The 57,671-nt window shown below is 60.8% G+C and carries 47 protein-coding genes (2 of these 47 running past the window's edge); 13 read left to right on the top strand and 34 right to left on the bottom strand.

Features of this window, described 5'->3' with window-relative positions:
* The 4 genes from V7714_RS04255 to V7714_RS04240 all read right to left on the bottom strand — a co-directional run.
* A protein-coding gene (locus tag V7714_RS04255; protein WP_335708588.1) for a uroporphyrinogen-III C-methyltransferase crosses the window boundary here: on the bottom strand, positions 1 to 558 show its 5' end (the start). 1,242 nt of this gene lie to the left of the window's left edge; 558 of the gene's 1,800 nt are visible here — the first part of the coding sequence; its start codon is at positions 556 to 558; its stop codon lies beyond the left edge, outside the window.
* 5 nt (positions 559 to 563) lie between these two features.
* Positions 564 to 1,493 (bottom strand): hydroxymethylbilane synthase, encoded by a 930-nt coding sequence (gene hemC, locus V7714_RS04250; protein ID WP_335708587.1) that lies wholly within the window; start codon positions 1,491 to 1,493, stop codon positions 564 to 566.
* A gap of 118 nt (positions 1,494 to 1,611) precedes the next feature.
* Positions 1,612 to 2,946, bottom strand: coding sequence for a deoxyguanosinetriphosphate triphosphohydrolase (locus V7714_RS04245; protein ID WP_335708586.1), 1,335 nt, complete (start codon positions 2,944 to 2,946; stop codon positions 1,612 to 1,614).
* A gap of 141 nt (positions 2,947 to 3,087) precedes the next feature.
* Positions 3,088 to 4,716 (bottom strand): isovaleryl-CoA dehydrogenase, encoded by a 1,629-nt coding sequence (locus V7714_RS04240; protein ID WP_335708585.1) that lies wholly within the window; start codon positions 4,714 to 4,716, stop codon positions 3,088 to 3,090.
* Positions 4,717 to 5,141: 425 nt separating this feature from the next.
* Here V7714_RS04240 and V7714_RS04235 point away from each other — a divergent pair, with 425 nt between their 5' ends.
* On the top strand, positions 5,142 to 5,483 hold the full coding sequence (locus V7714_RS04235) for an immunity protein Imm33 domain-containing protein (protein ID WP_335708584.1): 342 nt from the start codon (positions 5,142 to 5,144) through the stop codon (positions 5,481 to 5,483).
* A gap of 190 nt (positions 5,484 to 5,673) precedes the next feature.
* Here V7714_RS04235 and V7714_RS04230 read toward each other — a convergent pair whose 3' ends face one another.
* The 5 genes from V7714_RS04230 to V7714_RS04210 all read right to left on the bottom strand — a co-directional run bounded on the left by V7714_RS04230 (position 5,674) and on the right by V7714_RS04210 (position 12,520).
* The gene (locus V7714_RS04230; protein ID WP_335708583.1) at positions 5,674 to 5,997 is read right to left on the bottom strand and encodes a hypothetical protein; all 324 of its coding nucleotides are present in this window, start codon (positions 5,995 to 5,997) and stop codon (positions 5,674 to 5,676) included.
* Positions 5,998 to 6,233: 236 nt separating this feature from the next.
* Positions 6,234 to 6,404 (bottom strand): YodC family protein, encoded by a 171-nt coding sequence (locus V7714_RS04225; protein WP_335708582.1) that lies wholly within the window; start codon positions 6,402 to 6,404, stop codon positions 6,234 to 6,236.
* Between the two features lie 208 nt (positions 6,405 to 6,612).
* Positions 6,613 to 11,250, bottom strand: a complete 4,638-nt coding sequence (locus V7714_RS04220) for a beta strand repeat-containing protein (protein WP_335708581.1) — start codon at positions 11,248 to 11,250, stop codon at positions 6,613 to 6,615.
* A gap of 238 nt (positions 11,251 to 11,488) precedes the next feature.
* Positions 11,489 to 11,803: a DUF6916 family protein gene (locus tag V7714_RS04215; protein ID WP_335708580.1), complete on the bottom strand. Its 315-nt coding sequence runs from the start codon at positions 11,801 to 11,803 to the stop codon at positions 11,489 to 11,491.
* 60 nt (positions 11,804 to 11,863) lie between these two features.
* Positions 11,864 to 12,520 carry a phage tail protein gene (locus tag V7714_RS04210; RefSeq protein ID WP_335708579.1) on the bottom strand — a complete coding sequence of 219 codons (657 nt, stop codon included), beginning with the start codon at positions 12,518 to 12,520 and terminating at the stop codon, positions 11,864 to 11,866.
* 502 nt (positions 12,521 to 13,022) lie between these two features.
* Between V7714_RS04210 and V7714_RS04205 the strand changes: the two genes are divergently transcribed.
* Positions 13,023 to 13,796, top strand: a complete 774-nt coding sequence (locus V7714_RS04205) for a substrate-binding periplasmic protein (RefSeq protein WP_335708578.1) — start codon at positions 13,023 to 13,025, stop codon at positions 13,794 to 13,796.
* A gap of 86 nt (positions 13,797 to 13,882) precedes the next feature.
* Here V7714_RS04205 and ftsX read toward each other — a convergent pair whose 3' ends face one another.
* The 3 genes from ftsX to ftsY all read right to left on the bottom strand — a co-directional run bounded on the left by ftsX (position 13,883) and on the right by ftsY (position 16,767).
* Positions 13,883 to 14,788, bottom strand: coding sequence for a permease-like cell division protein FtsX (ftsX, locus tag V7714_RS04200; RefSeq protein WP_335708577.1), 906 nt, complete (start codon positions 14,786 to 14,788; stop codon positions 13,883 to 13,885).
* Positions 14,789 to 14,801: 13 nt separating this feature from the next.
* A complete protein-coding gene (gene ftsE, locus V7714_RS04195) occupies positions 14,802 to 15,455 on the bottom strand; it encodes a cell division ATP-binding protein FtsE (RefSeq protein WP_335708576.1) in 654 nt (217 codons plus the stop codon).
* Between the two features lie 82 nt (positions 15,456 to 15,537).
* Complete coding sequence (ftsY, locus tag V7714_RS04190) at positions 15,538 to 16,767, bottom strand: signal recognition particle-docking protein FtsY (RefSeq protein WP_335708575.1); 1,230 nt, start codon at positions 16,765 to 16,767, stop codon at positions 15,538 to 15,540.
* 253 nt (positions 16,768 to 17,020) lie between these two features.
* On the opposite strand from ftsY, the gene rsmD reads away from it, so the two are divergent.
* On the top strand, positions 17,021 to 17,611 hold the full coding sequence (rsmD, locus tag V7714_RS04185; RefSeq protein ID WP_335708574.1) for a 16S rRNA (guanine(966)-N(2))-methyltransferase RsmD: 591 nt from the start codon (positions 17,021 to 17,023) through the stop codon (positions 17,609 to 17,611).
* 92 nt (positions 17,612 to 17,703) lie between these two features.
* Positions 17,704 to 17,985, top strand: coding sequence for a pyrimidine/purine nucleoside phosphorylase (gene ppnP, locus V7714_RS04180; protein WP_335708573.1), 282 nt, complete (start codon positions 17,704 to 17,706; stop codon positions 17,983 to 17,985).
* Between the two features lie 221 nt (positions 17,986 to 18,206).
* Here ppnP and V7714_RS04175 read toward each other — a convergent pair whose 3' ends face one another.
* From V7714_RS04175 to queG, 5 genes are all read right to left on the bottom strand, one after another.
* A complete protein-coding gene (locus V7714_RS04175; RefSeq protein WP_335708572.1) occupies positions 18,207 to 19,715 on the bottom strand; it encodes a YdgA family protein in 1,509 nt (502 codons plus the stop codon).
* Positions 19,716 to 19,784: 69 nt separating this feature from the next.
* The gene (gene purB / locus V7714_RS04170; protein ID WP_335708571.1) at positions 19,785 to 21,152 is read right to left on the bottom strand and encodes an adenylosuccinate lyase; all 1,368 of its coding nucleotides are present in this window, start codon (positions 21,150 to 21,152) and stop codon (positions 19,785 to 19,787) included.
* Between the two features lie 134 nt (positions 21,153 to 21,286).
* The gene (locus tag V7714_RS04165) at positions 21,287 to 21,835 is read right to left on the bottom strand and encodes a hypothetical protein (protein ID WP_335708570.1); all 549 of its coding nucleotides are present in this window, start codon (positions 21,833 to 21,835) and stop codon (positions 21,287 to 21,289) included.
* A 99-nt stretch (positions 21,836 to 21,934) separates the two neighbouring features.
* Positions 21,935 to 22,744 carry a glutamate racemase gene (gene murI / locus V7714_RS04160; RefSeq protein WP_335708569.1) on the bottom strand — a complete coding sequence of 270 codons (810 nt, stop codon included), beginning with the start codon at positions 22,742 to 22,744 and terminating at the stop codon, positions 21,935 to 21,937.
* Positions 22,745 to 22,814: 70 nt separating this feature from the next.
* Complete coding sequence (queG, locus tag V7714_RS04155; RefSeq protein ID WP_335708568.1) at positions 22,815 to 23,927, bottom strand: tRNA epoxyqueuosine(34) reductase QueG; 1,113 nt, start codon at positions 23,925 to 23,927, stop codon at positions 22,815 to 22,817.
* Here queG and tsaE point away from each other — a divergent pair.
* Positions 23,910 to 24,407 carry a tRNA (adenosine(37)-N6)-threonylcarbamoyltransferase complex ATPase subunit type 1 TsaE gene (gene tsaE, locus V7714_RS04150; RefSeq protein WP_284194876.1) on the top strand — a complete coding sequence of 166 codons (498 nt, stop codon included), beginning with the start codon at positions 23,910 to 23,912 and terminating at the stop codon, positions 24,405 to 24,407. The genes queG and tsaE overlap by 18 nt on opposite strands.
* Complete coding sequence (locus V7714_RS04145; RefSeq protein WP_335708567.1) at positions 24,359 to 25,642, top strand: N-acetylmuramoyl-L-alanine amidase; 1,284 nt, start codon at positions 24,359 to 24,361, stop codon at positions 25,640 to 25,642. Before tsaE ends, V7714_RS04145 begins: the two co-directional genes overlap by 49 nt.
* A gap of 176 nt (positions 25,643 to 25,818) precedes the next feature.
* On the opposite strand, the gene V7714_RS04140 is transcribed toward V7714_RS04145, so the two are convergent.
* Positions 25,819 to 26,196 (bottom strand): response regulator, encoded by a 378-nt coding sequence (locus tag V7714_RS04140; protein ID WP_335708566.1) that lies wholly within the window; start codon positions 26,194 to 26,196, stop codon positions 25,819 to 25,821.
* A 68-nt stretch (positions 26,197 to 26,264) separates the two neighbouring features.
* On the opposite strand from V7714_RS04140, the gene mutL reads away from it, so the two are divergent.
* The 3 genes from mutL to miaA are packed head-to-tail and all read left to right on the top strand — an operon-like array spanning position 26,265 to position 29,804.
* Positions 26,265 to 28,103, top strand: a complete 1,839-nt coding sequence (mutL, locus tag V7714_RS04135; protein ID WP_335708565.1) for a DNA mismatch repair endonuclease MutL — start codon at positions 26,265 to 26,267, stop codon at positions 28,101 to 28,103.
* Between the two features lies 1 nt (position 28,104).
* Entirely contained in the window at positions 28,105 to 28,875 is a 771-nt protein-coding gene (locus V7714_RS04130; RefSeq protein ID WP_335708564.1) for a hypothetical protein, read from the top strand.
* Entirely contained in the window at positions 28,872 to 29,804 is a 933-nt protein-coding gene (miaA, locus tag V7714_RS04125; RefSeq protein WP_335708563.1) for a tRNA (adenosine(37)-N6)-dimethylallyltransferase MiaA, read from the top strand. The genes V7714_RS04130 and miaA overlap by 4 nt, the downstream gene beginning before the upstream one ends.
* 130 nt (positions 29,805 to 29,934) lie before the next feature.
* Here miaA and V7714_RS04120 read toward each other — a convergent pair whose 3' ends face one another.
* The 3 genes from V7714_RS04120 to V7714_RS04110 all read right to left on the bottom strand — a co-directional run bounded on the left by V7714_RS04120 (position 29,935) and on the right by V7714_RS04110 (position 37,910).
* Positions 29,935 to 31,890, bottom strand: coding sequence for an alpha/beta hydrolase family protein (locus V7714_RS04120; RefSeq protein ID WP_335708562.1), 1,956 nt, complete (start codon positions 31,888 to 31,890; stop codon positions 29,935 to 29,937).
* A 108-nt stretch (positions 31,891 to 31,998) separates the two neighbouring features.
* Positions 31,999 to 34,725 (bottom strand): TonB-dependent receptor, encoded by a 2,727-nt coding sequence (locus V7714_RS04115; protein WP_335708561.1) that lies wholly within the window; start codon positions 34,723 to 34,725, stop codon positions 31,999 to 32,001.
* A gap of 371 nt (positions 34,726 to 35,096) precedes the next feature.
* A complete protein-coding gene (locus V7714_RS04110; RefSeq protein WP_335388439.1) occupies positions 35,097 to 37,910 on the bottom strand; it encodes a TonB-dependent receptor domain-containing protein in 2,814 nt (937 codons plus the stop codon).
* A gap of 469 nt (positions 37,911 to 38,379) precedes the next feature.
* On the opposite strand from V7714_RS04110, the gene V7714_RS04105 reads away from it, so the two are divergent.
* The 3 genes from V7714_RS04105 (at position 38,380) to V7714_RS04095 (ending at position 45,631) form a co-directional block, all read left to right on the top strand.
* Positions 38,380 to 40,341 carry a S9 family peptidase gene (locus V7714_RS04105; RefSeq protein ID WP_335388437.1) on the top strand — a complete coding sequence of 654 codons (1,962 nt, stop codon included), beginning with the start codon at positions 38,380 to 38,382 and terminating at the stop codon, positions 40,339 to 40,341.
* A 352-nt stretch (positions 40,342 to 40,693) separates the two neighbouring features.
* Positions 40,694 to 43,489: a TonB-dependent receptor plug domain-containing protein gene (locus tag V7714_RS04100; RefSeq protein ID WP_335388434.1), complete on the top strand. Its 2,796-nt coding sequence runs from the start codon at positions 40,694 to 40,696 to the stop codon at positions 43,487 to 43,489.
* A gap of 318 nt (positions 43,490 to 43,807) precedes the next feature.
* Positions 43,808 to 45,631 (top strand): phosphoenolpyruvate carboxykinase (GTP), encoded by a 1,824-nt coding sequence (locus V7714_RS04095; protein ID WP_335388431.1) that lies wholly within the window; start codon positions 43,808 to 43,810, stop codon positions 45,629 to 45,631.
* A 96-nt stretch (positions 45,632 to 45,727) separates the two neighbouring features.
* Here V7714_RS04095 and V7714_RS04090 read toward each other — a convergent pair whose 3' ends face one another.
* The 11 genes from V7714_RS04090 to V7714_RS04040 form a co-directional block, all read right to left on the bottom strand.
* A complete protein-coding gene (locus tag V7714_RS04090; protein WP_335388428.1) occupies positions 45,728 to 46,507 on the bottom strand; it encodes a flagellar brake protein in 780 nt (259 codons plus the stop codon).
* 81 nt (positions 46,508 to 46,588) lie between these two features.
* Positions 46,589 to 47,848 carry a 6-phosphofructokinase gene (locus V7714_RS04085; RefSeq protein WP_335388425.1) on the bottom strand — a complete coding sequence of 420 codons (1,260 nt, stop codon included), beginning with the start codon at positions 47,846 to 47,848 and terminating at the stop codon, positions 46,589 to 46,591.
* A 126-nt stretch (positions 47,849 to 47,974) separates the two neighbouring features.
* Positions 47,975 to 48,565 carry an SRPBCC family protein gene (locus V7714_RS04080; protein WP_335388422.1) on the bottom strand — a complete coding sequence of 197 codons (591 nt, stop codon included), beginning with the start codon at positions 48,563 to 48,565 and terminating at the stop codon, positions 47,975 to 47,977.
* 105 nt (positions 48,566 to 48,670) lie between these two features.
* Entirely contained in the window at positions 48,671 to 49,291 is a 621-nt protein-coding gene (trhA, locus tag V7714_RS04075) for a PAQR family membrane homeostasis protein TrhA (protein ID WP_335388420.1), read from the bottom strand.
* Between the two features lie 9 nt (positions 49,292 to 49,300).
* A complete protein-coding gene (locus tag V7714_RS04070) occupies positions 49,301 to 49,696 on the bottom strand; it encodes a VOC family protein (protein ID WP_335388418.1) in 396 nt (131 codons plus the stop codon).
* A 62-nt stretch (positions 49,697 to 49,758) separates the two neighbouring features.
* On the bottom strand, positions 49,759 to 50,415 hold the full coding sequence (gene adk, locus V7714_RS04065; RefSeq protein WP_284194859.1) for an adenylate kinase: 657 nt from the start codon (positions 50,413 to 50,415) through the stop codon (positions 49,759 to 49,761).
* 20 nt (positions 50,416 to 50,435) lie between these two features.
* A complete protein-coding gene (gene kdsB / locus V7714_RS04060) occupies positions 50,436 to 51,209 on the bottom strand; it encodes a 3-deoxy-manno-octulosonate cytidylyltransferase (protein ID WP_335388415.1) in 774 nt (257 codons plus the stop codon).
* Positions 51,206 to 51,391 carry a Trm112 family protein gene (locus V7714_RS04055; RefSeq protein ID WP_335388413.1) on the bottom strand — a complete coding sequence of 62 codons (186 nt, stop codon included), beginning with the start codon at positions 51,389 to 51,391 and terminating at the stop codon, positions 51,206 to 51,208. The genes kdsB and V7714_RS04055 overlap by 4 nt, the downstream gene beginning before the upstream one ends.
* Complete coding sequence (lpxK, locus tag V7714_RS04050) at positions 51,372 to 52,406, bottom strand: tetraacyldisaccharide 4'-kinase (RefSeq protein WP_335388411.1); 1,035 nt, start codon at positions 52,404 to 52,406, stop codon at positions 51,372 to 51,374. Before lpxK ends, V7714_RS04055 begins: the two co-directional genes overlap by 20 nt.
* A 119-nt stretch (positions 52,407 to 52,525) precedes the next feature.
* Positions 52,526 to 52,939, bottom strand: coding sequence for an ExbD/TolR family protein (locus V7714_RS04045; protein WP_284194855.1), 414 nt, complete (start codon positions 52,937 to 52,939; stop codon positions 52,526 to 52,528).
* A gap of 3 nt (positions 52,940 to 52,942) precedes the next feature.
* Positions 52,943 to 53,548 carry a MotA/TolQ/ExbB proton channel family protein gene (locus tag V7714_RS04040; RefSeq protein ID WP_335388408.1) on the bottom strand — a complete coding sequence of 202 codons (606 nt, stop codon included), beginning with the start codon at positions 53,546 to 53,548 and terminating at the stop codon, positions 52,943 to 52,945.
* A 431-nt stretch (positions 53,549 to 53,979) separates the two neighbouring features.
* Between V7714_RS04040 and xseA the strand changes: the two genes are divergently transcribed.
* Positions 53,980 to 55,335: an exodeoxyribonuclease VII large subunit gene (xseA, locus tag V7714_RS04035; RefSeq protein WP_335388405.1), complete on the top strand. Its 1,356-nt coding sequence runs from the start codon at positions 53,980 to 53,982 to the stop codon at positions 55,333 to 55,335.
* Between the two features lie 84 nt (positions 55,336 to 55,419).
* On the opposite strand, the gene V7714_RS04030 is transcribed toward xseA, so the two are convergent.
* Positions 55,420 to 56,667: a peptidoglycan DD-metalloendopeptidase family protein gene (locus V7714_RS04030; protein ID WP_335388403.1), complete on the bottom strand. Its 1,248-nt coding sequence runs from the start codon at positions 56,665 to 56,667 to the stop codon at positions 55,420 to 55,422.
* An 805-nt stretch (positions 56,668 to 57,472) separates the two neighbouring features.
* Positions 57,473 to 57,671 carry the final stretch of a hypothetical protein gene (locus tag V7714_RS04025; RefSeq protein WP_335388400.1) on the bottom strand. The gene runs 224 nt beyond the window's last position, so only the last 199 of its 423 coding nucleotides appear in the window; its start codon lies beyond the right edge, outside the window; its stop codon occupies positions 57,473 to 57,475.

The following is a 57,671-nucleotide window of genomic DNA, read 5'->3' as shown; positions in this document are numbered from 1 at the left end:
GACGATGACACCATCGCAGCCACCGGCCAGCAAGGTGGCCAGTTCTTCCCGCGCCATGGTGGGGGGCAGGCGGCGATAGGCCTCGACGATATCGACCTTGGCGCCACGGGCGGCCAGGGTCTCGGCCAGCAGCTCGCGCCCGCCATTGCCACGGAACAACACGACGCGGCGGCCCTCCATGCGCTGCATGGCTGGGTGCTCCAGCAAGCCTTCGCTGTCAAAGCGGCTGTCGGGTGAGATGACATCCAGTATGCCCAGCTCGTGGGCACGCTCGCGCGATGCCGGGCCGATGACGGCGGCGGGCAGTTCGGTAGGCCAGCGTTGTACGCGGGCGCCGACCTGATCCAGCGCGGTCGGGCTGATGAACACCGCCAGGTCGTAGTCGTCCAGCCGCATCAGGGCGGCATCGAGCGCGGCGGGTTCGGCTGCCTCGCCAATGGCGATCATGGGCGCTAGCAGGGGTTCGGCACCGGCCTCAAGCAACAGCGCGGTCAAACGATCGGATTGGTTTTCCGGGCGGGTAACGAGAAAGCGGCGGCGGGCAAGAGGACGGGTCATGGCGTTCAGCTTCTTGGTATCAGCAGGGCACGGGCGCCCTCGGTCAACATCAGGTCGGCCACCTGCCGTCCCAGGCCCTGGGCGGCGGCACGGCTGCCATTGGATTCAGCACGGAGGATCTCGCTGCCATCGGGTCTAGCCACGAAGCCCCGCATGCGCAGGAAGTGCTCATCCACGATCTCGGCATAGCCACCCAGCGGGGTTTCGCAGGAACCATCCAGCCGCAGGCTCATGGCCCGCTCGGCGGTGACGCAGTCGGCGGTTTCGGCATGGTTGAGCGGCGCCAGCAGGGCCTGCAGGTCAGTGCGATCTGCGCATATCTCGATGCCCAGGGCGCCCTGGCCGGGTGCGGGCAGGCTCTCGTCGGTGCTCAAGAGGGCACGGATACGGTCGCCCAAACCCAGGCGCTTGAGCCCGGCGGCGGCCAGGATGATGGCGTCGTAGTCGCCCGCATCGAGCTTGCCCAGGCGGGTCTGCACATTGCCGCGCAGCGGCTTGACCAGCAGCTCGGGGTAGCGTGCCCGTATCTGTGCCTCGCGCCGCAGGCTGGAGGTGCCGACCACGGCGCCGGCGGGCAGGGCGGCCAGACTGTCGTAGCGCGTGGAGACAAAGGCATCGCGCGGGTCTTCCCGCTCGGTGATGGCGGCGATGGCAAATCCATCGGGCAGGCGCATGGGCACGTCCTTCATGGAGTGCACGGCAATATCGGCGCGGCCTTCCTGCAAGGCGGTTTCCAGTTCCTTCACGAACAGGCCCTTGCCACCTATCTTGTTCAGCGTCACATCCAGTATGCGGTCGCCCTGAGTGGTCATACCCAGCAATTCAACCGTCAGTCCGGGGTAGAGGGCTTCCAGCCGGGCGGCAATGTGGCGAGCCTGCCACAGGGCGAGGGCGGATTCACGGGTGGCAATGACTAGGCGATCGGGGACAGACACAGCGTAAAGTCTCGCAGGGATTTGATTTGCGGGAATTCTAGCACGCGCGCCGCCGCAGGCTTGGCAGGACGGCGTTGTGGTTTTTCCGCATAGCTGGCGATGGGGTGGCCGGGCTGTGCTATCGACCCATCCCCCCCACCTGCTGCGCCAGATAGGTGGCGTAGTTGTCGGTCATGCCGCCGATGAAATCCAGCACCCGCATATAGCTCTCGTACAAGGGCCATTCCTTGTTCGGCGCGTTGTATTCCATCAGATCCAGGATGCGCTTGTTGCGGAAGCTCAGCTTGTCCGGCTCGGTGCGCAATTGGTAGGCGGCGCCGCAGAAGGCTTCCAGCAGGATATCGAGGCAGGTGAAGCTGCCGACTTCGATCTCGACCTTGCGGCGGTTGTTGAAGATGCGGTCGCGCGCCAGTTGCTTGGCATCACGGATGCCGTGGCGGACAAAGTCGGGGCAGGCTGCGATCAGGTCGCCCTCGTATGCGCCCCGCAGCATGGATTCGTGGTGGCGCAGAAAGGCGGCGGTGACTTCGCGCACGCAGCGGTCTACCGCCTTGGAGCGCAGCAGCGACATCTTGCGCCGCACTGATGGCGCACCGGCCACTTCCAGCGCCAGCAGGTCGTCATCGATGCCGGCCAGTCGTATCAGCATGGGGGCGATGGTCTCGAACGGCAGCATGCCTATCTCCACCCCGTCTTCCAGATCCAGAATGGCGTAGCAGATGTCGTCGGCGGCTTCCATCAGGTAGCTGAGCGGATGGCGGCAATATACCCCCGAGCCCTTGGTGATCAGCCCCAGTTCGCTGGCAACTTCGTCCAGCAGGGCCTTTTCGGCTTGGTAGCAGCTGAATTTTTCCTTGAAGCCGGCGTGTTCGCTGGTCCAGGGGTATTTGAGGGTGGCGCCCAGCGTGGCGTAGGTCAGCCGCATGCCGCCGTCGAAGCGGTGGTTCTCCAGCTGGGTTACCACCCGGAAGCCTTGCGCGTTGCCCTCGAAGGTCTGCACATCGCGACGTTCGTCAGCGCTCAGATTCTGCAGCATATAGGCGTTGGATGACTGTCGGAACCAGTCACGTATGGCGTATTCACCCGCATGGCCAAACGGCGGGTTGCCGATGTCGTGGGCCAGGCAGGCCGCCTGCACGATGGCGCCCAGGTCGTAGGGAATGATGTGGGCAGGCAGTTTGTCGCCCAGCGCCTGACCTACCATGATGCCCAGGGAGCGGCCCACGCAGCCGACCTCGATGCTATGGGTCAGGCGGGTATGCACATGATCGTTCTCGGTCATCGGATGCACCTGGGTCTTGCGGCCCAGGCGGCGGAATGGCGACGAGAAGGCGATGCGGTCGTGATCCTTGTGGAAGTCGGAACGGCCTATGGCCGGGCCGGTCTCCGGTAGGCGGCGCGGTGCGCCGAGACGGTCGGCCGACAGCAATTGCAGCCAGTTCATTTGCGACATGGTACGAACCCCGGTGCTTCTAGGCGAAAGAATCGCACCTTAGCGGTTTTGGCGCAGCGCCGCCATGCACAGCTGCCGCAAGCTGCTCTGGTGGCACGGCCAGGATGGGTGCAGGCGGGCCGCGCCGCTGCCCGGGGTAGGCTAGATCACCAGCGCCCGCGCGATCAGCGCCTCCTTCGCTACCGAGGCGCCCAGGGTGCCGAAGCTGTCGCCCCAGTCGCCTTCCAGCCGCGATGCCACAAAGGCCTGGGCCACGAAATCGGGCGCGTGTTGTAGCAACAGGCTGGCCTGCACGGCCAGCACCAGTTGCTGGGTCAACCGGCGGGCGCGGGTTTCCAGCCCGGCGGTATCGGCAAATTGGGCCTGCAGGCGCGCCACGTAGCGGTCGTAGCCGGGGTGGCGGCCCAGAGCCGGCGCCAGCTCGGCCTGCAGGACTTCGACAGTGCGTGGGCTTTTGCCTATGGCGCGCAGCACATCCAGGCACATGATGTTGCCCGAGCCCTCCCAGATGGAGTTCACCGGCATCTCGCGGTAGATGCGGGCATGCACTCCTTCCTCGACATAACCATTGCCGCCCATCACTTCCATGGCCTCGGCCGCCAACTCCGGCCCGCGCTTGCACACCCAATACTTGGCCGCAGGGGTCAGCAGCCGGCGCAGCAGGGTTTCGGCTTCATCGTCCTGGGCATCGAATGCTCTGGCCATGCGCAGGCTCAGGGTGATGGCGGCCTCGGTCTCCAGTGCCAGATCGGCCAGTACGTTCTGCATCAGCGGCTGTTGCGCCAGCAGTTGGCCAAAGGCGCTGCGGTGGCGGCTGTGGTGAATGGCCTGCGAGACGGCCTGGCGCATCATGCCGGCAGTGCCCAGCACGCAGTCGAGCCGGGTATAGGTGCCCATCTCCAGTATGGTGGGCACACCTCGCCCCGCTTCGCCTAATAGCAGGCCATAGGCTGCGTGGAATTCCACTTCGCTGGAGGCATTGGATTTGTTGCCCAGCTTGTCCTTGAGCCGCTGTACCAGTACCGGGTTCTTGCTGCCATCAGGGCGCCAGCGCGGCACAAAAAAGCAGCTCAGGCCCTCTGGCGCTTGCGCCAGTACCAGGTGGGCGTCGCATTGTGGCGCCGAGAAGAACCACTTGTGGCCGGTCAGGGCGTGGCTGCCGTCAGTCTGGGGCTGGGCTACCGTGGTGTTGGCGCGCACGTCCGAGCCGCCTTGTTTTTCGGTCATGCCCATGCCGATGAGGCCACCGCGCTTTTGCGGCAGGGGCAGGTCGCGGGCGTCGTATTCACGGCGGTACAGGGTGGGCAGCCATTCGTGCGCCAGTTGCGCATGCTTGGCAAGGGCGGGGATGGCGCCGTAGGTCATGGTGGTGGGGCAAAGCGTGCCGGCCTCGACCTGGGCCTGCAGCAGATAGCCGGCGGCGCGCGCCACATGGACACCCTGGCGCGGCTGTGCCCAGGGGGCGCTATGAAAGCCACGTGCCGCTATGCCTTGCATCAAGGTGTGCCAGGCTGGATGAAATTCGATCTGGTCCCGCCTGTGGCCCTTGGCATCGAAGGCGCGCAACTGCGGTGTATGCTGGTTGGCCAGGCGCCCCAGTTCCAGACTGTCGGCACGCCCCAGTTCGGCGCCGGTGGCATTCAGTTCGCCTACCGCCCAGGCAGCACCTTCGCGCTGTACGCCCTCCTGCAGAGCGGTATCACTCTGGTAAAGATTGTAGTCGGCAAGGACGGGGGATTGGTTCAGGACTTCGTGGGTGGGCCAGTGCATGGTTGTCTCCTGTTATGCCATGGAGACTAGCCATTCATGTCAATTCAAGCAACTGCTCGAATTTGCCGCATGCAGCCCGGCGAGGCGCGTCTTGTACCTGACCCTTTCTGCGTATCGACAGCGAAAGACTCCGTGCCTGTCATGCACTTGAGTCGCTGCCAGGCGGAAGCTTGCCCCACAATGATAATGAGCGTCAGTGAGGGGGCGGGGAGCTATCAAGAGAGAGCCGGCTGCGTGCACAACAGGCAGTATCCGGGTAGGGTAAGCTCGTACAACCGTGCTGCAGGGGTTTTGTTAGCAAGGTAGAACGTATTTATATAGCCAGGGCTTTCGCACTTGAATGCCATACGGCGCAGTAGTCTGCAGCTTGATCTTGAGGCATTGTGCGATGTGACGTCTACTTGTTAATAATGTTAGGGGGTAAAATGAAGACGTATCTAGCGCTACAGAAGAAAATATGTGAGAAATATGATTCTGCTTTCATGCCACTAGGTGATCATGAAATGATTGCCCTTGCTTTGCAGACAGTCGGGATGAATCCTGTTCATGGCATACGCATGCGGCAGGTTGAGCAGGGTGATGTTGGTTGGTTCCTCTATTGCGGCGAATACTCAAGCGCGGACGATTTTTACAAGCCTATGCATGCTGAGCATTTGATACGGATTTTGCCAATAGTATGTCAATACCTGGCGTTGGCACCTGGTTATCGGTTTATTATTGATGCGCAAGGTTATGAAGATGTTTGGTACGATGATACTGTTCTGTAGTTCAGCTAAAGCAAGCCAGGCTGACAGTGGTGCGCTGAATATGGCAGATGGCACAGGCTGCCTTACCCTTCTGACGTTGTTGCGCAGACGTACCTGCCCATGTACTGTTTGCCTTGTGCCTAGAGGGCATGGCAATGCTGTGTCTGGGTGGCCGCGCTTAGTGCAGGTAATTGGGATGATTCGGGTCCATTCACCGCCAGCGACCAGAGGCTGAATGTCGGGACGCTTGCCCGACAATTACATGGTCAAGTGTACCATTGCTCAGATGGGGTTGAAGCAGCTCTGCCAGGATTTTCTGGTCTTCAACGCAGCCGGTATGTTCAAAAAGTAATTCGAGTCCTTGCCTTACTGCGTCAATATTCATTTGGTGTTGATGTGCCAGAATTGCTTTAAGCAGATCACTTTTGATTTTTTGATTGTCTTGATAGGCAGCCTCTTCTGTGATGAATTCACGTTCATAGTGTAAATTCATTCTTTGGATGAATTGCTGGAAGGCGTTGTGCGTTTGGAACATGCAAATCTCTACGATCTTGCCTTGATTTAGCGGTGCCTATCGCTGATGTTACACCCTTGCTGCAGATTGGGCGCCGCTACTCGCGGGCTGCAAAAACGCACTCGCGTTAGCCCTGCAAGGAGAGGGCTGATGCGTTATGGGACCAGATGCCGTGCTGGCCCTGTCGCACACAGCCTCGGCTTGGTTGGCGGAGGCGCCGCTCACCCCTACCTTGCAGCCTGTTGCGGCTCACCTTCTTACTCAGTGCTCGCCGGTTTCAGTGTCTCCAGCACGAAGTAGCCTTCGTAGCGGATGGGGCCGTCGAACCAGATGCAGAAGGCCTTCATGGCTTGTGAGAGTGATTCGACGGTCATCAGTGGTCCACCACTCTTCAGCATGACTACGTCGCCTACTTTGATATTTGCCATTTGCTACTCCCTGGGCGTGATATGCGGCGCATGTTTTGCACTGCCATGACAATGGTATGCCAAATTGCATGATAGGTAAAAAATCGATTGCGTGTGGTGATAGGGGGATGCCGCGTGATGGGTGATCTCCCCACTCATGCATCCTTGCAGCTAAAAGAAAAGCGCCCTCCGAAGAGGGCGCTACGTGAGTGGCCTGCGGGCGCGAGGTTTACTGCTGGCGCCTGAGCAGTTTGCTGAAGCTGGATACCTCGCCTGGCTGGTAGGTCAGGCCAAATGCCTGGGCCTGGTTGTTGGTGTAGCGCAGGTAGATGAGTTGATTGCTACCTGCCCACCATGCGTCGTTGGCGTGCTCTGCCGGGACGGTAGAGAGCGCGTAGTCTGGCCGCAGGTAGTAGGTGCCAGCCAGCAGGTTCAGCTTGATGCTGCCATCGTCTGCGACCTGTGCGCGGGCCTGTGGGTCGAGTGTGTTAATCACGCTTTCCAGGGCGGTGAATTCGACAATGGCGGGGTAGATGATCTTGCAGTCGCCACTCGCATCACCGTAGCGTACCCAGCCTGCGGCTGTGGTGGTAAAGCCTGGGGCGTTGCAGGCCAAGGTATCCCAGCCTGGGCGGCCGGCGTAATGCTGGTTGCCCAGTTCCAGCATCAGCAGGCCGGTCTTGCCTATGGTGGCTTTGCCTTGGCCCTGGGTGAGGCGGTTGGCGAAGTCGGCATAGTCGATCAGGCCGGCTGCGTAGGTCACGATAAAGCCGCGATGGGCAACGTCGTACATGCCATCTGGCCGCCAGGTGATGCCATCTGCCTTGGCCATGTCGATATGGACGCGGCCCACCGGGACTACTGTGTAGCGTTCGAGGTTGTGGGCCAGCGTGACCACACCGGTGCTGCTGATGGGGTTGCTGTAGGCCAGGCCCAGGCTGCTGATGTAGTCCTGCATATCGTTGCCGACGTGGCGCAGATTGCGTGTGCTGATGCCCTGCAGTTGCGGGCTGTGCAGTTGCAGCATCAGGGTGCTGGTTGGCGCAGCTTGCACCCTGGCATCACCCAGCAGGCCTTCGGTGCCCGTGCCGGAGCCAAGGTAGGCAGCAGTCAGTAGGCCCTGGCCGTTCAGCACAACAGACTCGCCGGTATAGACGATGCCATCCGGCAGGTAAGGTGTGCTGGATGCGGTTTGCTGCCTGGCCGGGGTGGCTGGGTTGGAGGCAGGCAGTCTGGCGGAGCCGGTGCGCACCGTCAGGGTTTGTTGGCCCGGTACGCCACTCACGGTCAGGCGGCTGCCCGAGTCGGCGGCCACAGGCTGGCTACCGGCGGCGATACCGGTGCTACCGGATATCGGTACGTTGATCTGCACGTCGCCACCGGTGACGACCAAGGCGCTGGTCTGGCCACCGCCAGGTAGATTGACAGGCTGTACGGCAAACACGGTGCCTAAGCTGCCGGGTGTCAGTGTGACGGGTTCGCTGCCTCTGCTGGCCTCGAACCTGACGGACTGGCCACCCGCGCTGCTGCCCAGCAACTGCAGCGTGGAGCCGGCAACCTGCTGGGGGGTACCCAGTATGGTGACTGTGGTATTGCCGCCGGTGTTGACCACAGGGGCGTTGCTGCCTAGCGAAGTAATGGTGGTACTGGCGCCGCTGCTGTTGGCTGTCACCAGTATCAGGCCGTTGGCGGCCCCCAGGGGCTGGCCCGCCCTTGCCGAGGTGAAGGTAGCGCTGCCGCTGTTGACCGACAGCACGGGCTGGCTACCGCCGCCGGTGGTGGGCACGTTGACCACGCCCAACTGGGTGCCACCGCTGCCGCTGACGGTGATGGTGCCGGTATTGGGCAACTGCACATTGCCGGTAATCACGGTGCTGCTGCCGGTACTGCCCAGCGTGATGGTGGAACCCGTACCGCCGTTGTCGGTGATAAAGATGGTTTGGTCCGGCGCCAGGGTTGCTGATCCGCCACCCGTGGGCAGGGTGTCGCTATTGCTGCTGGCGGCTGCGGTGGTGAGTGTGGCGGTGGCGGCGGCCGCTACCGGGTTCCCCGCTGCGTCTTCGGCCACCAGATACAGGGTGTAGCCGGTGCTGGCGGTCAGGTTGCTGAGGGTAAAGGTGGCGGTGCTGCCGGCAGGCATGACACTGCTGCTGGCAGCGGCCACCGCCACGGCGCCATAGTTGACGCCAGCCTTGACCTGGTTGACGGTGGGAGCGGTGGCGCCATTGTGCACTGCTATCCAGTAACCACGGGCCTTCTCGTTAGACGATGCCGACAGGATGCCGCCGGTATCGGTGGGGCTGCTGCTGGCTACGCTGCTGAGTGTCGGTGCCGTGGTATCGAGTACATGGGTGGCACCGGCCTCGGTGACCAGGCCTGCGGCATAGGTGTTGCCCGCCAAATCTGCCAGGGTGGCTGGGGGCGTGACCTTGATATGGGCATTGGCGGCAGTATTGGGGATGTAGCTGGTTGTGCCGGTCAGGTTGATGCTTGCCAGGGTAAGAGTCACTTCGTTACCGGAGGCCAGGGCGACCGACGCGACATCGTAAGCCGGAGTGCCGCCATTGGCGGTGACGGCCCAGGCGCTACCGCTGCCCAGGGTTGCGGCATCCAGGTTTTCGCTGAAGGTCAGCACTACCTTGTGCGGGTCGGCCTGGTTGTTGACGACGATATTGGCCGCCGGCAGGGTGGGGGCCACGGTTTCAACCAGCACGGCGGCCGTGCTGCCCACGCTGTTGAGTGTGAGTGTGGCGTTGACTGACGTACCGCTCTGTATGGTGCCGCCATTTAGCGTCAGCGCGCCGACGGTGATGCCGTTGGCGTCTGTTTGACCTGCCAGCACGGTGTAACGGAACAAATTGGTGGTAGCGGTGGGCGAGGAGATGTAGTTGGCCTGTACGGTGGTGGCTCCGATGGTCAGGGCGATCTGCGGAGTGCCTGTGACGGTGACGTTCTGGTCCCAGGTAACGGTGAAGTCCAGTTGCCTGCCTACGCCATAGCTGGCGTTGGCAGGCACGGCCACACTGGTGACGGCGGGGCCGGCTGCCGGGGTGACGCTGTTGGAGGCGGTTGAGGCCGATCCGGTGCCAGCGGAGTTGCTGGCGGTCACCGTGAAGGTATAGGCCACGCCATTGGTCAGGCCGGTGACGTCTATCGGGCTACTGGCGCCGGTGCCGGTGATGCCGCCAGGGTTGGAGGTGACGGTGTAGCCGGTGATGCTGGCACCACCGGTAAACGCGGGTGCGCTGAAGCTGACGGAGGCGACGGTATCGCCAGCGGTTGCCGTCGCGCTGGTTGGCGCACCGGGTGCCACAGCAGCGACAGTGAAGGAGCGGCTGACCTGACTGGCCGGCAGGTAGCTGGCATTGCCAGCTTCATCGGCATTGATGGTACAGGTGCCGGTGGTGACAAAGGTCAGGGCTCCGCCACTGGTGATGGTGCAGACGCCCGTGGTGCTGGAGGTGAAGGTTGGCGTCAGGCCGGAATCGCTGGTAGCGGTCAGCGTGGGTGTCGTGCCGAAATTCTGGGCGCCAGGATTAGCAAAGGTAATGATCTGGGCGGCTTTGGGGGTGGCTGAGTTCGAGGCTGCCGAGGCTGCGCCTGTACCGGCCGAATTATCGGCAGTGACCGTGAAGGTATAAGCTACCCCGTTGGTCAGGCCGGTCACGACGACAGGGCTAGTGGCGTTGGTGCCTGTTGCGCCGCCAGGGCTGGCGGTGGCGGTGTAGCCGGTGATGGCAGCACCACCGGTGGATGCTGGGGCGCTGAAAGCCACGGAGACCTGGGTATCGCCCGCCGTGGCCGTGCCTATGGTGGGGGCACCCGGTACGATGGCGTTGACAGTGAAAGTGCGCGATACCGTGGTGGCGGCATTAAAGAAGGCATTGCCCGCTTCGTCGGCATCTATGGTGCAACTGCCGGCCGTGACAAAAGTCAGGGCTCCGCCGCTGGTGATCGTGCAGACACCGGTAGTGGAAGAGCTGAACGTTGGTGTCAGGCCCGAGGTGGCGGTGGCAGACAGGGTAGGCGAGGTGCCGAAGTTCTGTGCGCCTGGGTTGGTAAAGGTGATGGTCTGGTTGGCCTTGGGGGTAACCGAGTTGGATGCTGTCGAGGCAGAACCTGTGCCGATGGCATTGGTGGCCGTCACCGTAAAGGTATAGGCCGTACCGTTGCTGAGGCCGGTAACGGTGATCATGCAGGCAGTGGGGCCGGCGCAGTTGCCGGTGGCACCGCCAGGGTTGGCGGTGGCGGTGTAGCTGGTGATGGCGGAGCCGCCGTTGGAGGCCGGTGCGGTGTAGGTGACAGTGGCTTGCGTGTCGCCCGCCGTGGCCACGACGCTGGTGGGGGCACCTGGGGCGGTAGGCGGAGTGATGTTGTCGAGTATGACATTGTCGATGGCGATGGCGAAAGTGCCGCCGCCTTGCTTGGTGATCTCGACGTAGGTGACGCCCTGCAGCTCTGCGTTGCTGAAGGTTTCCGCCTCGGCAGCGGTCCCGCCATCGAGTGACTTGTTGACACTACCCTTGTTGGTGGTGAGCGTGACATTGAAGCTGCCACCATCGATATCGAACCAGGTCAACCCATCCAGATCGAAGACCGCGCCACCGGCCACCGTCAAGGTCAGCTTGGTGGTGTTGGGGGTATTGAAGGGGTCGTTGGTTATTAGGGCATTCCCCGAGAGGTTGGCGATGCCACCCAGGACATTGTTTTGATCATCGACATCGATCACATCACCGGTCGGCGTGATGGTCAGCGTGTCGCTGCCTACCGTATCGGTTGCGCTAGCCGTGTCGCTCTGGACATTGGTGAAAGGGAAAGTGACCTGCGCCGCCATGGCGGGTAGTGCCAGCATGCCGAGCAACAGCATGGTGCAGAGTACTGCAAGGTGTTGCCAAGGCCGCTTGTGCCTACCGTGGGAATCTAGCCTTGATAGGCTTGCGATTTGTGCCATGACGACTTTCCTTGCAATAAACCAGCACGAGGAGCGGCTGCCCCTCGACTAATTGGGCGATAGTGGGTATTTCACAGTGTTGCAGTTCAGACCGTACTTTCCATCCTTCAAATGGAGGATGGAGGGGCGGTAAAACTGGGTTTTAAGCAGCGTTTCAGCTGAAATTGACTTGATAGAGATGCCCATCCTGCAGATTTCCGGCCGCATGCTGTGGTGTGACCAGCACACCTTCCAGGCGGCCTAGGGCGGGGTGCTCGAGGATATAAAGACCTTGAGGGATCAGTGGTGTGAGTGGTCCCAGGAAGGACAGCAGGAAAGGCACGCGCGGGCTGAGTTGCGGTACGTGCCAGGCGGGCTTCTCCACGGCGGTGAGCAGTTGCAGGGTAAGGGTGTTGCCGTCGCTGTCCTCCAGAGACCAGTGCTGGTTGACCGTGGGGGCGAAATCGGCGTGACTGAGTTTGTCCAACATAGAAGTGTGCCTGCGGTAGATGCGCGCCCGGCTCGTGGCAGAAGCAGGGCGCGCGGTGCATCAGGGGCGGCTGGGGAAAATACCGCTGGTGGCGATGATGTAGTTCAGTGTGACGAAAGGTTGGATGGTAGGCACGGTGACTGGCACGCTTACCGAAATCGGCAAGGCTTGACCGCCACCGGCATTGGCATTGGCCACCGTACCCCCGCCGGCAGGCACGCTGACCGAGAAGGGCTTGAGCGTGGTATTGGCGGCTGCCGAGCTATAGACCTTGGCGGGAGTATTACCGGTCAGACCCTTGCCTAATACCAGGGTATTGCCTGGGGTGTTGTTGTCGCCATTGTTGGTGGCATCCACCGGTATGGCGATATCCACATTGCTGCTGCCACCGCCTGGGGTGAAGGTGGCGGTATGGGTATGCGCAGGCAGGTTGTTGAGGCCGATGGTGACACTGCCCGCGCCAGTGGCGGCCACGGTGGCGCTGGCAGCGCCGCCAACCTGCCCTACGGCTGTCATGCTCTGGGTACCCATGGGCACCCTGTTGCGCAGGTCTGGCAAGGCGAAGTTGGTGGTGCCGTTGCCGCCATAGGTCACGCCCAGCAATGCAAATAGGGCCTGGTTCTGGTTGATGCCGACCAGCGTGCCGTCGCACAATGCCCAGCCTTGCGGCACCCAGGGCATGGGCCACAGAATGATTTGACCGAGTATGGGATCCATCTTTCCTCCATCTAATAGTTTGTTGCGGGTGGGAAACGGGAAGTGGGTGTAAGGGACTTGCGCCATGGCCTGGGCGCGGCACGGCAGCGATTGAGGCTGGCGGCGCCGGTATCAGGCATGGCGGCGGGCAAGGCGATGGAGGCGTGTGTGCGGTGAACGCGGGTGTTCGCAGAACCGACAGGTATGCATGACCTTCCTCCCAGACTTGGCGACTCTACCGGTGGTGAGTCGATCTTTTTCCGCACAGCGAGCAGGGTGTGCGGTTTTGCGGGCTGATGCGCTGGCAGCGTGTGCCTAGGCTATCCCCCTATCTTCATAGTGCAGGTCCGTATGGATGGCAAGGCGGCCGGCTTTATATATAGAGGAGTTGCCCTGAGGGTATGGTCGAACGAGGCGGGGTTGCTGCCTGCATGGTGGTGCGCAGCAAATGGGCTGCCAAGCAGACGTTGACAGGTCTATTCTTCAATCTCAGTTCAGGGATTGCCGGGAGCGGGGAGGGGAGATGGACAGGCGTCGGTTTCTGGCCTGGGCTGCCTGCGCGGCCCCAGGCCTGATGGCGGTGGCTGAGCCGTTGCGGCCCGTGGTCATGGCCACGGGCGAGTGGCCGCCCTATACCTCGGCCTCGTTACCGGGCAATGGCTTGCTATGCGATCTGGTCGAACAGGCCATGGTCAGGGCGGGGGCAAGGCCGGTGTGGCGCTTTGTCAGCTGGCCCATGGTGGAGAAACTGGTGCTGGAGGGGCAGGCGCTGGCGGGGCTGCCCTATGTGCGTACGCAAGAGCGGGCTCAGCGTTTTGATTACAGCGTGCCCTTGCACTCGGACCGCACCATGCTGTTCTATCGCGTGGGCTCGCATGCCCAGCAACTGCACCCCAAATCGCTGGCAGAGCTGTCGCGCTACAAAGTGGCCGGGCCGCGTGGCTATTGGTGGGAGGCAGAGCTGAACCGCATGGGCGCCGAGCTGCTGTATACCTCGGACGAAGCGGCGGCTTTCAAGGTGCTGGCTGCCGGCCGGGTGGATTTTGTGCCACAGGATGAGTTGGTGGGCTTGTCGGTTATCGCGGCGACTTTGCCGGGTAGGGTGCAGGAATTCGGCGCCATGCCGCTGCCTGTACCACAGGCCAATGAGCAATTGCATCTGATCCTGTCTCGGCGCTATCCACAGGCGGCTGAGTGGCGCCTACGCCTCGACAAGGCACTCACCGAGGTGCTGGCGGAAGGACAGTTGGACAAGGCGATTGCGGCTTATAAGGCCAGCCAGCAGGCAGCGCCCTAGCGGTGGTCATGTCTATCGCGCTCGGGGCCTGTTCAAGGGCTTATCGCCAGGTTGTTTGCCGCCTTGCCGGATGCAGGGCAAGGCGTTCAGGCGTCCAGGGCGCGCAGGTGCTTGCGTACCGAGAAGATTGCCCCGGTCAGGCTGAGTGCCATGACCACGGCCAAGGCCATCAGCAGGTCATGCCACTGGGGCAAGCTCAGCTTGAACTGCTCGCCATACAGCGCTGCCAATTGGTCTACCGGGGTTGCCAGACGCCCCAGGCTGATGGCCACCAGCCCCAAGCCCACCAGGCCACCCAGCAAGCCTTGCAAAGCAGCGAAATACAGGAAGGGGCGGCGGATAAAGCTGTCGGTGGCGCCAATCAGCTTGCTGACCTCGATTTCCTCGCGGCGCGTCAGTATTTGCATCCGTATCAGGTTGGCGGTTACCAGCAGCAGGCCTGCGCCAAACAGGGCAGCAATGGTCACCGTGGCTTCGCGGCCCAGGTTGATGAACGAGGCCAGCCGGCGTGCCCATTCCGAATCCATTTGCACATGCTCTACCGCCGGGTCGGCCTTCAGCCGGTTGGACAAGGCCTCCTGCGTGGCTGGGTTGCCGTCCTTGAGCGTCAGGCTGAAGGCGTCGGGCAGGGGGTTGTCACCCAGGCCAGCCAGCAGCTCGGCCATGCCGCTGGATTGTTCCAGGTCACGCAGGGCCTGCTGCTTGCTGATATGGCGTACCTCGGCCACTGCGGGCTCCTGGCCTAGCAGGGCCTTGATGCGATTGATATCAGCCTGGCTGGCGGTGGTTTGCAGAAACACGCTGGCCTCCGGCTCGGTAGGCAGGCGGCCGGCGAGCTGGCTGAGGTTGCCCACCAGGGTGTACAGCCCCAATGGCAGGGCGACGGCGATACCGATCACCAGCAGGTTGAGGCTGGAGGCCAGCGGGCTGGTGGCGAACAGGCGCAGGGTGGAGCCCAGCGCCAGACGGTGCAGATTGAGCCAGTGCTTCATGCTGGGTGTTTCCTCACTGGGTGAACTGGCCTTTGTTGAGACGCAGGATGCGGCGGCCATAGTCCGCCATCAGGGTTTCGTCGTGGGCGGAGATGACGATGGTGACACCGACCTGGTGGAAGCTCTTGAACAGCTCCATGATGTCCAGCGCATAGGCGCGGTCCAGATTGCCGGTGGGTTCGTCGGCCAGGAGTATGCTGGGCCGGTGGACAACGGCGCGGGCAATGCACAGGCGCTGCTGTTCGCCGCCAGAGAGCGAGATGGGACTCATCTTCTCGCGGCCCAGCAGGCCAACCTTGTCGAGCGCCGCACGGGCACGGCGGGCGGCCTCGCGGCGGTCGTAGCCGACGATATCGAGCGGCAGCATTACATTGTCGAACACGCTGCGATCGAACAGGATCTTGTGATCCTGGAAGATCAGGCCGATATGCCGGCGCAGATAGGGTACGGCACCACGACGTATGGCGGCGAGATTCTGGCCATTGACCACCACCGAGCCGGCACTGGGTTTGTCTATGCCGGCGATCAGCTTGAGCAGGGTGGATTTGCCGGCGCCGGAATGCCCGGCCAGAAAGACCAGCTCCCCGGTTTCTATCTGGAAGCTGAGGTTCTTGAGGGCCTCGTAGCCGCCTGGGTAGCGCTTGCTGACTTGGTTGAACTGGATCATGGGCGGGTCAGGGTCTGGGCTCGGTGTAGGTCAAACGGGGTGGTGGCGGGCAACCGGCAGACCGGCGCACTGCGCTGATTACTTACTCTATCAGGGCGTCCACATAATCCTTGGCTTCAAACGGACGCAGATCATCAATGCCCTCGCCCACACCGATAAAGCGCAGCGGTATGGCTTTCTGCTTGGCGATGCCGGCAATGACGCCACCCTTGGCCGTGCCGTCCAGCTTGGTCAGCACCAAGCCAGTCAGGCCCAGGGCGTCGTCAAAGGCCTTGACCTGTTGCAGGGCGTTCTGGCCGGTATTGGCGTCCAGTACCAGCAGTATCTCGTGCGGGCCGCTGGGGTCCGCCTTGGCGATCACCCGCTTGACCTTGGCGATCTCGTCCATCAGGTGCAGCTGAGTAGGCAGGCGGCCAGCCGTGTCTGCCAGCACAATGTCTATGCCGCGTGCCTTTGCCGCGTTGATGGCATCGAAGCAGACGGCGGCAGAATCGCCGCCATCCTGGGCAATCACGGTGACGTTGTTGCGCTCACCCCAGGCCATCAGCTGCTCGCGCGCAGCGGCACGGAAGGTATCGCCCGCTGCCAGCAGCACGCTCTTGCCCTGGCCCTGAAAGTACTTGGCCAGCTTGCCTATGCTGGTGGTCTTGCCTGCACCATTCACCCCGGCCACCATGATGATGTAGGGCTTGTGTCCTTCGACCTGCAGGGGTTTTTCCAGCGGGGCGATCAGGTCGGTGAGGGCGCCCTTGAGCGCGCCGCGCAGCTCGCTGGCATCCTTGAGGCCAGCCAGGCTGACGCGCTGGCGCACGTCCTTGAGCAGATGCACGGTCGCATCCACGCCCATGTCGGCGGTCAGCAGCACGGTTTCCAGCTCTTCGTACAGGTCTTCGTCGATCTGGCCGCCGCCGAACAAGGCGGCCAGTTCCTTGCCCAGCTTGTCGCGGGTCTTGGCGAGGCCAGCCTTGAGCTTGTACTGCCAGACTTCGCGCGAGGCCTGGGCTACATCCTTGGCCAGCACCGTCACATCGGTATTAAGTACCTCGACGGTTTTTTGCCAGAACGATTTGTCTTCTGTGCTGGCGGCGGGTACCGGGTTAGGCACCACGGCTGGTGCGGCTACTGGTTCCGTTACCGGTGCGGCTGCTGGCGTGGCGGCAGGTTCTGCGGGCGCGGCGTCGGGCGTAGGCGCTGCCGATGGGGGAGTGGACTTCTCGCCCCCTACCAGCTCACCGATATCGGTATTGAGCGCTTTCCAGAGTTTGCTGCCCCAGCCGGCGGAGGGATTCTGCGTATTTTGATTGTCGGACATCTATGGGTACATCTGATTGATATTGCGTATGAAACCGGGAGTGCCGGCAAGATGGGGTAGGATTCTAGCTTTCCTGAGCCCTGTTATGAACTATTTCGCCTTGTTGCGGGGTTTTCATGCATGCCCATGCACCAGTGCAGCGCCCCCAAAAGGGCCAGGAAGGCGGCGCCAGGTGGTTTGCTGGCGTTGTAGCAGCGGTTCTTGCCTCATGGGCAGGTGCCGGTAGATTACTGACTTTTCTCGACAGCCCAGCATGCCCAAGCTCGCGCCCAAGACCTCCAAGCCGGTACGTGGTACCAATCAGCTCCGTATTATCGGCGGCGAGTACCGCCGCCGCATCCTGCCTTTCCCTGACAGCGAGGGGCTGCGACCGACGCCGGACAGGGTCCGTGAAACACTGTTCAACTGGCTGGGGCAGGAGCTGCATGGCCAGCGCTGCCTGGACCTGTTTGCTGGCTCAGGCGCCCTTGGCTTCGAGGCGGCATCGCGAGGCGCCGCCAGGGTTGTGATGGTGGAGCAGGCCAGGCCGGTACTGCAGGCCCTGCGCAGCAACCAGCAAAGCCTGGGGGCACAGACGGTCGACATTGTGGCGGCAGACGCACTGGCGTGGTTGGCGCGCTGTACTGAGCAGTTCGACGTGATCTTTCTCGACCCGCCCTTTGCCGGCGATCTGCTGTCCAAGGCACTGGCACTGCTGCCGCCCATCATGGCGGCGGATGCTTATGTTTATGTAGAGACGGCAAACTGGCCCGATCTGAGCGGCTGGACTTGCCTGCGCGAAGGCAAGGCAGGCGTAGTGCATTATGGTTTGCTGCAATGGGGTGGTGAGTCGGCTGCGAGCTAGCAGGCAGGCATAAGCGTGGGGAGCACAAGTTATGAAGCACCGGGCTACCCTTGGGCATACTGATGCATCCCCAACCTCAGGAGCGCTGCAGCATGTTCAAGGTCAATGAGTATTTCGGCGGCACGGTGACATCCATCGCCTTTGCCATGGCAGAAGGGCCCGCCACCATCGGTGTGATGGCGCCCGGTGAGTACGAGTTCGGCACCAGCCAGCTGGAAGTCATGCACGTGATAGCCGGCGCCTTGACGGTGAAGCTGCCAGGGCAGGACGCATGGGAGACGTTTGCGGCGGGGAGCCGCTTTACAGTGCCTGCGGACAGCAAGTTTCAGTTGAAGGTGGGGCAGGAGACGGCCTATCTCTGCGAATACCGCTGAATAACAGGGCATAGGCCTACTGCGCGACCCCATTCCGGCCCTGTGATGGTCTCCGTACGCAAGTACGGCTGCGCTTCTCGAGCCGGACTGGGGGCGCTCGCTACTGCCTCTGCCCTGTTATTGCGGGGTGAGCGACTACGTGGTTCCGTGAGACTCAGGGCGTTACGCATAAAAAACGCCCGACTCGATTGAGCGGGCGTTTTTTGTTGCGGCGGTCGGGCTTATTCTACTGCGGCTTCTTCGGTTTCTTCTTCCAATGCCGCATCGGCGGGAGGAATGGCCAGTTGCCATGGCAGTGGAATGTGGGTGCCGTTGACTTCCAGGCGGCCGTTCTTCCACACGGCACTGCTGCTGAGTAGGTCGCCATCGGCGCGGATGAGCTTTTGATCCAGTAGCTTGCGGATCTGACTTTCCATCAGATTGCGGGCCAGGTTGTCCAGCTCTTCGGTCTCAGGCTGTTCGCCTTCCTCGGTGTCGATGGCGATGGCGCCGCGAGCCTGCCAGAGTGCAACGGTTTCGATGACCTGCTTGGGTACTTGCAGATCGGCATTCGCCTGCAGCTTCTCCAGCAACAGCAGCGGGCTGTCCAGGTCTTTTTCTTCGAAGCCCTTGAGTGCGACGTTGGCCTTGAGCTTGACTTCGCCCTCGGGCAACTTGACCGACAGCTCGTTCAGCGACAGTTCTGGGTTGTTCTTCAGCAGGGGCAGGCCGTCTTTGCGGAACAGGGCCAGCATCTGGGTGGCCTGCTCGCCGGGATCCTTGACCTCGCGCTGGATCTTGTTGGCGGCCAGGCTCAGCTTGGCCAGTGTGGGGCCATGCAGATGGTTGGCCGAGACCGACAACTTGGCCGGGCCATAGGTCTTGTTGTTGAGTGCCAGGCTGCTGACGACCACGTCGCCGCTGGAGTTGATGAACTCTCCCTCAGCGACGGTCTTGACCTGATAGCTCAAGCCAGCCAGCTTGACATCAACCGGCTGCGCACCCTCGGTTTGCTTGAAGGTGGCCGAGGCCAGGCTCAGCTTGCCTTCGCCCAGCATCAGGCCGGCCTTGCCACGGGTATTGTGCGATTCGAAGCGCAGATCCTTGATATCCAGCGTGCCCTTGGGGCCGGCTTCAAAGTGCAGGCCAGGGGCGACGGCAACGATGTCTATCTTGTTGAAGTCACCGCCATAGCTGATGGTGGCGTCCAGGCCTTGCCAGACCGATTTCACCTTGGCCAGGGTTTCTTCATAGGTGAAGCTCGGCACCTTGATGGCAAACACGCCGTCATCGTTGAACTTGATATGGTTCTCGATCTGCAGCGGACGCTGGTCACCGAATACCTTTTTCAGCAGGGCCTGGGTATCGGCGCTGAAGGCAATATCGGTGGTAACGGCGGCCTTCAGGAGCGAGAAATCGCCAGACGCCAAGAGCGGCAGTGGGCCGTGCTTGATGGTCTGGGTGTAGGTCAGTTCCAGCTTGGCGCCACCCATTTCTTCCAGCTTGAGCATCTGGTAGGGGGCCAGCAGGTTGGGGGCAACCGCGATGGTGGTGCGCTCGGTCGAGCTGAATACGCCGCGCTCATAGACGCGCGATTTCACGACAAAGTAAGGCAGGTCGGCGATCAGCTGGTGTTGCTTGGCCAGCGTGGTCTCGGCTAGTTTGCCGGCCCACCAGCTGGTTCCGGTGTAGGTGGCGGCAACTACGCCGATGACGACGGCCAGGGCAATGACTAAGGGCTTCTGCTTCACGGTACGACAGGCCTTTCTGCGCAAATGAATGAAAGCGGGCTGCGTGGCAGCCCGCAGATAGCGTATGGCTTAAATATTACGGGCAAGTTCGACGGCGCTGCCGATATAGCTGGCGGGTGTCAGGTCCAGCAGGCGTACCTTCTCGGACTCGGGGATGGCCAGGGTCTTGATGAAGGCATGCAGGGTATCGCGGTTGATGCCGGCCTTGCCGCGAGTCAGATCCTTGAGCTGCTCGTAGGCATTGGGGACGGCATAGCGGCGCATGACGGTCTGTATGGGTTCGGCCAGGACTTCCCAGTTGGCGTCGAGGTCGGCGGCCATGGCATTGGGGTTGGCTTCCAGTTTGTCCAGGCCCTTGCTGGCCGAGGCGTAGCCCAGCAGGGTGTAGCCCAGCGCCACACCCATATTGCGCAGCACGGTGGAGTCGGTCAGGTCGCGCTGCCAGCGGGAGATGGGCAGCTTTTGGCTCAGGTGGGTCAGCATGGCATTGGCCATGCCCAGATTGCCTTCGGAGTTCTCGAAGTCGATGGGGTTGACCTTGTGCGGCATGGTGGAGCTACCCACTTCGCCTTCCTTGACCTTCTGCTTGAAGAAGCCCAGGGAGATGTAGCCCCAGATATCGCGGTTCATGTCGATGAGGATGGTGTTGACGCGGGCAAAGTCGTCATACAGCTCGCTCATGTAGTCATGCGGCTCAATCTGGATGGTGTAGGGGTTGAAGCTGATACCCAGCGATTCAACAAAGCGACGGGCAAAGCCGGGCCAGTCCACATCGGGATAGGCCGACAGGTGCGCGTTGTAGTTGCCTACCGCGCCATTGATCTTGCCCAGCAGCTCGACCTCGGCGATGCGCTTGTGCTGGCGCTCCAGCCGGTAGGCGATATTGGCCAGTTCCTTGCCCATGGTGGTGGGAGTGGCAGGCTGGCCGTGGGTGCGCGACATCATGGGCTTGTCAGCCAGTTCGTGCGCCAGGGTCTTGAGCCGGGCAATGATATCGGCCAGCTTGGGCAGCATGGCTGCGCGGCCAGCCTTGAGCATCAGGGCATGAGACAGGTTGTTGATGTCTTCCGAGGTGCAGGCAAAGTGCAGGAACTCGGTCACCGGGCCGATTTCGGGGTTGCCTGACAGGCGTTCCTTCAGCCAGTACTCAATGGCCTTAACGTCGTGGTTGGTGCGGCTCTCGATGGCCTTGACCTCTTCGGCGTGGGCCTCGGAGAAGTTGCTGACAACTTCGTCCAGCTCGGCCACGGTGGCGGCGGAGAAGCTGGGCACCTCGACGATGCCGGGTTCATTCGACAGGGCTTTGAGCCATTCGACCTCCACCTTAACCCGATGTTTGATCAGCGCGTACTCGCTGAAGCAGTCGCGCAGGGCATTGACCTGCTTGTGATAGCGGCCGTCTAGCGGGGAAAGGGCAGTCAGGGTGGAAAGCGTCATGGGGGCAGAAAATCCAATCAAAACAAGCGCAGGATTCTATCATGCCAGGGCGTGCAGCCGGGCGCGGCACCATGTAAAAAGCGGCCCTTGGGCCGCTTTTTAATCCGGGATTAATGCCGATTTAATCCACGGCCTTATTTTTTGCTGACACGGATATTGCCGTTGTAGGTGCCGGCCTCGGTGATATAGACCAGCGGCCCGGACAGGCGCATGGCGCCATCTTTTTCGCCCAGCGTCAGCACATAGCTGGCGTTGTTCTGGTGCTTGACATTGAGCTTGCTGCCATCAAAGGTGGCGGGCGCAAAGGCTTCGGTCAGATCGCCATAGGGGGTGTCGAACATGGTGGCGCGGCCAACCACATTGGCGCCATCCAGCTTCTCGATGACGATGACGGTCTTACCTTCGTAGCCCATGCTGTCTATGGTCCACTTGCCTTCCCAGTTGCCGACGATGGGGGCGGTCGCCGTGGCGGGCTGGGTCGGTTCCACCTGTTTGATGATTTCGGCAGGCTTGGTGCTAGGGGCGGGGGTGATGGCGGCGGGTTCGGCGGGCTTGGCAGGCTCGACCGGCTTGGGTGCGACCACAACGGGGCTGGCAGGTTTGGCGGGCTCGGACGGGGTAGTGGCGCAGCCAGCCAGCAGCATCAAGGCAGCAACCAGGCTATAGGCAGAAAAGCGGGTCATGTTGGTGTCTCCTGATAAGGGGGATGTCATGCCGTGCATGATGGCATGACGGCCGAGCGCTTGCTAGGTCGCACAGTAGCGGCGACCTTGATGCAATGTTTATAGCTGAACCATTTCCAGGTGCTTGAGGCTGCGGCCCAGAAAGCGTTCGCCCACGGTCTGGAAGCGCAGGGGAATATCGGTCACATAGTAGCGGTAGGTGGGTTCCTGGCGCTGTGGATTGGCCAGGTCCAGCTCCACCAGTTTGGCGGCAACCTGTTCGGCCACGCTGACTGCGGAGTCCACCAGCCGTATCTGGCTGCCGACTTCCTGCGCCAGCAGTGGCTTGAGCAGTGGGTAGTGGGTGCAGCCCAATACCAGGGTATCGATACCCTCTGCCAGCACGGGTTTGAGGTATTCCTGCACAGTCATGCGGGTGACGGCATGATCCAGCCAGCCTTCTTCTACCAGGGGGACTAGCAGCGGGCAGGCCTGGGAGTAGACACGGGCCTCGGCATTCAGTGCGTGCACGCCACGGGCATAGGCATTGCTGTTGACGGTGGTAGGTGTGGCGATTACCCCGATGGCGTGATTGCGGCTGACGGCCACGGCATTGCGGGCGCCGGCGTCTATCACGTCGATGACCGGGATATTGACACGGGCCCGTATCTTGTTGGCCGCCACCGCCGAGATGGTATTGCAGGCAATGACCAGCAACTTGACCTCCTGCTGCATCAGGAAATCAACAATCTGCTGGGTGAACTGTTCTATGGTGGCAACTGATTTGACGCCATAGGGCACACGGGCGGTATCGCCGAAATAGACAATGTCCTCAAACGGCAGGCGTTCCATCAGCGCCCGGGTGACGGTGAGCCCGCCTATGCCGGAATCAAAAACACCTATGGGGCGGGAGGCAAGTTGGGAGGGCATGGATGGAGGAGCCGGGCGGGCGTGGGTTGCATTAGGCGCAGGATTCTACGCCTGCAGTATAGGGGGTCAATCAGGGCTCGCTTAGCTTGCGTGCTTCGTGCTGCTGCAAGGCCCAGGCGACATGCTCGCGCACCAGCTCGCTGGCGTCGTCCCGGCGCTGTTGCAGGGCAGCCAGTACGGCAGGCGTGCTGGGGGCGTTACCCAGGCCAACGGCAATATTGCGCAGCCAGCGCTCGTGGCCGATGCGATAGATGGCGGTGCCGGCCAAGCGTTGGTTGAATTCGGTCTCGCTCCAGCTAAACAGCGCTACTAGGCTGACCGCATCAAGCCCATTGCGGACTGCGAAATCGGCCTCGCTGCTATCGACGGCAAAGCGGTTCCAGGGGCAGACCAGTTGGCAGTCGTCACAGCCATAGACGCGGTTGCCTATCAGTGGGCGGAACTCGGCCGGAATGCTGCCCTTCAGTTCGATGGTCAGGTAGGACACGCAGCGGCGTGCATCGACCCGGTAAGGGGCGACGATGGCGCGGGTGGGGCAGATGTCGATGCACTTGCTGCAGCGGCCGCAATGCTCCTGCGCCAGGGGCGGATCGATGGGCAGGGGCAGGCTGACAAACAGTTCGCCCAGAAAGAACATCGAGCCATGCTCGCGGGTGAGCAGCAACGTATGCTTGCCCCGCCAGCCCAGGCCGGCACGGACGGCGGCTTCGACTTCCATCACCGGGGCGGAGTCGACAAAGGCGCGGTAACCCAGTGCATGGCCGGCGGCCTGAATGCGCTCAGCCAGTTTCTGTAGGCGATTGCGCAACACCTTGTGATAATCGCGTCCCAGCGCATAGCGCGAGATGAACGCAGCTTCGCCATCGGCCAATACCGCTTCGCTGTCGTGCGCGTGCGGGGCGCGGTAGTTCATGCGTAGTGAAATGACGCGGAGGGTGCCTGGCACCAGTTCCGCAGGCCGGGCACGTTTCAGGCCGTGACTGGCCATATAATCCATCTCGCCATGCTGGTCGGCCGCCAGCCAGGCTTGCAGGTTTTGTGCTGCGGCCGGGCCTAGGTCGGCGTCGCCTATCTGGGCCGCATCAAAGCCCAGCTCGGCGGCCCAGCGTTTGATATCGCTGGCCAGTGCTGTCCAGTCCTGTTCGTCCTTAGTTGGAATATCCCCATGCATAGCCAAGATCATACCCTGACTGCCTACTTGCCCGATGAAGCCGCTACCCTGGCGATGGGCGAGGTGCTGGCGCAAGCGCTGCGGGGCGGGCTGGTGGTGTTTCTGGAGGGCGATCTGGGCGCAGGCAAAACCACGCTGACCCGCGGCATATTGCGGGGCCTGGGCCATTCAGGCCGGGTTAAGAGTCCGACCTATACACTGGTTGAACCTTACGTGGTTTCTAACTTATACTTCCATCACTTTGATTTATATAGGTTTGCCGATCCGCTGGAATGGGAGGATGCAGGCTTTAGGGAAATGTTCAATCCCGACAGCATTTGCATGGTGGAGTGGCCGGAAAAAGCACAGGGTTTATTGCCTGTGCCGGACTGGACCATCAGCCTTGTTCCCCAGGATGAAGGACGGGCATTTCGCCTCCTTACCGGTACCTTGCTCGGAGCATCATGTCTCGCAACCTTGACCGCTTCCGCCCAGACGCGACCCGCCGCTTGATGCTGCAGGGCGCTGTGGCGACGCTGCTGTTTGGCATCGCCCCTCGCGCCTTTGCCGGTAGCGCTGTGGTGGCCGTCCGTGTCTGGCCGGCCAAGGCCTATACCCGCATTACGCTGGAATCCACTGCGCCACTCAAATTCAACCAGTTCATGGTGCCAGATCCGGCACGTCTGGTCGTGGATCTGGAGGGGGCGGACTGGGGCAATGAACTGGACAAGATTGCCCAGCGTATAGGCACTGAAGACCCTTATATAAGGCAGCTGCGCGCTGGCAGGTTCAAGCCTGGCACCGTGCGGGTGGTGCTCGATCTCAAAACCGAGGTCAAGCCCCAGGTGTTTACCCTGGAGCCATTTGGCGAATACCAGCACAGGCTGGTGATCGATCTGTACCCTGCACAGCCGGATGACCCACTGATGGCCTTGCTGAACGACGGCAAGGGCCTGCCCGATAAACCGGCGGCAGCTCCCGACAAGCCGGCGACCAAGCCGCAGGGCGAGGCGGCCGAGCGGGACAAGCTGGAAGTCAGCCGGTTGGTGACGATAGCCATCGACCCCGGCCATGGCGGCGAGGATCCTGGCGCCGTGGGGGCCGGCGGGACCTATGAAAAGACGGTCACGCTGTCCATAGGCAAGAAGCTCAAGGCGCTGATAGACAAGCAGCCCAATATGCGGGCCGTGCTGACCCGCGATGATGACTATTTCGTACCGCTGGCACAGCGCGTGGGCAAGGCGCGCAAGGTGGGGGCGGATCTGTTTATGTCCATCCACGCCGATGCCTTCGTCAAACCCAATGCCCGAGGTTCTTCGGTGTTTGCCCTGTCGGAGCGGGGGGCGACCAGCACGGCGGCGCGCCTGCTGGCACAAAAACAGAATGAGTCGGACCTGATAGGCGGCGTGAAATTTGATGTGCGCGACCGCCACCTGGCCCAGACCCTGCTGGACCTGACCCAGACGGCGACCATCAATGACAGCCTCAAGCTGGGCAAGGCCATGCTGACCGAGCTGGGGGAGATCAATCGGCTGCACAAGCCCCAGGTGGAGCAGGCCGGTTTTGCGGTGCTGAAGGCGCCTGATATCCCCTCGGTACTGGTAGAGACGGCGTTTATCTCCAACCCCGAGGAAGAAAAGAAACTGGCTGATGAGGGTTACCAGGACAAGATGGCGGAAGCGCTGCTGAGCGGTATCAAGCGCTATCTGGCCAAGAATCCGCCCCTCTCCCGCAACAAGATGGCCTGAACCTCCCTGCCGCCCGTGCCTGCTAGGTTGCACGCGGGCGGTGTCCAGATTCCCTGCTAGGATTGTTCCCATGCTGAAACCAGGCAAACTGTTTGCCGTTGCCACCATCTGTACGCTGGTCGCCATGCGTGCACTGCTGATGGGCACCAAGCCTCGAGCCCGGCTCTGAACAGGCTCTAGGGGCCCCTCAGGGCGCTGTCAACGGCGGCGATCAGCTTGGCCGCGGTGAAGGGTTTGACCACAAAGCCTGCAGCCCCAAGGCTCATGGCGGACTTGACCCGAGGTAGGGTGGCTTCGCTGCTGATCATGATGATGCGCGGCGAGCGCTTCATGCGCTTGAGGGTGGCCAGCACATCCATGCCGCTGGAACCGGGGAGGTTGATGTCCAGCAGCACCAAGTCGGGCTGCTTGTCCTGGCAACCCTTCAAACCTTCTTCCCCCGAGCCGGCCGCGCCTGCGTGATCCAGCCCGGCATCGGTCAGTATGCCCCGTATCAAGGAGCGCAACACGCTATCGTCATCAATGACGTAGAAGGTGGGTTTGTTCCCGGTCATGCGCTTCTCCCAAAGCGGCCTGAGGCCGGCTGATATACTGCGGGCTCAGTCCCGAGAATCGATTCCTGATGTCACGTATACGCCCCTTGCCCGACCATCTCGTCAACCAGATCGCTGCTGGCGAGGTGGTGGAGCGACCCGCCTCGGCCCTGAAGGAGTTGCTGGAAAACAGCCTGGACGCGGGTGCAACCACTCTCAGCGTAGACTTGGCGGAAGGGGGAAGCAAACTGATACGGGTAACCGACGATGGCGGCGGCATTGCCCGTGAGGAATTGAGCCTGGCGCTTAGCCGGCATGCCACCAGCAAGATAGCCAGCCTTGAAGACCTGCACCGGGTGCGTACCCTGGGGTTTCGGGGGGAAGGCCTCGCTAGTATCGCGTCGGTGTCGCAGCTGCTGTTGAGCAGTCGTGAGGCTGGCTCGTCCCAGGCCTGGCGGGTCGAGGCTGACAACGGCACCATACATGAGGCGGAGCCAGCATCGCTGTCGGCAGGCACCTCGGTCGAGGTGCGTGACCTGTATTTCAATGTGCCGGCCCGCCGCAAGTTCCTGAAAACTCCCGCCACCGAATACGCCCATTGTGAGGATGCCTTCAAGCGCATTGCCTTGTCGCGCCCTGACCTAGCGCTGACCTTGACCCACAATGGCAAGGTGCAATGGCGGCTGAAGGCAGAGACAGCCAGCGAGCGCATGCGTGCCATACTGGGCAATGAGTTTGCCGACACCATGCTGGCCATCGAGGCCCAGGCGGCCAGTCTGCGCCTGACGGGTTTTGCTGGCTCGCCCACTGTCTCGCGGGCCAGCCGCGATGCCCAGTTTGTCTTCGTCAATGGCCGTTTTGTGCGTGACAAGGTGGTGCTGCATGCCGTGCGCGAGGCTTATCGCGACGTGCTGCATCTGGATAGGCAGCCCCTGTATGTGCTGTTTATCGAGCTAGACCCGGAGGCGGTGGACGTGAACGTACACCCCACCAAGACCGAGGTGCGGTTTCGGGAATCGCAGGCCATCCATCGTTTTCTGTTCCATGCCCTCAACAAGGCCTTGGCCGAGACTCGGGCGGGTGCGGCTGTCCCCGCCGAGGCACCGGCCCAGCCCGAGGGTGGCCTGGCCAATGTCGCCTATGCACCCACTTTCCAGCAGATGCGCATGCCGTTGGGTGTGCAGGAATCGGCTGCAGGCAATTTCTACGGCACCCTGTTCGCCGGCGTGCGTGAGGCGGAGCGGGCGGTGCCCCTGGATGCGCCAGCCAGCGCTGTGTTGCCGCCGATGACACCGCCACCGGCTGGCTATCCAACCCGACCCTTGCCCAGCAGCGACGACGATCTGCCGCCGCTGGGCTTTGCACTGGCGCAGTTGCATGGCGTGTATGTGCTGGCGCAGGCCCGCGATGGCCTGATCGTGGTGGATATGCATGCGGCACATGAGCGGGTGGTGTACGAAAAGCTCAAGACCGCTCTGGATACTGACAGGCTGCCTACCCAGCCGCTGCTGATACCGCTGGCCTTCCCGGCAGACCGGCTGGATGTGGCGACCGTGGAGGAGCACGCCGAGGCGCTGGGCCTGCTGGGGTTTGAAATGGCCGTCATGGGGCCGACCCAACTGGCTGTGCGCTCTATCCCCATGCTGTTGCGCGACGCCGACCCGGTAGAGCTGGCCCGCTCGGTGCTGGCCGATATCCGCGAGGTGGGGGCCAGCCGCGTGCTGACCGAAAAACGCGATGCCCTGCTGGCCAGTATGGCCTGCCATGGCGCTGTGCGGGCCAACCGCAGCCTGACCCTGCCGGAAATGAATGCCCTGCTGCGCGAGATGGAAGCCACCGAGCGCAGCGGCCAATGCAACCATGGCCGGCCTACCTGGTTCAGGCTCAGCATGAACGAGCTGGACAAGCTGTTCATGCGGGGGCAATAGCATGAGTGTGCTGTTGCTGACCAAGCTGACCTTGTCGCCGCTGCTGATAGGGCTGGCCAGCCTGGCAGGCAGACGCTGGGGACCCAATGTGGCGGGCATGCTGGGAGGGCTGCCCATTGTGGCGGGGCCGCTGGTGGTGGTGCTGTGGCTGACACAGGGCGAGCACTACGCCGCCCAGGTGGCCTTGTCCTCACCAGCCGGGGTGTGGGGCAATGTGGCCTATATGTTGGGGGTGGGCTATGCCAGCGCCTATCTGCGTTGGCCTGGCGCCATCCTGGCCGGCTGGGGGGCTTACCTGCTGGTGGCCTTTGGCGTGTATGGGCTGGGCCTGGCGGAATCGCGCTGGGTGGCTGTACTGGTGGTGGCTGGGCTATGGCTGGCGGCCACCCGTCTCTTGCCCAAGCCGCGCGCTGCGCCCCCGGCGGCGGCCCTGCCACGTAGCGAATTGCTGGTGCGCATACTGGCGGCGGCCTGCCTGGTATTCGGTTTATCTACCGCCTCGCCCTTGCTGGGGCCTGCGCTGACCGGTGTGTTTGCCGGTGCACCGGTTGCCGCTACGGTCATCCCGGCCTTTACCTATGCCAATGCGGGCCGCGATGCATTGCTATTGGCCTTGCGCGGGTTCTTGACCGGCCTGATGGGGTTTGCCGTATTTTTTCTGGTGCTGGCCGAAACCATCGCACCACTGGGCTGGTGGGCCTTGCTGGTATCGGCATTGGCCGGTGGTGCGGTGGGCTGGCTGGCCACACTATGGGCGAGGAGATCGGCATGAGTACCCTGCCACCTGCAATTTTCCTGATGGGCCCGACGGCCAGCGGCAAGACGGCACTGGCGGTGGAGCTGGCGCAGCGCCTGCCTGTCGAACTGATCTCGGTCGATTCGGCCCTGGTCTATCGCGATATGGATATTGGCACTGCCAAGCCCGATGCGGCCACGCTGGCGGTGGCGCCGCACCATCTGATCGACATTATCTCGCCGCTGGATACTTACTCCGCCGCGCAATTCCGCCACGATGCCCTGCAACTGATGGCCGAGATTACCGCTCGTGGCAAGGTGCCACTGCTGGTGGGTGGCACCATGCTGTACTTCAACGCCCTGCAGCACGGCCTGCACGACCTGCCTTCGGCAGACCCGGCCATACGCCAGCAACTGGAGGCCGATGCTGCAACTGAGGGGTGGCCGGCCATGCATGCCAGGCTACAGCAGGTAGACCCGGCTACTGCCGCGCGGCTGGCCCCCAATGACAGCCAGCGCATAGGGCGGGCGTTGGAGATTTTTCTGGCTTCGGGACGCACTATGGCCTCCTTGCTGGCGGAGCAAAGGCAGGTGGAGCCGCTACCTTATGCGCTTACCAGGCTGGCCTTGATGCCGCCTGACAGGGCGGAACTGCATGCACGTATCGCGCTGCGGTTTGAGCTGATGCTGAAAGAGGGGCTGATCGACGAGGTGGCAGGGCTACGCCGGCAGTACCCTGAGCTTGAACCGGACATGCCATCCATGCGCTGTGTGGGCTACCGACAAACCTGGGATTATCTGGAAGGGCGGCTGGACTACAAGGAGCTGCGCGAGCGGGGCATTTATGCCACGCGGCAACTGGCCAAACGGCAGATTACCTGGTTGCGGGGAATGGCGGCGGATGGTGGGTTGATCGCCCTGGAGTCTGCTGCGGAGATAGAGGGCATAGAGTTGCCGATGCTGTGATCCCGGGTGAGTCAGCTGACTGGGTGCTTATCAAACAAAATGCCACACACAGTGTGGCATTTTGTTTTGGTCTTACTACCCAAGTGAGACCGGGCAATGGCGGTTTAGCTTGGGTTGATGACTACGATGCCTAGTTCTTCTTGTCGCCGATGTACTTGCCCAGGAAGCTTTCAACCTGCTTGGCAAAATCGACCTGATTCTCCAGTTTGGTCCAGCCATGGCCTTCGCCTGCATAGACTATCCACTCGACAGGCGTACCTTGCTTGCGCAGCTTGTCGCGCATCTTCTCGCCATGAACCAGTGGCACGCGGATATCTTCGGAGCCATAGGCCATCATGACGGGTTTGGTGATACGCGATGCATTCTCCAGAGCAGAAGATTTCTTCATGTACTCCACATCTTTATCTGGATCGCCATGCAGGTCCTTTTGACGATAGCGCGACCAAGCACTATCGGCAGTATCGGACCAGGCAACGCTGAAGAGCATATTGATGTCCGTCACGCCAACATAGTTGATGCCGCATTGATAGAGATCAGGGTCTTTCACCAAACCGTACATCGTGGCGTAACCGCCATAGCTGGCACCCATGATGCAAACGCGCTTGGGGTCGACTATGCCTTGTTTGACCAGCCAGTTTACGCCGTCGGTAATATCATCCTGCATGGCCAGGCCCCATTGCTTCCAGCCCGCACGGTGCAGCTTCCAGCCCAGCCCGGTGGACATACGGAAGTTGGGTTGCAGCACGGCGTAACCACGCGAAGCCATGTGCTGAACAGAAGGATCGAAGCCCCAGCTGTCGCGGGCATGCGGACCACCGTGTATGAATGCCACCAAAGGCAGATTCTTTGCCGCCTTGTCCTTGGGTAGTGTCAGGTAGCCGGGAATGGTCAGTCCGTCACGAGCGACATACTTGACAGTCTGCATCGGTGACATCTGCTCGGGGTTGATCTCTGGCTTATAGGACAGCAGTGGCTCCAGCGTGCTGGTTGCCGCTTCGTAGAGAAAGGCACGTCCCGGTTCGATATCCGATGAAGTGGTGACCAGCATGCGATCGCCACGTTTTTGGATGGTATTCAGGCTGCCAGGGAAGGTGGCATCGAACTCTGCCTGCCATTTGGCCCATTGCTCATTGAAATAATGAATCTCTGGCTTATGCGCATTGATGCTGATCCCCACTATCTTACGGCTGGCTGCATCACGAATGATGCCCTGCTGGAAATCGGCTTCGGGGTGGCGGAACAGTAGTTCCTTGGGTTTTCCGGCTTCGAAATCCCAAGTGTAGAGACCGTCGGTGTCTTCCTTGTTACGGCCCACGACCAGCATGGTCTTGTCGTCGGCATCGAAGGCGATAGGTGCATAGCCTTCATCATCCATCAGGTATTCCGTGATGGTTCGCCATGCAGCATCGTTGTTCTCGCGATAGCTGACTTTGTATTTGAACCTGCCGCTTGCTTTGTCACCGTAAAAAGATACGGCGGCGCGTACCTGCTTCTTGCTGTCCACCACCCATTCGGCAACCTTGCCAGGATTGTTGAAGGTCAGCAAACGAGTGCGACCATTGCTGGTATCCATCAGGTAGACGTCGCTATTGCCAAAGTCATCCTGCCCTGCACCGGGACTACGTTTGCTACTGGTCACCAGTATGTCGTTGCTGCCATCCTGGGGGACATCGAGCACGCTAATAGACATCTTTTCGGCAAGATTACGGAAACCGCTACCGTCGGCATTGATGGCGAACGGGCCCTGGCCGCGTGCTTGTTCCATAGTGCCCTTGGTATCCTGGACGTGGAACATCAAGCGGTTGTTATTGATCCAGCGGACACCGGATGCATCCCACAGTTTGCTGGAGGCCAGGACATTGGCTTCGCGTGTTTTCAGGTCGATAACGGCCAAAGCCAGGCGGCCGTTGACCGGGGTAATCACCGACAGCTTGTCACCATTGGGTGACAGTACGGGGGAACCATATTGCGGACGAGTGAAAAAGTCCTCGATGGGGACGGGCTTGGACTCCGCGGCTGCATAGGACAACGGGGCAGTCGCAAGCAGCAGGCCCAGGGCAATGCTGTGCAGGATTCGGTGTTTCACCGTGCTTCTCCAATCAGGTGCCGTGATGTGCTGGGGTATCAAAATCATGCGGCAGAATAAAAGATGGCGCCGAAACAGAGTTCCGGCGCCTATCGTTACGACTTGCTCTTAGTAGAAGGTGTAAACCGCGCTGGCTTGGAAGTAACGACCCATGGAGTCATGCAACGGAGCGTAGTAATTCCGGCCATTGGTGTAGGGGAAGAACGGTGGTTTGCGATCGAAGGCGTTCTTCACTGCACCGCTCAGTATCACGTTCTTGAAGCCCCTGTAGCTGCCACCGATGTTCACCGTGGTGAAGCTGGCGATATCACGGCAAAGCTCCTCGTAACCTTCCGCGATAAAGCGGCAGGTCTCGTTCGGCGAGCCAACAGCGCCCATCTTGCCAACATAGCGTGCATCGGCAGACAACGACCATGGACCCTGCTTCCAACCCACACCCAGGCTACCTTGCAGACGCGGCTGGCCCGAGGTGCCGATGTACTGCAGCATTGGATCATTCGGCGTGGGGGCCGTGCGGTAGGACTGAACATATTGCAGGTTCAGCGAGGGTTCGATCTTGCCGTAGGCGCCCAGGTTGAAGCGGCCACGCAGATCCATGTCCACGCCCTTGACGTCGGTCACGGAGACGTTGGTCAGCAACAGCTTGACCAGGGTGATTTCACCCTTGGTAGCGCCGTTGGCAGCGTCTGCCGCTGTCAGCGGATCGCGCACGATGACCGTAGCAGGGTTATTGGCGAACAAGGCTTCGTTGGCCAGTACGGTGGTCAGGTCGTAGGTCGAAATCTCGTTCTTGCGCTTGATACGCCAGAAGTCGACCGACATATTGAAGGACTGGTTGGGTTCCCACACAAAGCCGTAGGTGAAGCTTTCACCCTTTTCTGGCCCCAGGTTGGGGTTGGAGCCACTCTGGTAGGGGCTTTGCGCATTACAGCCTTCCTTGAAGCTGGCATTGCAGCGTGCCGGATCTTGGAAGGAGATAAAGGCGTTCGAGATGGCTGTCGAGTTTTCCACCAAGGTAGGAGCGCGGAAGCCTTCGGCATAAGTGCTACGCAGCACCAGCGACGACCACGGGGTCCACTTCAGGCCCAGCTTGGGCGTGGTCGAATTGCCGTAGTCCGAGTAGCGGTCGTGGCGTGCTGCCAACTGTGCTTCCAGATTGCTCAGAATAGGAATATTCAACTCGCTGTAAATCGAGCGGATATTGCGGCTGTTCGACATGGGCGGTGGCAGTTCGGCGCTATGGTACAGCTCACCCGCCACGGCGTTCGGATCTGGGTTGGTCTCCAGGCTTTCGCGACGTGCTTCGACACCGACTGCCATGGACAGCGGACCGGCCGGCAACTCAAGCAATTCGCCGCTGACCTTGGCATCCCACAAGCTCATGGACGATTTGTATTGGCTGGCGCTATTGGTAACCAGGCTTGGATAGAGTGCGGCATTGCCAGCGACATCGCCGAACAGGAACTTGCCGGTCTGCACGGCTTCGATGAACTTGGAGTTCAGCAGGCCGCCAGTAGCGCGCGATTCCACTTCACTGGAGTTGGTCAGGATGGCGGTTTCCCAATCCCAGTTACCCAACACACCCTTGGCACCGATCAGGTAGCGACCGAAGTCAGTGGTGTTATCCTGGCCTTGTGCCGGCAGGTTCTTCAACTGCGAACGCAGACGGACGGTACCGTTGCCGCCGGCCAAAGTCTTGCCATCTGGGCCGATCAGCTCTTGCGGGTATTGCGGGTGGGTAATGGGCAGGGCACCAATTTCTTGGCCCAGTTGCATGGCAACCCAGTGCAGCTGGCCGGTTACTCGTGCCTTGTTCTGGGTGCGCATGACTTCGGCCCACACCTTGGTATCAGCATTCGGCTGCCAATTGAATACCGAGGTCAGCGAGAAGCGATCGCTCTTGCCACCAGAGTTGAAGTCAGCATCCTTCAGGTCGTCGAACACACAGACCTTGCCGCCAGGCATGCCGCTGGCGCCGAAGAAATCAGCTGCATCGACCTGTTGATCAGCCGGGCAGGCTTTGCCGTCTATGGGGCGGGCATTGAACTTGCCGGTGGCCTTGTCGGTCCAGTAGATATTGCCTGGCGCGGTATACAGGTTACGCTGGTCGGAATACCCATAGGCGCGCAAATCCTGCGTGCCGATATAGCCACCGCGGTTCTTCAGGAAGGAAGGCTTTTGCTGGCGGATATCCAGGGTGGCGAAAGCATTGAAGTGCTGTTCCGTCAGGTTGCCGTAGCCAAAACTGGCGGTTGCTCGGGCGGTCTCGCCGTCGCCTACCTCGGATTCACCATAGGAAGCGCCAATTTCCAGGCCTTCATAGCTTTCCTTCAGAATGATGTTAACCACGCCGGCCATGGCTTCCGAGCCATAAATAGCCGATGCGCCGTCCTTCAGCACTTCGATACGCTCCACCGCGCCCATGGGCAGGGTGTTCAGGTCAACGAAAGTGGTCTGGAATTCAGGCTGGGCGTAGGCAGCAAGACGGCGGCCATTGATCAGCATCAAGGTGGCTTGGCTACCCAGACCACGCAGGTTGAGACCAGAAGCGCCAGCGGTAAAGCCGCTGGTGCGGTTCTCATCGATACCACCAACGTTGACGGAAATGTTGCGCAGCACTTCAGTCAGCGTAGTGGCACCACCACGCTTCATCTGCTCATTGGTAATGATCATTACCGGCGAAGCGGTCTCGCGCGAGATGCGCTTGATGTTGGAGCCGGTAACAGTGATCTTTTCAATCTTGGGCTCAGGTGCCGCAGTGGCGGGATCGGCCGCATGGGCGGCGAGGCAGAAGCCAACGCTGGATAAGGCGATGGCAAGGCAATTGAACTTCATCTGGTGATACTCCCCTAAGGTGTGCGAGGCGGGTTTTCCTGAATTGCCAGATAGGCATTCGTGCGTATTTCGCAACCCGTGCAAGCTACCATTCAGGTGTGGTTCAGGAGAAATATTGTCTCCTTATTGCAGTGCTAGTGTTGGTTTATGGCGACGATGGGGGCTTTCGTTGGGCAGGCTACATGGCGTGAAACTTTGTCTGTCTGGTGCAGAGCTGAGGCAAGCCTTGGGGCAAGAAGCCGTTGTATTTATGTATGCGGCCAAGTGCGCTCGGATACTCGATCCGTTGATAGAAAAAAGGCCCTCGAAGAACGAGGGCCTTGCAAGTCAAGCATGATACTGCGGGGGTATCCTCAGGATCCCAAGCGTAATCAATAGAACTTATAGTCGGCGCTGACCTTGACCATGCGCAACTGACGCGCATTTGAATGCGTTTCGGTCGCATCACTACGATACTGGCGCAGGTCCAGTGGCTCGTCGCGGTTCATCAGGTTTTTCACGTTCAGCATCAGATTCAGGTTCTTGATGCCGGTGTACCCCAACGCCAAGTCAACTGTGGTGTGCGAACCGACACGGCATTGTGCTGCTGTGTAGCGCAAGCGGGCGCAGCCTGCTGGCGAATAGGTCGTGTCCGTGTAGTCATCCTGCAGCGCATAACCCGAAGAGAAGTTGGTACGTACACCAACTGAATACACGCCATAAGACCAGTCTGCTGACAAGACCGACTTCAGACGTGAGTAACCATAACGACCCGCCAGATTGTCGCCGTAGGCCTTCAGCTCGTCGGACCAGGAATACAGGTCCTTGGTGTAGGTGGCACTAAGGTCGACATCCAGCTTGCCGAGGCCGGAGGGGCGGAAGGAAGTCTGCAGGTCGATATCGTAACCCGAGGTCTTGGTCTTGGAGATGTTCTCGTAAGTACGTGTAATACCGGTCAGCTTATGAGCGCTGATCTGATGGTCGGCACGTCCGGCATAACGTTGGTTCATCTCGATATCCAGCGCGGTCAACGCGGCTGCGCGGGTGACTTGGCCTGGGAAGTTGCTCTCGTTGTTGAGTACCTCCTGGGCGCTACGGCTGTTGATCTCGTTCTTGCGAGCGATATGCCAGTAGTCTACCGATACGCTGAAGCCCTTGACTGGTTCGAATACAAAGCCCAAGGTTTTGCTGTCCGAGGTCTCGGGCTTCAGGTTCTTGTTGGACTTGGTGCGCGAGGCCAGCGAGAACGAGCAGCTGTCGCCGTATACCGATTCAGCCTTGGCGCGCAGAATGGCCGCTTCGGTGGGGTCGGTGGAGGCATCCGCATCGGCATTCAGCGAGTTGTAGACGTTGGTTGCCGCATCGCATCGCTGGGGATCGGACAGCCCGGGCGCAAAGGCGCGCAGCTCAGAATCACTGGATTCCAACAGGTTGGGCGCACGGAAACCACCGGCAAAGGTACCGCGTAGGATCAGGCTGGGGGAAGCCTGGAAGCGCAGGCCCAGTTTGGGCGAGACATGGGCATCAAAGTTCTCGAACTTGTCGACGCGCGCAGCCAACTGGGCTTCCAGCTTATCCAATACAGGGACATTCAGCTCGACAAAGGCTGCGCCATAGGTGCGGGAGCCGCTCGCAGCGGACGATCCGCGGCCAACCAAGTCAGCTTCCTTGGCCAGGATATCGCTATCCTTGCTTTCATAGTCCTCGCGACGCAGATCGAAACCGGCTGCTATGCCCAAGGGGCCAGCAGGTAGTTCAGCCAGCGCCGAGTTGGAGAACTTGCCGTCGATGAAGGACTGTGAGGTCTCGCCTTGGGTTACATATTGCGGGAAGAGCTTATTTAGCACTTCATAGCTGTTCTGCTGGCCGATCTTATAGGCCTTATTGAAGAACAGTGGATCATCGATGTCGTAGTCGCCAATGACTTCCTTGAAACCCTTGCGGCTGTATTGGCTGCGTTGGGTCATGACAGTCTTGGCGTAGGTATAGCCAGCAGCAGTTTCCCAATCCCAGTTGCCGGCAATGCCCTTCAGTCCACCCATGAAGCGGTACTGGTCCGAATCAACCTTCGTGCCTAGCAGAGGCTCTGCATCGGCAAAGCGATAACGGAACTCTATCTCGGAGCCCGACTGGTTCAGGGGGTGCTGGGCAGGGAGGCCGCGAGGGGTGAATATCTGGATGGAGCCATCCGCAGCTGCCCATTCGGTGGTGCCTAAGGCAGCGCCGTAAGCCGGAGGTGTGCCTTTGTACTCGGTCTTGATATTGGAGTAGCTGATATCACCGAATGCCTTCAGGTCGTCGCTGAAGCGGAACTCGCCTGAGCTGAAGAAGTTGGCGCGCTTGGACTTGGGTACGGCGCCGATGCGTGCCCACTGATCGAAGCGGCACAGGCCGCCTTGAATCATGCTGGGAGCACAGCCAGTCAAAGGGCCGGTTTGGCCGCCACCAATCAGGTTTCCAGGGAAGGCGAATGTCGAGAAGGTGCCGATGCTGGGGTTCAAGGCCAGCGCGGTCTTGTTGCTCTCACCAAACAGGTCTCTGAATGTGTAGTCATTGCGCTGATAGAAATCGGCGTTGACCAGCACGTTGTAGCGATCCTCATTGGCGTTGCCAAAGCCGGCGGTGATGCTGGCGTTCTGTTGCTCCAGCTTGCCTTGATCCACAGACTGCTGGTGCGAAGCCTTCAGCTTCAGACCGGTGTAGTTGCGGCGGGTGATGATGTTGATCACGCCTGCAACTGCATCGGAGCCATAGATGGCAGAAGCGCCATCCTTGAGAATTTCAACGCGCTCGATGGCTTCGGTAGGCAGGGCATCGAGGTTCACGAAGTTTTCTTGCGCGCCATCGCCCAAGGCGTAGTTGGAGACGCGGCGGCTGTTCAGCAGTACTAGGGTCGAAGCCTTGCCCAGGTTGCGCAACGACGCGCCGGACGAGCCGCTGGCAAAAGAACTGCTACCACCGATGTCGCTCAGGGCTGAAGTCGAGGACGACAGCGTGTCGATGAATTCTCGGAAGGTATTGGCGCCCGTGCGCTGTATGTCTTCGCGGGAGACGACCTGCACTGGGGACGCAGTTTCCTTGCTCAGGCGCTTGATATTCGAGCCGGTGACTTCGATCTTTTCAATCGGTGTGGCGGTGTCGGCGGCGTGGACGTGGCCGGTGTAACCCAGAGTTGCTATGGCCAAGGCCAAGTACTTCATCTTCATAACTAAATTAACTCCCCAGAAACTACAAAATGTTCGCTGTTCCCGCCGATAGGCTGATAGCTACAGCCAATCGGCGGGGGGCGAATACTACGTAGTCATAAGGTGTACGTCATCATTGGTGCCGCATTCACGAATTAATCAAGCGGTGTGTTACTTATTTACAACATTTTTATGCCCGATGTTCTGTGCGCGTGACAGTTCGAGCTATCGCTGCAAGCGATGGCTCGCAGGGGATGTTACCTACAGCTATCGTGCTCAAGCACGAGGTTCGCCACCATACAGGTGCTATACTTTTCCAGTACAAAACGCCGCGCATTGCGCGGCGTTTTTCATGGTTTAAGGCAAGGTGCGTGTGGCCTATCCCTGCATAGAGTGATGCGCCTGTGCGAGCTGCCACTAAGACAGATTAGCGGCTTGCGGCGCGGGCTAAATTTTTGATGCTGGTCTTGTGAGAATAGAGGGCAAGGTAATGAAGAAAATCTTTCCGGCGCTGCTGTTTGGCATGCTGTGTGTCGCACCTGTTGCAGCTAACGCAGCAGCGGATACCAAGGCTGATGTCGTGGTGAAGCCTTGGAACGCAATTGAGAAACTATTTGCTCGGCCTAGCTTCATGCAGATGCGATTGTCACCGGATGGCAAGAGCATGGCGGTGCTGGTGCCGGTTAATGACAGGCGCAATCTGGCTGTGATTGATCTGGAGGGCAAGGCGATCAAGGTGCTGACCAATCTCAAGGAGATAGATGTCGCACGCTTTTTCTGGGTCAACAATGAGCGCCTGATTTTTACCCAGGGTGATGCACTTGCCGGCTCTGGCGAGGCAGAGAGCTGGGGAGGCGTGGTGGCCGTGAACAAGGACGGGAGTGAACTGCGCCGGTTCAAGTCGAATCATAGCTTGGTTGGCGTACTGAGCGATGGTTCGGACAATGTGCTGATGGTCAATAATGACCGTAGTAGCAAAGCGATTGACCTCTATGTGGTCAACTCCAAGACAGAGAAGGGTGTGCTGAAGACGTTCGATAATCCTGCTACTCCCGGCGAGACTGTTAGCTTCTTGCCAGATAGCAAGGGAGAGGCACGTCTGGCTTATCTGGTGGATGATAAGCACGCATTGACCATGACCAAGATTTACCACCGAGCATCCAAGGAGCAGGGTTGGAAACTGATTAAGGAGTTTGAGGAGGGTCAGCAGGGTGAGTGGGATGTATTGGGGCTGGACAGTGATGATAAGACAGCCTTTGTGGCTGTTCGTGGCGAAGACAGCAAGTTTGCCTTGCATACGCTGGACATGGAGACTCAGGTTCTTGGCGAAAAGTTGCTGGCCCATGATCTGGTCGACGTTGACGGTAGCAATGCCGATCTGATTCGAGCTGCATCGGGCAAGGTGATTGGTTTGGCGCTGGATGCGGAAAAGCCAGAGATCTATTGGTTTGACCGGGCTTGGGCCAAGCTCAGTGAGCAGGTGGATGCAACGCTCAAGGGTAGGATCAACTATCTTGCCGGTGATCTGGATGGGCGTATTGCCATCTATTCGGTAAGCGATGTGGATCAGGGCAGCTACTATTTGCTGGATACCAAGACGCTCAAGATGGAGGAGGTCGCGCAGGCCGCCCCCTGGCTGGATGCTGACAAGACCTCGCCTATGCGGCCGGTGCAGTACAAGGCCCGCGATGGTATGACGATTCCTGCCTACCTGACCTTGCCCAAGGGGAAGGCTGAAAAGATGTTGCCGTTGGTGGTCAATATTCATGGCGGCCCTTTTGGTGTGCGTGATTCCTGGGGCTGGAGCCCGGAAGTGCAATTTCTGGCCTCGCGTGGCTATGCTGTGTTGCAGCCCAACTATCGGGGCTCTGGCGGCTATGGCTGGAAGCATCAGCGTAGCGGCTGGAAGCAGTGGGGGCTGGCCATGCAGGATGACATCACTGATGGCGTGAATTGGTTGGTAAGCAGTGGTGTGGTCGACAAGAACCGCGTCTGCATCTATGGCGGCAGCTATGGTGGATATGCCACCCTGATGGGCCTGGTGAAGGACCCCGATCTCTACAAGTGTGGCGTCGATATGGTCGGGGTGTCGGATATTGAAATGAAGTTTGATGTGCAATGGTCTGACTATGCCAGAAGCAACTACGTGAAGCACGGTGCCATGGCTACCTTTGTTGGCGATCCCAAGACCGATCAGGCACAGTTGAAAATGACCTCGCCGCTACAGAATGCCGACAAGTTCAAGGCACCGGTGCTGATTGCCCATGGTGCACTGGATCGCCGGGTGCCGCTGGTGCACGCTGAGCGCATGCGGGATGCATTGAAGGCCAACGGCAAGGCTTACGAGTGGTTGGTAATCGATGACGAGGGGCATGGTTTTGGCAAGATGAAGAACATCAAGCTGTTCTATTCCGCCGTAGAGGCATTCTTGAAGAAGCATATAGGTAGCTAAGCTTCACGCGTAGCGCAAAGCCCCGGTTTTTTGACCGGGGCTTTTGCTTTTGCGTGTACCGCAGGCTCTGGCTTTGACGGCACTTGGCGATGATTGTCCACCATTGGGTTGTCTAGGTTTGTCAGGGCATTTGGCGCTGGTATTAGCTTTCTCTGAAATTCGTTGCGTAGTCGCTACAAACTGTGAAATGTGTAACGAAAATGCTGCAAAAGCCGGGAAGGCTGAGGGTACTATGGCTCATCAGGGAGATTGACGTCGCTGCTTGCTGGGCGAGGTCGCTTGGCTTTTTTGTGTGTTCGCTGCTGAGGGTTGTCGACCACCGGCAGTGGTTCCATTGGGAGAAATACAAGTTATGAAGCTGAATCAGATTACACGCGCGCTGCTGCTGGTTGGCATCGCTGGTGGTGCAAGCCAGTTTGCCCTTGCCGAAGAGGCACCGGTCAAGGTCGAAAAGATCCAGGTGACGGGCTCCAACATCAAGCGTACTTCGACCGAATCTGCGTCTCCCATTCAGGTTATTGGCCGTGAGGAGATCCGCAAGACTGGCGTGACGACCACTTCCGAGTTGTTGAAGCTGGTGCCGGCTATCAGTTCGGGCGGCCTGGATGACCTGGATTCCGGAACTGGCTTTGCTTCGGGCGTGGCAACCTCGTCTCTGCGTGGCCTGGGTTCTTCTTCCACACTGGTGCTGGTCAATGGTCGCCGTATGGCGCCTGCGGCCTATGCCGACCCGAACACCGGGCAATCCAGCCTCTACAACCTGAACAATATTCCGCTGTCAGCCATTGAGCGTGTGGAAGTTCTGAAGGACGGCGCCTCGGCCGTGTATGGCTCTGATGCCATCGCCGGTGTGATCAACTTTATCCTGCGCAAGGATTACCAAGGTGCCCAGGCTTCCTTGTCGGGCGGCGGCTCGCTCAATGGTGGTTTCGGCAATCAGTCGGGCAACTTGAGCGTAGGCTTTGGCGACCCTGTCAGCAATCGTTTCAATGTGATGGTGTCGGCTGAGTACCGCCATCGCGAAGCGACCCCGCTGAGCAAGGCGCACGCCATCAAGAAGGATGCTTACTACCAGTTGGATGCCCGTCTGGATCCGTCGGCATCGTCGCTGGCGTACCCTGGTAACTACTATATCGAGCGCACCCAAGGTAGCGGCGCGTTTACCGTGCTAGGTGTGGCGGATAACCGCTGCCCGACCTCGATGAAGGTCGGTACGACTTGCCGCTGGGACTTCTTCAAGGGCCTGGATGCTGTTTCTGAGTCCGACACCGGTGCGGTCTTCTCCCGTGCTTCGTTCTCCTTGGGTGAAAACCTGAATGCGTTTGCCGAGGTCGGCTACAACAGGGTCGAAGCTGAATACCGCTCCAACCCACGTAGCGTTGCCCAGACTGGCAGCACCTGGTTTACCACGGATGGTCAGCGCAAGTCGTTTACCTTTGTGCTGCCCGCCAATCACCCGGACAATCCGTACAACAACCCCACCTACACACAGTACACGCCTAACAATACCCGCCAGGTTGCGGTGCGCTACCGTTTTGGCGATATCCCATCGTCTGATTCGGTGACGAACGAATCGACCCGTGTTGTGCTGGGCCTGGATGGATCGCACTTCGGTTGGGACTGGAATGCAGGGGCGATGTACAGCAAGGCTGAGCGTGAAGCCGTTTCGCGTGGTCTGCTGCTGGCAAACGAGCTGCAGAGCGCAATCAATGATCTGAGCTACCGCCCATTTGGCAACAACAGCGCGGCGACGATTGCCAAGATCAGTCCTGATCAGCTCTACACTGGTGAGACCGAAGTCAGCATCGGCGACCTGAAGGGCAGCACCGAGTTCGGTAACCTGCCTGGCGGTGCGATTGGCGTAGCAGTTGGCCTTGAAGCCCGTCGCGAATCCATCAAGGTGACGCCGGATGCCCGCCTGGCTAATGCCGAGTTTATTGGTCTGGGTTCGTCCGCAGCTGACGGTAGCCGTAATGTGCGTTCGGTGTTTGGTGAGTTCAATCTGCCGCTGCTGAAGACGCTGGAAGCTGAGGCTGCCGTGCGTTATGACCGCTACAGTGACTACGGTTCGTCCACCACCCCCAAGCTTGGTCTGAAATGGACGCCCAACGGTGCCCTGGCTGTCCGTGGTTCGTATGCTGAAGGTTTCCGCGCGCCTGGCCTGACCCAGATTTCCAAGTCCAGCGTGCAGTCCTTCAATACCATCATTGACCCGCTGCGTTGCGGTACCTCCAAGTTCCCGGACGTGCCTGCCAACACCATCGATCCCGCATCGCGCGATACGGGTGAGTGCACCACCGGCCGCAGCATTTCCTCGCGTATTGCTGCCAACCCGGATCTGGAGCCCGAGAAGTCCAAGAGCTTCACCTTCGGCCTGGTGTTTGCGCCGTCGGCGAACTTCAACGGCACGGTTGATATCTACCAGATTCGCCGTAAGGATGAGATCGACCGTCTGAGCTCGCAGTACATCATGGATCAACTCCATGAAGGTGGTGAGTCGCGCTACGCCGATCAGATTTCCCGTAACCAGAATCCGGATACTTGGCTGCGTGATACCAACGGCAACATTATCCCGAACACCGGTCCTATCATCAGCACCGTGCGTAAGTTCTTCAATCTGGGTGAATCCCGCGTCAAGGGTGTCGATCTGGATCTGAACCTGCGCAACAACCTGGGTGAGTTCGGTCGCCTGAGCAGCAACTTCAACGCCAGCTACCTGATCAGCTACAAGCAGGCCCAGTTTGCTGGTGATGAGTTTGTGGAATACGCTGGTGCTTACGGCCCTGCAGGTGAACTGCCGCGCCTCAAGAGCACGCTGGCTACAACCTGGTCCAAGGGGCCATACTCGGTGAACGGCCGTATCAACTATACCGATGGCTGGTACTACGGCGACGGTGTGAGCGGTTGTGGTGGTATTGCCGCATATCAGGCAATGTTCCCTGATTGCAAGGTCCACTCCTGGACCACGTTTGACCTGGGCATGACCTACACAGGCGTGAAGAATCTGACCATCGGCGGTACCCTGCGTAACGTCTTTGATCGCGACGCGCCATATGATCCTGACAACACCACGATCGGTTACAACCCAGGTTTCCACAACCCCTACGGTCGTTATCTGAGCCTGAGCGCTACCTACAAGTTCTTCTAAGCGTTTCTAGGGTTTGCAATACCTTCGACCCCCGGCTTGCCGGGGGTTTTGCATTGCCGCCTCAGATGCATGACTGGGCTGAGCAAGATTTTGTAGTGTAGTTTCAACCGAGCAACTGCTTGGTTGTCTTGTGATTGGGTTTTGTACCCCATGAATCAAGGCGGTACGGTAATAGTTGATCTGAAAATGTAGTCAGATACCGTGTAACTACTTTTCTGACGACTAATGGCGCTGAATTTGCGACAATTACGGGCCGATTTTTCGCTTTTGCCTGACTTTTGTTACAGGCATGCAAGATTCCATACCCGAGGTCACCCTATGCAGTTCACTCCCCCCGACTACATACAGCACGCCGCCCTGCTTGAATGGGTGTCCAAGGTTGCCGCACTGACCAAGCCTGATCGCATCCACTGGGTGGACGGTTCCGATGCCGAGAACGAAGCCTTGCTGGCGCAGATGGTGGCGGCGGGCACGCTGGTGAAGCTGAACCCGGAGAAGCGGGCGAACTCTTATGCTGCGTTCTCGGACCCTTCCGACGTGGCGCGGGTGGAAGACCGTACTTTTGTCTGTGCCGAGCAAGAGGCGGATGCCGGCCCCAACAATAACTGGATGGCGCCAGCCCAGATGCGGCAGACGCTGGATGGCCTGTTCGATGGCTGCATGCGTGGCCGTACCCTGTATGTGATTCCGTTCAGCATGGGCCCGCTGGGCTCGCATATTGCCCACATTGGCATTGAGCTGACCGATTCGCCCTATGTGGTCGCCTCCATGCGTGTGATGACCCGTATGGGGCGTGCGGTTTACGACGTGCTGGGCAAGGATGGCGCCTTTGTGCCGTGTGTGCATACCGTGGGTGCGCCCCTGGCGGCTGGCCAGGCGGATGTGGCCTGGCCGTGCAACAAGGACACCAAGTACATCGTACATTTCCCTGAGACCCGCGAGATCTGGTCTTATGGTTCGGGCTATGGCGGCAATGCCTTGCTGGGCAAGAAGTGCTTTGCCCTGCGTATTGCCTCTACCATGGGCCGCGACCAGGGTTGGCTGGCTGAGCACATGCTGATATTGGGCGTGGAAAGCCCGGCAGGTGAAAAATCCTATGTGGCAGCGGCCTTCCCCAGTGCCTGCGGCAAGACCAACTTTGCCATGCTGATCCCGCCCAAGGCCTACCAGGGCTGGAAGGTGACGACCGTGGGCGATGACATTGCCTGGATCAAGCCCGGCAGCGATGGCCGGTTGTATGCCATCAATCCCGAGAACGGTTACTTTGGCGTGGCGCCGGGGACTTCGGAGAAGTCCAATCCCAACGCCATGGCCATGCTCAAGCAGAATGTGATCTTCACCAATGTGGCGCTGACTGATGATGGCGACGTGTGGTGGGAGGGCATGAGCAAGGAGGCGCCAGCCCACCTGATCGACTGGCAGGGCAAGGACTGGACGCCGGAAATCGGTCGGGAAACCGGCCGCAAGGCTGCCCATCCCAATGCCCGCTTCACCGTGGCGGCCAGCCAGTGTCCTTCGCTGGATGCCGCCTGGGATGATGCGAATGGCGTGCCTATTTCGGCCTTTATCTTTGGTGGCCGTCGCTCGTCCACCGTGCCGCTGGTGTCCGAAGCCGCTGGCTGGAGCGAAGGTGTCTACATGGCAGCGACCATGGGGTCTGAGACCACGGCAGCCGCCATGGGTGCCCAGGGCCAGACGCGGCGCGACCCGTTTGCCATGCTGCCCTTCTGCGGCTACCACATGGGCGATTACTTCGACCATTGGCTGAAGATGGGCGACAGGCTGGCACACGCGCCCGGCATCTTCTGCGTCAACTGGTTCCGCGTGGGTGAGGATGGCAAGTTCCTGTGGCCTGGGTTTGGCGAGAACATGCGGGTGCTGGAGTGGATAGTCGGCCGGGTGCAAGGCAAGGCGCAGGCGCGCGAGACCGTGCTGGGCTGGATGCCATCGTATGCCGATCTGGACTGGACTGGCCTCGACGACATGACCACGGCGCAGTTTGATGCCCTGATGCAGGTGGACATTGAGGCCTGGCGGGCCGAGGTGGCAGCCCATGCCGAGTGGTTTGCCAAGCTGGCCGACAAGCTGCCCAAGCAGCTGGCCGACAAGCGCAGCCAACTGAGTGAGGCGCTGGCAGGCTAAGTTGCACTGCTAACCGCAAAGTAAAGGCCGCTCCTGGAGCGGCCTTTTTTCTTGCGCCGGGCGGGCGTGCGAGGCGCTGTGTGGTGGGGGCCGCGCCTAGTCCAGGCGCTGGGATTTGGCGATGCGCTCGCGCTCGACCTTGGTGATGTAGCGCTGTATCAGGGTCTGGTTGGCGCTGGACAGGTGGATGAACTGGGCACCGGTGCGTATGGTGTGTATGCCGTTCTTGAGGGTGATCTCAAAGCTGGAGCGCATTTCCACATCGGCCATGACGGTGCCGGTGTCAGGTAGCTCTATGCGTATTCCGTGGTACTGGCGGCCGGCATCCATGCGCAGGCCGGGCACGTAGCCAATGATGCCTATGCCCCCCACGCTGATATCGGCCAGCGAGATCTCGAAGTCCTCGCCATGCCCCAGGGGGACATAGCAGGAGAGTGGCTGGGCCAGCGGTACGATCAGCCGGTAGAAGTCGCGCCGCTGCAGGCGCAGGGCCTCCGTGGGCTGGGTGACCGCCAGTGCCGGCTTGCCTTGCCACTCCACCAGCCTGGGGGAGCGGGCAGTGAACTGGACCTTGACGTGGCTGAGGGCCGAGGTGCAATACAGTTGCTCCACGGCCAGTATCTGGTCCTTGAAATGGCCGTGGGGCAGGTCCAGGATCAACCTGCCCTGATCGACTGCCAGGGCCATGGAAAGACCGAATTGGTCGCTGTCGTCCACATACAAGCTGACCAGTTCATGGTGCTCGCACAACTGCAGCAGCAAGCGCTGGATTTCCCCAGCCGTCGTCAGCCGCAACTGATCGGCATCGGCCAGCTCGGCGGGTTCGATGCGCAGCGGCAACTCGTCGGTCATCAAAGGGGGCAGGGCGGTCTTCATGGTCTGATTGTAGACATCCGGCAATGGCGCTTCCAGGCACATGGAACTATTACATGTGCCTGTTTGGGCTTAGAGTCTATTTCAGAGCTTGAATTCCGCCAGCTTGCGCGCCACCGCCAGGTTTTTCAGGCGGACGTAGTCAGGCAGGCCGTTGCGGAAGGGCGGGTAGTCCTCGCCGGCGATCAGCGGCGACAGGTAGCGTCGGCAAGCCTCGGTGATATGGAAGCCGTCTTCGGTGATGAAGTCGCGCGGCATGAACTTCTCCACATTGGCGACCTGGGACAGTGGCGCCTCGGCGATATCCCACTGGTAGGGCGCGTCACTCAGGCGGCGAATGGCCGGCATGACCGAATTCTTGCCGGCCAGTGCCATCTCGACGGCAGCCTTGCCCAGGGCGTAGGCCTGTTCCACGTCGGTCTTGCTGGCGATGTGGCGGGCGGCGCGCTGCAGGTAATCGGCCACTGCCCAGTGATACTTGTAGCCGAGCTTGTCCTTGACCAGCTGGGCGATGGTGGGGGCGACGCCACCCAGTTGGGCGTGGCCGAAAGCGTCTTTCAGGCCGGTTTCGGACAGGAACTGGCCCTGCTGGTTCTTGATGCCCTCGGAGACGCCGATGACGCAGTGATCGTATTGCTCGACCGTAGCCTTGACCTTGGCGAGGAAGGCCGCCTCGTCGAACTCCACCTCGGGGAACAGTAGGATGTGGGGGCCTTCGCCAGCGGCTTCGCTGGCCAGGCCGCAGGCGGCGGTGATCCAGCCTGCATGGCGGCCCATGACTTCGAGGATGAAGACCTTGGTGGAGGTCTTGGCCATGGAGGCGACGTCGTAGCCAGCCTCGCGGATGCTGGTGGCCACATACTTGGCGACGGAGCCAAAGCCGGGGCAGCAGTCGGTGATGGGCAGGTCATTGTCCACGGTCTTGGGCACATGGATGGCCTGGATGGGGTAGCCCATCTTCTCGGACAGCTGCGCCACCTTGTAGCAGGTATCGGCCGAATCGCCGCCACCGTTGTAGAAGAAGTAGCCGATATCGTGGGCCTTGAACACTTCGATCAGGCGCTCGTACTGCTCGCGGTGGGTTTCCAGGCTCTTGAGCTTGTAACGGCAGGAGCCAAAGGCGCCGGATGGGGTGTGCTTGAGGCGGGCGATATCCTCGGCGCTCTCCAGCGAGGTATCGATCAGGTCTTCGGTGAGCGCGCCTATGATGCCGTTACGGCCGGCGTAAACCTTGCCTATCTTGTCGCCATGCTGGCGCGCGGTCTCGATGACGCCAGCAGCGGAGGCGTTGATCACGGCGGTGACACCGCCCGACTGGGCATAGAAAGCGTTCTTCACGGTCATGCAGAAAACTCCGGAGAGAGGTTGCGGGGGCAGTGATTGCCCCAGGATGCGATGCACCGCCCGGTGTGTCCTGCCGGCGAACCACGCTGTCGCGTAGCTTGGCGGCAGACGCCAGGGCAGTGCTGATTAGGGTTGTGTCTTGCCGGCTTCGGCCTGCTTGGCTGCCTCGGCGGCCTGATAGCGCTGCAACTGGGCGCGCCATTCGGTCCAGTCATAGGGTTTGCCGGTCTCGAAGCGTTTTTGCAGGTTGGCCAGCACATTGGGCCAGGCCTTTTCGAAATAGGCACGGGCCTTGGGCCATTCGCCGTCGCTGCCCCAGCCCAGGTGGCTCAGGCTCAGGCGGGTGCCGTCTGCCTCGGCGGCAAAGCGCAGTATCACCACGGTGCGCTGCTGCCGGGCCTGGGGCAGGTGCGGCGGGGCGTTCCAGGTAAAGGACAGCAGTTTTTGCGGCTCGACCGCCAGTACCCGCATGTCGTCGGCGCCTTTCAGGCCGGCTGCGGCATAGGGGTTCATGTATATCTCGAAGGGGCCACCTGGTTTCGCTTCCACCCGCGCTTCCGGGGCAAAGAAGCCGCTAATGCCTTCGTTGGTAGTCCAGGCCTGCCAGACATCCGCCAGTGGGGCCTTGATCTGGGCTGTCAGTTCTATGCCGCTCTCGGCTGCCGTCGCGGCAAGGGGGGCAAGGCTTAGCAGGGTGGCAAGCAACAGGCGGCGCATAGTGGCTCCAGACCATGACGGGAACGGCCGCATTGTAGTCGGAATCAGCCTGCCCCGCCGCTTGGGCTGACGGTCGTTTGCCGGATGCCATGTTGGCAGCGGGGGCTAGTTCACATAGAACAGGATGCTGATGTACTGGCAGAGGCTGCCGCCCAGTACGAACAGATGCCAGATGCCGTGATAGTGCGGAACGCGCTCGTCGTTGAGGAAAAAGTAGATACCGGCGCTGTAGATCAGGCCGCCACCAGCCAGCCAGGCCAGGCCGGCAGTGGGCAGGTTGGCGATCAGGGGCTTGATGCCGATGACGATCAGCCAGCCCATGACCACGTAGAGGATCATGGACAGGATGCGGGTGCGGCGCCCCAGTGTCAGCTCCTGTACGATGCCGAATATGGCCAGGCCCCAGCTCAGGCCAAACAGTGTCCAGCCCCAGGGGCCGCGCAGGGTGACCAGGGTAAAGGGGGTGTAGGTGCCAGCAATCAGCAGGTAGATGGCGCAGTGGTCTATCTTCTGCAGCACAGCCTTGGCCTTGGGGCCCTTGATGCTGTGGTAGAGCGTGGAACCCAGATAGAGCACGATCAGCATGCTGCCATAGATGGCGGAGCTGACGATCTTCCAGGCATCGCCCTGCAGCGAGGCCAGCGTGATCAGCACGGCCGCACCGGCAATCGCCAAGGCAGAGCCGGTCAGGTGGGTGATGCTGTTGAAACGTTCGCCGCGATACATCGTTTTGCCTCAGTCGAAGAACACCATGCCGGCATAGGGGTGGGTGCGACAGCTTGCCAGCCTGTTGGCCATGTCGCCATCGTGGATTTCCAGTTTGTGACCGTCGGGGTCGAGAAAGTAGAGCGAATCACCCTCGCTGAGGTTCACCTTCCACTCCACCACGCCGGCTTGGCGCAGGGTCTGGACAGCTTGCGCGTAATCCGCAACGGTGAAGGCGTAATGGGTGTAACTGGCGGTAGTCGGTGCCTGATCCCGCGACAGGCATAGCCACAGCGCGCCAATGCTGAGGTAGGCGCCTTGGTCCCAGCGGGCATGTGGCCTGGCGCCCAGCAGATCGACATAGAAGCGGAAGGCGCGATCCAGGTCGCGCACGGCCAGGGTAAGGTGGTTTAGCTGTGTCAGCATGGCGGGAAAACAAAACAGGCGGGATGGCCCGCCTGTTCGATGTGTGGTCTGTCTACCGGGCTTTATACGCCCAGCGACTTGAACACATTGTCGCGGATGGCATCAACGGCGCCGACGCCGGCCACCTTGACGTACTTGGGTGCCTTGGCATCGCCGGAGCGGGCCAGTTCGCCGTAGTAGCTCACCAGCACCTCGGTTTGCTCGTGGTAGACCGCCAGGCGCTTCTTCACCACTTCTTCCTTGTCGTCGTCGCGTTGCACCAGTGCTTCGCCGGTTTCGTCATCCTGGTCGGCTGCCTTGGGCGGGGCGAACTTGACGTGGTAGACGCGGCCGGAGCCGGGGTGCACGCGGCGGCCGGTAATGCGCTCGAGGATCTCGCTATCGGGCACATCGATCTCGACCACGTAGTCGATATCCACGCCGGCCGCCTTCATGGCATCGGCCTGGGGGATGGTGCGGGGGAAGCCGTCGAACAGAAAGCCGTTGGCGCAATCGGGCTGGGCGATACGTTCCTTCACCAGGCCGATGATGATGTCGTCGCGGACCAGGCCGCCGGCATCCATGATGGCCTTGGCTTCCAGACCCAGCGGGGTGCCGGCCTTGACGGCAGCACGCAGCATGTCGCCGGTCGAAATCTGCGGAATGCCGAATTTTTCCTTGATGAAGTTGGCTTGAGTGCCCTTACCAGCGCCGGGGGCACCTAACAGTATCAGTCGCATCGTGGGGTTCCAGGTTTTGGTTAATTCAGTTTGTTCAGCTCGGCCCAGCGCAGGCGGACGCGTTCCAGATCGGCGGGGGTATCCACACCCGCTTCGGGGGCATGCGCAACCTGGGTAACGCCGATGGAGTGACCGTGCCAGAGCACGCGCAATTGTTCCAGCGCTTCGAACTGCTCCAGGGCGCAGGGTGCAAGCGTGCGATAGCGGCGCAAAAAGCCGGCACGGTAGCCATAGATGCCTATATGCCGAAAGACGGGTAGGTCGGCCGGCAATACGTCGCGCGACTGGGTAAAGGCATCGCGGGCGTAGGGAATCGGTGCCCGGCTAAAGTAGAGGGCACGGCCGCTGTGGTCAAGCACCACCTTGACCACATTGGGGTTGAACATCTCGTCAGCCCCAGCAATGACGTGGCATGCGGTGGTCATCGGCAAGCTGTTGTCGCGCTGCAACATAAGCGCCACCGCGTCGATCAGAGCCGGGTCGATCAGGGGCTCGTCGCCCTGTACGTTGACCACGGCCGCGTCATCGGCCAGGCCCAGGATATCGGCCACCTCGGCCAGCCGCTCGGTGCCGGAGCTGTGCTCCACCCGAGTCATGACCGCCGAATAGCCATGCTCGGCCACCACGGCGCGGATACGCTCGTCATCGGTCGCCACATGCACGCTGTGCGCGCCGCTCTTGAGCGCCTGCTCGACCGTGCGTATCACCATGGGCTTGCCGCCAAGATCGGCCAGCGGCTTCTCGGGGAAGCGGCTGGAGGCCAGCCTCGCCGGAATCAGGGCGATAAAGCTCACTTGCCGACTTCCTCATCGGCGGGCAGCTCACGCGCCTCGCTCTCGAGCATGACTGGAATGCCGTCCTTGACGGCAAAGGCCAGCCTGTCGCCGCGACAGATCAGTTCCTGGCGACCCTTGTCGTAGTAGAGGGGGCCTTTGCACACAGGGCAGACTAGGATTTCAAGCAGTTTGGCGTCCATCTTTACTCTTCAATGCGTTGAGCCGGCTGGCCAGCCAGTCGGCGAGGTCGGGCTCGATAGCGGCTTCGACCGGAACGACCCAAATATTACCACTGTGTGCCAGCCCTTCCTCAGACAAAAGGGCGATTAGCTTGACGGCATCTTTCTCGGTGACCAGCCGGATATCGGCCTGCACCTGGTTGAGATCGGCCACGCTGTAGTGATGGTGGTCGGGAAATGGGTGGGGCTGCACGGTCAGGCCGGCAGCCCTGAGGGTGGTGAAGAAACGCTCGGGATGGCCTATGCCGGCCAGGGCGGCTACCTGCCGGTTAGCAAAATGGCTGAGGGGCTGGCGCTGATCGGGTTGCGCCAATTGCCAGGCCTGGCTGGGCTGCAGTGCCATATCGAAACGCTGGGGGTGCGCCGGCAGGCTGGTTGCACCGCTGCCATTCACCAGCATGGCATGGGCCTGCGCCAGCCGGCTGGCTGGCTCGCGCAGGGGGCCGGCGGGTAGCAGCCAGCCGTTCTGCAGGCCTCGATTGCCATCGACCACCACGATCTCGACATCACGGCCCAGGCGGTAGTGCTGCAGGCCGTCGTCGCACAGCAAGACCGTGGTGGCGGGGTAGGCGGCCAGCAAGGCCTGGGCGGCAGCGATGCGGTCGCGGCCGACGAACACGGGGCAGCCGGTGGTGCGGGCCAGCAGCAGGGGTTCGTCGCCATAGCGGCTGGCCTCGCCGCTGGTGGGTACTTCGGCCACGCCGGTTATCTGGCTGCCATAGCCACGGCTGATGATGCCGGGCTGCCAGCCACGTGCGCGCAGTTGCTGCGCCAGGTAGTGCACCGTGGGCGTCTTGCCGGCGCCACCGGCCGTGATGTTGCCGACCACAACCAGGGGGCAGGGCAGGCTTTGGGTCTGCAGCACCCCCAGGCGATACAGCAGGCGGCGCAGGGCCGCCAGGCCGCCGAACAAGGCCGACACCGGCAGCAGCAATGCAGCAGGGAAGCGGGATTGCCAGTAGCGCGGGGTTTGCATTGCCTGCCTCCAAAAGCACATTCCCGCCGTGGCGGGAATGCAGGGGTGGGTGCCGATGGGCGGGCAGCGCGTCTTCAGACGGCTCCCGCCTGCATCGTGGCCTAGGTGCTGGGTGGCGCCTACTGCGGCGTCTGGGTGGCGAAGGTGAGCTTGCCCAGGCCGGCCATGCGGGCGGCTTCCATGACGTTGACCACAGACTGGTGGCTGGCGTTGCCATCGGCGTTGATGACCACCACGGTATCGTCGCTGCTGGCGTATTTGCGCAGATCGGCAGCCAGCTGTTCTACACCGGTAAAGCTGATGGCTTGCTTGTCTATGGCGTAGCCACCGTTGCTGGAGACCGATATGACAATCTCGGCCGGCTTGCTGTCGGGCTTGTTGGCCTCTGCTGTCGGCAGGTTGATCTTCATCTCGGTGAACTTGGAGAAGGTGGTGGTCGCCATCAGAAAGATGAGTATCACCAACATCACGTCCAGCAAGGGGATGAGGTTGATTTCCGGTTCCTCGCGGAGCCGGCCGCGACGGAAGTTCATGGCTTAGCTCCGCTCGCCGTGGACGACTTCGACCAGCTTGATAGCCTGCTGCTCCATTTCGACAATCAGGCTGTCGACGGTGGCGCGGAAATGGCGGTAGAAGACCAGGGCGATAACGGCAACAAAGATGCCGGCAGCGGTGTTGTAGAGGGCAATCTTGATGCCCTGTGCCATTTCACCGATATTGCCGGCCGCGCCCGATTGCGCGCTGAACATCTCGATCATGCCTATCACCGTGCCCAGCAGGCCTAGCAGCGGGGTGGCGGTGGCAATGGTGCCCAGGGTGGTCAGGAAGCGGTCGAGATCGTGTGCGACAGCGCGGCCGGTTTCCTCGATGGATTCCTTCATGATCTCTCGCGAGCTCTTGACGTTCTTGAGGCCTGCAGCCAGTACGCGGCCCAGGGGCGAGTTTGCTTGCAGGCGCGACAGCATGTCGGAGGTGACACCGCTTTGCTTGAGTTCCTGCACGGTGACGGCCAGGAGGCCGTCGGGCAGGACTTGCGAGCGGCGCAGGGTGACTAGCCGCTCAATGATGATGGCGAGCGCGATGATGGACGCGAGTATGATCGAATAGATCGGCCAACCGGCAGCCTGGATGATGGCGAGCATGGGGTGATGTGTCCTACCGGAATTGGAAAAAACCGCGTAACTTTAGCCCCCCCTTGCCATCGCAGCAAGCATGCCGAGAGCATGAGACCTGCCGAGCGGCTATTCCAGCCTAGCTGCAGGCTATGACGATGGCGTCCTCGATTGCCTGAATAAACGGCTTGGAAGGGCTTGACTTATGGCAAACCCGCACGGCTGCAAGGCCTCTCCGGTTGTGCACACGGGCTGTGGATAAGTTTGTGGGTAAGCTGCGAAAATCCACCCGAAATGCCCATGGCACAAGCGCCATACTAACTTGCTCAAAAAAGTGGCGACGATTTATTCTTGTTTTAAATCAATAATTTAAGTATTTGCTGTAACACTGCTGTCAAAAAGCGCGCGTCGGTGTAGGGGCGGCTTCCCTAGTGTGGATGAAAACGGATTCAAGAGACCAAATGAGCGACATGCTGTCAAGCCCGACCCCGGTTTGGTCGGTTAGTGAACTCAACCGCGCTGTCAAGGGTTTGCTCGAGCGTGAGCTGCCTTTGATGTGGGTCAGCGGCGAGATTTCCAACCTCACCATCGCCGCCAGCGGCCATTGTTATTTCTCGCTGAAGGACAGCGGCGCCCAGGTACGCTGCGTGATGTTCCGCAACCGCGCCATGTTGCTGCCTTTCAAGCCGCGCGAAGGCCTGAAGGTGGAGGCACGGGCGGCGGTGACGCTGTATGAGGCACGGGGTGACTACCAGCTCAATATCGAAGCCATGCGGCCTGCCGGCTTGGGCGCGTTGTACGAGGCTTATGAGAAGCTCAAGCTCAAGCTGGCCGCCGAAGGCTTGTTCGAGCCGGCACGCAAGCGCCCCCTGCCTGCAGCGCCCAAGGCGATAGGTATCGTCACCTCCCTGCAGGCAGCCGCCTTGCGCGATGTCCTGACCACCTTACGGCGGCGCGCGCCGCAACTGCCCGTGGTGCTCTACCCCAGCCCGGTGCAGGGCGAGGGCGCAGCCGACAAGCTGGCGGCCATGATACGGCTGGCCAATACAAGGGCCGAAGTGGATGTGCTGATTGTTTGCCGTGGCGGCGGCAGCATAGAAGACCTGTGGTCATTCAATGAAGAAGTGGTGGCCAGGGCCATTGCGGAGAGTGCCTTGCCGGTGGTCAGCGGGGTAGGGCACGAGACGGATTTCACCATTGCCGATTTTGTCGCCGACCTGCGGGCGCCCACGCCGACCGCCGCCGCTGAGCTGGTATCGCCCGACCGCAGCCTGCAGCTGGCGCAGTTGCAGGCCATGCAGGCAGGGCTGCTGCGCAGCTATCAACGGATACTGGAAAACCGCATGCAGCGCGTGGACTACCTGGCGCGGCGCTTGATACACCCCGGCGAGCGGGTGGCGCGGCAACGCCAGCGGCTGGCACAAAGCAGCCGTAGCCTGGGCCTGAGCATGGCGCGGCTGATGGAAACAGCCCGTTGGCGGCTGGCGCATGGGCAGCAGCGCTATCGCGGCATCAGGCCGGCCCCGGCGCAGCTGGCGCAGGTGCTGGCGGGCTTGAAGTTGCGCCTTGCGCGGGCGCAACTGCGTGAGCAGGAACGCCGTCAGTCACGCCTGGGCAATCTGGCAGGACGCCTGGAGGCGCTGAACCCGCAAGCCGTACTGGCGCGCGGCTATAGCCTGGTGGAAACCAGCACCGGCAGCCTGGTGCGGGATGCCCAGCAACTACGCCACGGCGAGCGCCTGCGTCTTCGCTTTGCAGAGGGCGAGGCTGCGGCGGTGGTGACCGAGGCACCGGTAGAGCAAGGGAGTTTGTTCTGACCCCATCGGCCGCAGATTGTAAAAACAGGGCCTCACCCCTGGTGGAGTGAGGCCCTGCTGCGGGCAGCGCCGTTGCCGTGGCGCTTACTTGAGCGCCGTACAGGCCGGCACGACAGCCTGGTTGCTGCCGGTATCGAGGAAGCCGTCGCTGATCCAGTGGCCGGTATCCAGACGGTTCCACAGCGAGGTGCGGCCCCAGGTGCCGTTCACCCAATCACCATTGGCATGGCAGACGATCTGTACCCGGTCGCCATTGCGCACGGTGCGCACCACGGTGGACTGCAGATTGGGCGCCGTGCGCACGTTGATCAGCAGGTTGGGGTCGCTGGTCTTGACCGTCACCGTCTTGCCCGGCTGTGGCGGGACATCGCCCGAGCCATAGTTGACCAGCGAGCCGCCGGGGTTGACCCGCCGCCCGTTGCGCAGGGCATAACCCTGGTAGGCACTGGCACCTTCAAAGAACTGCCAGCCGCCTATGGTCTTGCCGTTTACCGCCACCGGCTGGCCATTCATGCTGATGGAAAAATGCACGTGCGGGCCGGTGGTGGAGCCGCCGCAAGGCAGGCCATTGCCAATCTGGCCCAGGTAGGCGCCCTTGCGTACCAGGGTGCCGTCGGCCAAGTTGGGCAGATTGACCATATGGTAATAGCGCGAGGTATAGCCGTTATCGTGCACCAGCTGCACGATGGCGCTGCTGTTGCGCACACAGCTCTTGTAGATACGGCCATCGCGGGGGGCCAGTACCTGGCCGTTGCCGCCATTGAAATCGATGGAATCGAAAGGCCGGCTGTTGCCGCTGTTGCCATGCGGGCCGCCACCCATATACCAGGCTACGCCCTCGGCCCAGGGCAAGCCCAGGCCGGTTTCGCCGGCCAGCAAGGTGGTGCTGGCCATGGGCTGGGCGGCTTCCATCTGCTGCTTGAGCATGACGGTGCGCTGCGCACGGAAGGCATCACGCTCGGGCGCGCTCATCACACTGGCCGGCACACTGCCCAGCAGGGTGAAAAACGTGCTGCTGCCCTCCATCCCCACCTGCCACTTGCCACCGCTTTGCCGGGCGATAAAAAGGCGCGAGACCGGGATATCGTCACGCGCCGAGAACAGCACCTGGGTGGCCGAACCCAACACCCAGGCACCGCTACGTTTGTGGATTTCCACAATGGTGTCGCCCGCTGGCGCCGCATCGGCGGCGATGGATTTAACCTTGTCGGCCAGCGCCGTGGTGGCCGCGTGGCGCAGCGCCGCATCGGGGGCGGGGCCGGCATGGGCCGGCAGGCTGAGATAAAGCCCTGCAAGCAGGGCGGCGAGGGGGGTGAAAGCGTGTTTTTGCATCGTCATGTTGCCTCTTGGGTACGTGGGAGAGTGCGTAACCGGGTCTGCAGCTATGGCTGGCAGGCGGTGTGGACGCACACTGTTTCCCGTCGTCGAGATAGCCTGGCTTGGGCGCAGGAATGCAGCGTTCTGCCTGCACGAATGGCCTGGCGGCTTTTTGTTGCCCGCCCACTATGGAGCCGGGGCGGTAAAAAAATCTTGTAAGACAACAACGCCTTAACAGAGATTTTTTACAATTCTCATTAAAAATAGCCGTTTAGCATATGCCAAATGCATGGCAATTTATGCCTTTGACATGTTTGGACGGTTGTGCAGGAGTGGGATTTGCCGCAAAGGCAGGCTGGGTGCGGGGGGAGGATGGTGGCCAGCGCCCAGAGCCTCGCTACCTCCGTGATCAAGCCGGCCTCCTCCTGAGTGTCGATCACCATGCTGACGGGCTTGCAGGCATGTGGCGCGTCTTCGATCTGGCGTTCCTCGCGCAGGCCTTATAGTCTGCCTAGTGGCCATCTGCTGAGCGCATGGCAGCGAATTTCAACAACTGCCGGACTGCTTATTCTTCCAAGGGGAAGGTGGCGGGCAACAGCACGGTTGCCGAGTCTTACTCACGCGTCAGGCGATAGGCACCTCGCGCGAACTTGACTTGGATGCCGTGTCGGCTCAGGGCTTTATGTAAACGGGAAAAATGTAGAAGACGTCTGCCGATTTCGAAGAACGTGACAGCGTCCTCACTTTTAGCGAGGCTTAATCCTTCCGCTGCAGGAAACTTGAAGGGAGTAGCCAGTAAATCCTGAGCAGGCGGGAGGCGCTAGGTGGCGAAACTGCTCAGCCCCTCGCTGAATTCCAGGTATGAGAATTCTGTTTGGTTGAAGCAATGCATTAGGCTTGGGCTGGCGAAGAGATACTCGTCGTCTAGGATCAGCAAGCGGTTGCCATCTAGGTTAAGGTCGTCGATCTGGTCTGCCGAGAAATAATGGCCGATGATCAAACGCTTATGCGTGTGATGT

Source organism: Chitinimonas sp. JJ19 (assembly GCF_036961565.1).
In the GTDB taxonomy this organism is placed as follows: Bacteria; Pseudomonadota; Gammaproteobacteria; order Burkholderiales; family Chitinimonadaceae; genus Chitinimonas.
Note: the sequence above shows the minus strand (reverse complement) of the source record. Positions and strands in the feature narration are given on the sequence as shown.

Coding starts and splice junctions, on each gene's coding strand:
- V7714_RS04225 (WP_335708582.1), bottom strand. CDS start 6,404: ATGGCAAATATCAAAGTAGGCGACGTAGTCATGCTGAAGAGTGGTGGA.
- V7714_RS04240 (WP_335708585.1), bottom strand. CDS start 4,716: ATGCACTGGCCCACCCACGAAGTCCTGAACCAATCCCCCGTCCTTGCC.
- queG (WP_335708568.1), bottom strand. CDS start 23,927: ATGATCTTGGCTATGCATGGGGATATTCCAACTAAGGACGAACAGGAC.
- V7714_RS04165 (WP_335708570.1), bottom strand. CDS start 21,835: ATGACCCGCTTTTCTGCCTATAGCCTGGTTGCTGCCTTGATGCTGCTG.
- murI (WP_335708569.1), bottom strand. CDS start 22,744: ATGCCCTCCCAACTTGCCTCCCGCCCCATAGGTGTTTTTGATTCCGGC.
- mutL (WP_335708565.1), top strand. CDS start 26,265: ATGTCACGTATACGCCCCTTGCCCGACCATCTCGTCAACCAGATCGCT.
- V7714_RS04095 (WP_335388431.1), top strand. CDS start 43,808: ATGCAGTTCACTCCCCCCGACTACATACAGCACGCCGCCCTGCTTGAA.
- lpxK (WP_335388411.1), bottom strand. CDS start 52,406: ATGCAAACCCCGCGCTACTGGCAATCCCGCTTCCCTGCTGCATTGCTG.
- V7714_RS04115 (WP_335708561.1), bottom strand. CDS start 34,725: ATGAAGTTCAATTGCCTTGCCATCGCCTTATCCAGCGTTGGCTTCTGC.
- rsmD (WP_335708574.1), top strand. CDS start 17,021: ATGCCCAAGCTCGCGCCCAAGACCTCCAAGCCGGTACGTGGTACCAAT.
- ftsX (WP_335708577.1), bottom strand. CDS start 14,788: ATGAAGCACTGGCTCAATCTGCACCGTCTGGCGCTGGGCTCCACCCTG.
- V7714_RS04110 (WP_335388439.1), bottom strand. CDS start 37,910: ATGAAGATGAAGTACTTGGCCTTGGCCATAGCAACTCTGGGTTACACC.
- V7714_RS04070 (WP_335388418.1), bottom strand. CDS start 49,696: ATGCTGACACAGCTAAACCACCTTACCCTGGCCGTGCGCGACCTGGAT.
- V7714_RS04040 (WP_335388408.1), bottom strand. CDS start 53,548: ATGCTCGCCATCATCCAGGCTGCCGGTTGGCCGATCTATTCGATCATA.
- V7714_RS04140 (WP_335708566.1), bottom strand. CDS start 26,196: ATGACCGGGAACAAACCCACCTTCTACGTCATTGATGACGATAGCGTG.
- V7714_RS04130 (WP_335708564.1), top strand. CDS start 28,105: ATGAGTGTGCTGTTGCTGACCAAGCTGACCTTGTCGCCGCTGCTGATA.
- V7714_RS04090 (WP_335388428.1), bottom strand. CDS start 46,507: ATGAAGACCGCCCTGCCCCCTTTGATGACCGACGAGTTGCCGCTGCGC.
- V7714_RS04085 (WP_335388425.1), bottom strand. CDS start 47,848: ATGACCGTGAAGAACGCTTTCTATGCCCAGTCGGGCGGTGTCACCGCC.
- V7714_RS04215 (WP_335708580.1), bottom strand. CDS start 11,803: ATGTTGGACAAACTCAGTCACGCCGATTTCGCCCCCACGGTCAACCAG.
- V7714_RS04105 (WP_335388437.1), top strand. CDS start 38,380: ATGAAGAAAATCTTTCCGGCGCTGCTGTTTGGCATGCTGTGTGTCGCA.
- tsaE (WP_284194876.1), top strand. CDS start 23,910: ATGCATAGCCAAGATCATACCCTGACTGCCTACTTGCCCGATGAAGCC.
- xseA (WP_335388405.1), top strand. CDS start 53,980: ATGAGCGACATGCTGTCAAGCCCGACCCCGGTTTGGTCGGTTAGTGAA.
- trhA (WP_335388420.1), bottom strand. CDS start 49,291: ATGTATCGCGGCGAACGTTTCAACAGCATCACCCACCTGACCGGCTCT.
- V7714_RS04235 (WP_335708584.1), top strand. CDS start 5,142: ATGAAGACGTATCTAGCGCTACAGAAGAAAATATGTGAGAAATATGAT.
- V7714_RS04230 (WP_335708583.1), bottom strand. CDS start 5,997: ATGTTCCAAACGCACAACGCCTTCCAGCAATTCATCCAAAGAATGAAT.
- V7714_RS04100 (WP_335388434.1), top strand. CDS start 40,694: ATGAAGCTGAATCAGATTACACGCGCGCTGCTGCTGGTTGGCATCGCT.
- V7714_RS04145 (WP_335708567.1), top strand. CDS start 24,359: ATGTCTCGCAACCTTGACCGCTTCCGCCCAGACGCGACCCGCCGCTTG.
- V7714_RS04210 (WP_335708579.1), bottom strand. CDS start 12,520: ATGGATCCCATACTCGGTCAAATCATTCTGTGGCCCATGCCCTGGGTG.
- miaA (WP_335708563.1), top strand. CDS start 28,872: ATGAGTACCCTGCCACCTGCAATTTTCCTGATGGGCCCGACGGCCAGC.
- V7714_RS04045 (WP_284194855.1), bottom strand. CDS start 52,939: ATGAACTTCCGTCGCGGCCGGCTCCGCGAGGAACCGGAAATCAACCTC.
- ppnP (WP_335708573.1), top strand. CDS start 17,704: ATGTTCAAGGTCAATGAGTATTTCGGCGGCACGGTGACATCCATCGCC.
- adk (WP_284194859.1), bottom strand. CDS start 50,415: ATGCGACTGATACTGTTAGGTGCCCCCGGCGCTGGTAAGGGCACTCAA.
- ftsE (WP_335708576.1), bottom strand. CDS start 15,455: ATGATCCAGTTCAACCAAGTCAGCAAGCGCTACCCAGGCGGCTACGAG.
- ftsY (WP_335708575.1), bottom strand. CDS start 16,767: ATGTCCGACAATCAAAATACGCAGAATCCCTCCGCCGGCTGGGGCAGC.
- V7714_RS04245 (WP_335708586.1), bottom strand. CDS start 2,946: ATGTCGCAAATGAACTGGCTGCAATTGCTGTCGGCCGACCGTCTCGGC.
- V7714_RS04205 (WP_335708578.1), top strand. CDS start 13,023: ATGGACAGGCGTCGGTTTCTGGCCTGGGCTGCCTGCGCGGCCCCAGGC.
- V7714_RS04220 (WP_335708581.1), bottom strand. CDS start 11,250: ATGCTGTTGCTCGGCATGCTGGCACTACCCGCCATGGCGGCGCAGGTC.
- V7714_RS04080 (WP_335388422.1), bottom strand. CDS start 48,565: ATGCGCCGCCTGTTGCTTGCCACCCTGCTAAGCCTTGCCCCCCTTGCC.
- V7714_RS04055 (WP_335388413.1), bottom strand. CDS start 51,391: ATGGACGCCAAACTGCTTGAAATCCTAGTCTGCCCTGTGTGCAAAGGC.
- purB (WP_335708571.1), bottom strand. CDS start 21,152: ATGACGCTTTCCACCCTGACTGCCCTTTCCCCGCTAGACGGCCGCTAT.
- V7714_RS04030 (WP_335388403.1), bottom strand. CDS start 56,667: ATGCAAAAACACGCTTTCACCCCCCTCGCCGCCCTGCTTGCAGGGCTT.